51 protein-coding genes and 1 pseudogene (1 of these 52 cut by a window edge) are annotated in these 57514 nt (G+C 58.7%); 31 read left to right on the top strand and 21 right to left on the bottom strand.

Annotated features, from left to right (window positions below; all coding sequences use genetic code 11):
* Positions 1-392: the 5' end (the start) of a selenide, water dikinase SelD gene (gene selD, locus OKC27_RS06460; RefSeq protein ID WP_182939665.1), read on the bottom strand. Its footprint begins 646 nt before the window's first position; 392 of the gene's 1038 nt are visible here — the first part of the coding sequence; the start codon lies at positions 390-392; its stop codon lies off the left edge, out of view.
* A 394-nt stretch (positions 393-786) separates the two neighbouring features.
* Between selD and OKC27_RS06455 the strand changes: the two genes are divergently transcribed.
* Entirely contained in the window at positions 787-1215 is a 429-nt protein-coding gene (locus OKC27_RS06455; protein WP_075113462.1) for a GNAT family N-acetyltransferase, read from the top strand.
* 33 nt (positions 1216-1248) lie between these two features.
* Here OKC27_RS06455 and OKC27_RS06450 read toward each other — a convergent pair whose 3' ends face one another.
* Together OKC27_RS06450 and OKC27_RS06445 are read right to left on the bottom strand one after the other, a co-directional pair.
* Positions 1249-2433 (bottom strand): acyltransferase family protein, encoded by a 1185-nt coding sequence (locus tag OKC27_RS06450; protein ID WP_182939666.1) that lies wholly within the window; start codon positions 2431-2433, stop codon positions 1249-1251.
* A gap of 339 nt (positions 2434-2772) precedes the next feature.
* Positions 2773-3963 carry a class I SAM-dependent methyltransferase gene (locus tag OKC27_RS06445; protein ID WP_182939667.1) on the bottom strand — a complete coding sequence of 397 codons (1191 nt, stop codon included), beginning with the start codon at positions 3961-3963 and terminating at the stop codon, positions 2773-2775.
* A 335-nt stretch (positions 3964-4298) separates the two neighbouring features.
* Here OKC27_RS06445 and OKC27_RS06440 point away from each other — a divergent pair, with 335 nt between their 5' ends.
* Positions 4299-5813: a flagellin N-terminal helical domain-containing protein gene (locus OKC27_RS06440; protein ID WP_270806017.1), complete on the top strand. Its 1515-nt coding sequence runs from the start codon at positions 4299-4301 to the stop codon at positions 5811-5813.
* Between the two features lie 124 nt (positions 5814-5937).
* Here the strand turns inward: OKC27_RS06440 and OKC27_RS06435 are convergent, their stop codons facing one another.
* Positions 5938-7368, bottom strand: coding sequence for a methyl-accepting chemotaxis protein (locus OKC27_RS06435; protein ID WP_182939668.1), 1431 nt, complete (start codon positions 7366-7368; stop codon positions 5938-5940).
* A gap of 82 nt (positions 7369-7450) precedes the next feature.
* On the opposite strand from OKC27_RS06435, the gene OKC27_RS06430 reads away from it, so the two are divergent.
* Both OKC27_RS06430 and OKC27_RS06425 read left to right on the top strand, forming a co-directional pair.
* Entirely contained in the window at positions 7451-7723 is a 273-nt protein-coding gene (locus tag OKC27_RS06430; protein ID WP_005345583.1) for an acylphosphatase, read from the top strand.
* A gap of 15 nt (positions 7724-7738) precedes the next feature.
* Entirely contained in the window at positions 7739-8539 is an 801-nt protein-coding gene (locus OKC27_RS06425; protein ID WP_182939669.1) for a CHAD domain-containing protein, read from the top strand.
* Between the two features lie 180 nt (positions 8540-8719).
* On the opposite strand, the gene metG is transcribed toward OKC27_RS06425, so the two are convergent.
* Positions 8720-10753, bottom strand: coding sequence for a methionine--tRNA ligase (gene metG / locus OKC27_RS06420; protein ID WP_182939670.1), 2034 nt, complete (start codon positions 10751-10753; stop codon positions 8720-8722).
* 186 nt (positions 10754-10939) lie between these two features.
* On the opposite strand from metG, the gene apbC reads away from it, so the two are divergent.
* The 4 genes from apbC (at position 10940) to OKC27_RS06400 (ending at position 15272) form a co-directional block, all read left to right on the top strand.
* Positions 10940-12022 carry an iron-sulfur cluster carrier protein ApbC gene (gene apbC / locus OKC27_RS06415; protein WP_005345574.1) on the top strand — a complete coding sequence of 361 codons (1083 nt, stop codon included), beginning with the start codon at positions 10940-10942 and terminating at the stop codon, positions 12020-12022.
* A 110-nt stretch (positions 12023-12132) separates the two neighbouring features.
* Positions 12133-12777, top strand: coding sequence for a uridine kinase (udk, locus tag OKC27_RS06410; protein ID WP_005345570.1), 645 nt, complete (start codon positions 12133-12135; stop codon positions 12775-12777).
* Positions 12778-12840: 63 nt separating this feature from the next.
* Positions 12841-13422, top strand: a complete 582-nt coding sequence (dcd, locus tag OKC27_RS06405; protein ID WP_042061717.1) for a dCTP deaminase — start codon at positions 12841-12843, stop codon at positions 13420-13422.
* A 377-nt stretch (positions 13423-13799) separates the two neighbouring features.
* Complete coding sequence (locus OKC27_RS06400) at positions 13800-15272, top strand: inorganic phosphate transporter (protein WP_139409088.1); 1473 nt, start codon at positions 13800-13802, stop codon at positions 15270-15272.
* 130 nt (positions 15273-15402) lie between these two features.
* On the opposite strand, the pseudogene OKC27_RS06395 reads toward OKC27_RS06400, so the two are convergent.
* Both OKC27_RS06395 and rne read right to left on the bottom strand, forming a co-directional pair.
* A pseudogene (locus OKC27_RS06395) lies at positions 15403-15926 on the bottom strand (IS3 family transposase); the annotation flags it as partial.
* Positions 15927-16309: 383 nt separating this feature from the next.
* Positions 16310-19444, bottom strand: coding sequence for a ribonuclease E (gene rne / locus OKC27_RS06390; protein WP_270806016.1), 3135 nt, complete (start codon positions 19442-19444; stop codon positions 16310-16312).
* A 414-nt stretch (positions 19445-19858) separates the two neighbouring features.
* On the opposite strand from rne, the gene rluC reads away from it, so the two are divergent.
* Both rluC and OKC27_RS06380 read left to right on the top strand, forming a co-directional pair.
* Positions 19859-20803 (top strand): 23S rRNA pseudouridine(955/2504/2580) synthase RluC, encoded by a 945-nt coding sequence (rluC, locus tag OKC27_RS06385; RefSeq protein WP_204356693.1) that lies wholly within the window; start codon positions 19859-19861, stop codon positions 20801-20803.
* The gene (locus OKC27_RS06380; RefSeq protein ID WP_182939672.1) at positions 20803-21465 is read left to right on the top strand and encodes an HAD family hydrolase; all 663 of its coding nucleotides are present in this window, start codon (positions 20803-20805) and stop codon (positions 21463-21465) included. Before rluC ends, OKC27_RS06380 begins: the two co-directional genes overlap by 1 nt.
* 69 nt (positions 21466-21534) lie before the next feature.
* On the opposite strand, the gene OKC27_RS06375 is transcribed toward OKC27_RS06380, so the two are convergent.
* The 5 genes from OKC27_RS06375 to OKC27_RS06355 all read right to left on the bottom strand — a co-directional run bounded on the left by OKC27_RS06375 (position 21535) and on the right by OKC27_RS06355 (position 28911).
* Positions 21535-23043, bottom strand: coding sequence for an efflux transporter outer membrane subunit (locus OKC27_RS06375; RefSeq protein ID WP_182939673.1), 1509 nt, complete (start codon positions 23041-23043; stop codon positions 21535-21537).
* Positions 23036-26110, bottom strand: coding sequence for an efflux RND transporter permease subunit (locus OKC27_RS06370; protein WP_182939674.1), 3075 nt, complete (start codon positions 26108-26110; stop codon positions 23036-23038). Before OKC27_RS06370 ends, OKC27_RS06375 begins: the two co-directional genes overlap by 8 nt.
* Positions 26107-27225, bottom strand: a complete 1119-nt coding sequence (locus OKC27_RS06365; RefSeq protein ID WP_182939675.1) for an efflux RND transporter periplasmic adaptor subunit — start codon at positions 27223-27225, stop codon at positions 26107-26109. Before OKC27_RS06365 ends, OKC27_RS06370 begins: the two co-directional genes overlap by 4 nt.
* Positions 27226-27333: 108 nt before the next feature.
* A complete protein-coding gene (locus OKC27_RS06360; RefSeq protein WP_058051949.1) occupies positions 27334-28218 on the bottom strand; it encodes a LysR family transcriptional regulator in 885 nt (294 codons plus the stop codon).
* 111 nt (positions 28219-28329) lie between these two features.
* The gene (locus OKC27_RS06355; RefSeq protein ID WP_111809317.1) at positions 28330-28911 is read right to left on the bottom strand and encodes a Maf family protein; all 582 of its coding nucleotides are present in this window, start codon (positions 28909-28911) and stop codon (positions 28330-28332) included.
* Positions 28912-29030: 119 nt separating this feature from the next.
* Between OKC27_RS06355 and yceD the strand changes: the two genes are divergently transcribed.
* The 15 genes from yceD (at position 29031) to OKC27_RS06280 (ending at position 41214) form a co-directional block, all read left to right on the top strand.
* A complete protein-coding gene (yceD, locus tag OKC27_RS06350; protein ID WP_042655813.1) occupies positions 29031-29552 on the top strand; it encodes a 23S rRNA accumulation protein YceD in 522 nt (173 codons plus the stop codon).
* A gap of 19 nt (positions 29553-29571) precedes the next feature.
* Complete coding sequence (gene rpmF / locus OKC27_RS06345; RefSeq protein WP_005300935.1) at positions 29572-29739, top strand: 50S ribosomal protein L32; 168 nt, start codon at positions 29572-29574, stop codon at positions 29737-29739.
* A 9-nt stretch (positions 29740-29748) separates the two neighbouring features.
* The gene (gene plsX / locus OKC27_RS06340; RefSeq protein WP_042062911.1) at positions 29749-30768 is read left to right on the top strand and encodes a phosphate acyltransferase PlsX; all 1020 of its coding nucleotides are present in this window, start codon (positions 29749-29751) and stop codon (positions 30766-30768) included.
* Between the two features lie 7 nt (positions 30769-30775).
* Complete coding sequence (locus OKC27_RS06335) at positions 30776-31735, top strand: beta-ketoacyl-ACP synthase III (RefSeq protein ID WP_042655782.1); 960 nt, start codon at positions 30776-30778, stop codon at positions 31733-31735.
* A 71-nt stretch (positions 31736-31806) separates the two neighbouring features.
* Positions 31807-32742, top strand: coding sequence for an ACP S-malonyltransferase (gene fabD / locus OKC27_RS06330; RefSeq protein WP_042062909.1), 936 nt, complete (start codon positions 31807-31809; stop codon positions 32740-32742).
* A 13-nt stretch (positions 32743-32755) separates the two neighbouring features.
* Entirely contained in the window at positions 32756-33490 is a 735-nt protein-coding gene (gene fabG / locus OKC27_RS06325; protein WP_042062908.1) for a 3-oxoacyl-ACP reductase FabG, read from the top strand.
* Between the two features lie 158 nt (positions 33491-33648).
* Entirely contained in the window at positions 33649-33885 is a 237-nt protein-coding gene (gene acpP, locus OKC27_RS06320) for an acyl carrier protein (RefSeq protein ID WP_005300909.1), read from the top strand.
* Positions 33886-33967: 82 nt separating this feature from the next.
* On the top strand, positions 33968-35209 hold the full coding sequence (gene fabF / locus OKC27_RS06315) for a beta-ketoacyl-ACP synthase II (RefSeq protein WP_075113635.1): 1242 nt from the start codon (positions 33968-33970) through the stop codon (positions 35207-35209).
* A gap of 68 nt (positions 35210-35277) precedes the next feature.
* On the top strand, positions 35278-36084 hold the full coding sequence (pabC, locus tag OKC27_RS06310) for an aminodeoxychorismate lyase (RefSeq protein ID WP_182939676.1): 807 nt from the start codon (positions 35278-35280) through the stop codon (positions 36082-36084).
* A complete protein-coding gene (gene mltG, locus OKC27_RS06305; RefSeq protein ID WP_042062905.1) occupies positions 36074-37075 on the top strand; it encodes an endolytic transglycosylase MltG in 1002 nt (333 codons plus the stop codon). Before pabC ends, mltG begins: the two co-directional genes overlap by 11 nt.
* Positions 37075-37716 (top strand): dTMP kinase, encoded by a 642-nt coding sequence (gene tmk / locus OKC27_RS06300; RefSeq protein ID WP_182939677.1) that lies wholly within the window; start codon positions 37075-37077, stop codon positions 37714-37716. Before mltG ends, tmk begins: the two co-directional genes overlap by 1 nt.
* Positions 37701-38648, top strand: coding sequence for a DNA polymerase III subunit delta' (gene holB, locus OKC27_RS06295; protein ID WP_182939678.1), 948 nt, complete (start codon positions 37701-37703; stop codon positions 38646-38648). The genes tmk and holB overlap by 16 nt, the downstream gene beginning before the upstream one ends.
* Before the next feature lie 25 nt (positions 38649-38673).
* On the top strand, positions 38674-39453 hold the full coding sequence (locus OKC27_RS06290; protein ID WP_182939679.1) for a TatD family hydrolase: 780 nt from the start codon (positions 38674-38676) through the stop codon (positions 39451-39453).
* A 372-nt stretch (positions 39454-39825) separates the two neighbouring features.
* A complete protein-coding gene (locus OKC27_RS06285) occupies positions 39826-40767 on the top strand; it encodes a site-specific integrase (RefSeq protein ID WP_232093645.1) in 942 nt (313 codons plus the stop codon).
* A 174-nt stretch (positions 40768-40941) separates the two neighbouring features.
* Complete coding sequence (locus tag OKC27_RS06280; protein WP_182939745.1) at positions 40942-41214, top strand: RepB family protein; 273 nt, start codon at positions 40942-40944, stop codon at positions 41212-41214.
* A gap of 212 nt (positions 41215-41426) precedes the next feature.
* Here the strand turns inward: OKC27_RS06280 and rsmF are convergent, their stop codons facing one another.
* The 4 genes from rsmF to OKC27_RS06260 all read right to left on the bottom strand — a co-directional run bounded on the left by rsmF (position 41427) and on the right by OKC27_RS06260 (position 46825).
* Entirely contained in the window at positions 41427-42857 is a 1431-nt protein-coding gene (gene rsmF / locus OKC27_RS06275; RefSeq protein WP_182939680.1) for a 16S rRNA (cytosine(1407)-C(5))-methyltransferase RsmF, read from the bottom strand.
* A gap of 147 nt (positions 42858-43004) precedes the next feature.
* Entirely contained in the window at positions 43005-45557 is a 2553-nt protein-coding gene (locus OKC27_RS06270) for an MlaD family protein (protein WP_182937417.1), read from the bottom strand.
* A 55-nt stretch (positions 45558-45612) separates the two neighbouring features.
* Entirely contained in the window at positions 45613-46215 is a 603-nt protein-coding gene (locus OKC27_RS06265) for a paraquat-inducible protein A (protein ID WP_042655792.1), read from the bottom strand.
* Complete coding sequence (locus tag OKC27_RS06260; protein WP_042062896.1) at positions 46199-46825, bottom strand: paraquat-inducible protein A; 627 nt, start codon at positions 46823-46825, stop codon at positions 46199-46201. Before OKC27_RS06260 ends, OKC27_RS06265 begins: the two co-directional genes overlap by 17 nt.
* Before the next feature lie 147 nt (positions 46826-46972).
* Between OKC27_RS06260 and prpB the strand changes: the two genes are divergently transcribed.
* From prpB to OKC27_RS06245, 3 genes are read left to right on the top strand one after another with little or no spacing between them, the layout of a single operon-like run.
* The gene (prpB, locus tag OKC27_RS06255) at positions 46973-47860 is read left to right on the top strand and encodes a methylisocitrate lyase (RefSeq protein WP_111809301.1); all 888 of its coding nucleotides are present in this window, start codon (positions 46973-46975) and stop codon (positions 47858-47860) included.
* A gap of 10 nt (positions 47861-47870) precedes the next feature.
* A complete protein-coding gene (prpC, locus tag OKC27_RS06250; protein ID WP_111809302.1) occupies positions 47871-48998 on the top strand; it encodes a bifunctional 2-methylcitrate synthase/citrate synthase in 1128 nt (375 codons plus the stop codon).
* Between the two features lie 10 nt (positions 48999-49008).
* On the top strand, positions 49009-50454 hold the full coding sequence (locus tag OKC27_RS06245) for a bifunctional 2-methylcitrate dehydratase/aconitate hydratase (RefSeq protein ID WP_182937421.1): 1446 nt from the start codon (positions 49009-49011) through the stop codon (positions 50452-50454).
* Between the two features lie 99 nt (positions 50455-50553).
* On the opposite strand, the gene OKC27_RS06240 is transcribed toward OKC27_RS06245, so the two are convergent.
* Positions 50554-51282 carry an FFLEELY motif protein gene (locus OKC27_RS06240; RefSeq protein WP_182937424.1) on the bottom strand — a complete coding sequence of 243 codons (729 nt, stop codon included), beginning with the start codon at positions 51280-51282 and terminating at the stop codon, positions 50554-50556.
* A 259-nt stretch (positions 51283-51541) separates the two neighbouring features.
* Here OKC27_RS06240 and OKC27_RS06235 point away from each other — a divergent pair, with 259 nt between their 5' ends.
* A complete protein-coding gene (locus tag OKC27_RS06235) occupies positions 51542-51877 on the top strand; it encodes a polyhydroxyalkanoic acid system family protein (protein ID WP_182937426.1) in 336 nt (111 codons plus the stop codon).
* A 256-nt stretch (positions 51878-52133) separates the two neighbouring features.
* The gene (locus tag OKC27_RS06230) at positions 52134-53564 is read left to right on the top strand and encodes a wax ester/triacylglycerol synthase family O-acyltransferase (protein WP_182937428.1); all 1431 of its coding nucleotides are present in this window, start codon (positions 52134-52136) and stop codon (positions 53562-53564) included.
* Positions 53565-53677: 113 nt separating this feature from the next.
* On the opposite strand, the gene OKC27_RS06225 is transcribed toward OKC27_RS06230, so the two are convergent.
* The 4 genes from OKC27_RS06225 to OKC27_RS06210 form a co-directional block, all read right to left on the bottom strand.
* Positions 53678-54466 (bottom strand): hypothetical protein, encoded by a 789-nt coding sequence (locus OKC27_RS06225; protein ID WP_182937430.1) that lies wholly within the window; start codon positions 54464-54466, stop codon positions 53678-53680.
* Positions 54467-54491: 25 nt separating this feature from the next.
* The gene (locus OKC27_RS06220) at positions 54492-55133 is read right to left on the bottom strand and encodes a TetR/AcrR family transcriptional regulator (RefSeq protein ID WP_058051966.1); all 642 of its coding nucleotides are present in this window, start codon (positions 55131-55133) and stop codon (positions 54492-54494) included.
* Position 55134: 1 nt separating this feature from the next.
* Positions 55135-56322 carry a patatin-like phospholipase family protein gene (locus tag OKC27_RS06215; RefSeq protein WP_075113620.1) on the bottom strand — a complete coding sequence of 396 codons (1188 nt, stop codon included), beginning with the start codon at positions 56320-56322 and terminating at the stop codon, positions 55135-55137.
* Between the two features lie 94 nt (positions 56323-56416).
* Positions 56417-56989, bottom strand: coding sequence for a phasin family protein (locus tag OKC27_RS06210; RefSeq protein WP_163128392.1), 573 nt, complete (start codon positions 56987-56989; stop codon positions 56417-56419).
* 247 nt (positions 56990-57236) lie between these two features.
* Between OKC27_RS06210 and OKC27_RS06205 the strand changes: the two genes are divergently transcribed.
* Positions 57237-57461 carry an SDR family oxidoreductase gene (locus OKC27_RS06205; protein WP_182937432.1) on the top strand — a complete coding sequence of 75 codons (225 nt, stop codon included), beginning with the start codon at positions 57237-57239 and terminating at the stop codon, positions 57459-57461.
* The last annotated feature ends 53 nt before the right edge of the window (positions 57462-57514 follow it).

The following is a 57514-nucleotide window of genomic DNA, read 5'->3' as shown; positions in this document are numbered from 1 at the left end:
CCTGCTTCATGGCACACCTGACGGCCACCGTCGATCACCTGCTGAGCCACTTCGGCAGGCAGGGTATTGATGGGCCAGCCGAGGATGGCGATGGCGACGATAGGCTTGCCGCCCATGGCGTAGATATCGCTGATGGCGTTGGTGGCGGCGATGCGGCCAAAGGTGAAGGGGTCATCGACGATGGGCATGAAGAAGTCGGTGGTGGAGACAATGCCCTGACCGTTGCCGATATCGACCACGGCCGCGTCATCCTTGCTGCTGTTGCCAACCACCAGCGTCGGGTCGTTGAAGCCCGGGATCTGGCTCTTGAGGATGGTGTCGAGTACCTTGGGAGAGATTTTGCAGCCGCAGCCAGCGCCGTGGCTGTATTGGGTCAGACGAATGGAAGACATACTTACCCCTTATGCAGAGGCTCTGTGGAGCCGTCTTGGTCAATGGGCGGCCTTGTAGATAGGAAGACAAGAAGCCGCAAATATGGGTGGCCTCGGTGCCAACAGGGGCAGCGATGACTGGCAGTTATGGAGGACCGCCAGGCCGGACGGGGAACAAGAGGGCGACCAGGTGCGCCAGCGCAGCCCCGCCAAGGGCCACAGGACGGAGCATTATGCCACATCTGCCCCTTGGGGTTCGAACAGGAATTCACATAAACAGCAGGGAATTGTCCGCACTTGCCTGTCATCGGGCTGGATCCGCCGCGCACTGATTGATCGCAGTACAGGTGCAGCCAAGAGAACGTCAAAGAGCGCAGCAGCGTGCGTAACAGCCTATCTACAACAGGAGAGCTTTGTGACCACCACGTTTTTGGTTAACCATCCCATTACCACGGCGCAGTTTGCGGCGCTGTTGGCGCAGACCTCGCTCGGTGCGAGACGGCCGCTGGATCATCCGTCCACCCTGCAGGGCATGCTGGATAACGCCAATCTGCTGATCACCGCTTGGCAGGGCGAAACCCTGGTCGGGGTGGCCCGTTCGGTGACCGATTTTCATTTTTGTTGCTACCTCTCGGATCTGGCGGTGGCCGAGTCAGTGCAGGGGCAGGGGATTGGCAAAGCACTTATTCGCGAGACATTTTTGCAATTGCAGCCGGGCTGCAAGCTGATCCTGCTGGCTGCGCCGCAGGCGGTGGCGTACTACCCCAAGCTTGGATTTAGCCAGCACCCGAGTGCCTGGGTGATGAGCAGTCTGGATGAACTGGTGCTGGATGAGTTGACATAAAACCGTCAACTCATCCAGACAGGGGGGGATAACTTATCCGGCTTGCTCCAGCGCCGGTTGCCGTGCCTTGCCCCAACGGCGCAGACGCCGTTGCAGTGGCCGCTCCAGCAGGTTGTAACTTAAAGAAGATAGCCCGATCAGTACCGCCAACATCAGCAAGGTGGCCACTACCCCCAACAGCGGGTTGGTCTGGCCATACCACCACTCGGTGAGCCCAGGCGCCAGATAGTGGATCAGCTCGCAGCCGGTGAGCAGCACCAGCGCATGCAGCAGGTAGATGGAGTAGGAGAGATCTCCCAGCCAGTTGGTGAAGCGGTTATCCAAGAGGCGCAGCAGCGGGCTCTGGCGCTCTCCTTGCGCGGCTGAAATCCAGATCAGCAGCACGTAGGAGCCGATCAGCAGCAGGGTCAGCTGCGGCGTCATGGTGAACTGCATCAGTGCGAAGGGCAGCACAAAGGCGACCAGCAGCGGCAGATCATGCTTCATCATGGGCAAGCCTTTCGCGGCCTTGACCCTCGGCAGCAGCCAGAGGCCGAGCACAAATTCACTCACCCCGCGCCCTACTGCCAGCGCGCCGCTGGTGACATCCAGCGTGCCGCGACTGTGCACGATAAAGGCCAGCACCGTCAGCGCCAGCAGGGGGGCGAAATGGCTCCAGCGACTGCGAGTCACCGCCAGCGGAATAAGCAACGGGAATAGCAGGTAACTGATCCACTCTACGCTGAGGGACCAGGCGGCGAAGTTCCAGGTCAGCCCGTGATCGGTCACCACCTGCAGCAGCAGGAAGGCGCTTGGCAGCGCTTCGGCCGGGGTGAAGGGCGAACCGAAAGGCGGCATCCCTTCCCACTCCCACATTTTGAACAAGGGGCCGGCATAGAAACCCACCCCGTGCTGCGCCTTGTAAAGTTCCCAGCCAACCAGCAATAGCAGGGTCACCAGGTAGAGGGGGTAGACACGGCTCAGCCGCAACCAGAGAAAGCGGCCATAGCCCACGGTGCGGGGCGTGCGGGTGAAGGACTCCCCATAGACATGGGCCAACACAACACCACTCAAAATAAAGAACAGATCGACCCAGAGGTAGCCGTTCTCGATGAGTTGGGTGTGGCTTGCGATCGGCTCCATCCACTGGGGAAAGAGCAATAATCGGGCATGGAACAGCACCACCATCAGGGCAGCGATGCCCCGCAGCGGCGTTAACAGCGGCAATGATTGATTCATAAGGTGATCCCTTGTGATGTTCAGCTTGGCCTGACATCGATTTTGTTGTTATGCCGCCCATCAATCCTGACGGGCGGCTGCCCTGGCTCGGCTGCCTCAGGCGGGATCACACTACGGGAAAGAGAGTCATACGGGTGTGATTTAAATCATAAATGTGCAGTTATTGTGCAAATAGATTTAAACAGAAGTGGGGCACAGGCAGGGAAAGAGGAGGAGAGGGAACACGAATAAAGCAGAGAGGGTGGTCATCTGGGCGAACGTCAGGCTCAGGCACCATATGATTCAAAACAATCAGGCCCGCAAGGGGCCTGATTGATCACAAGGGAAGATGACGGCCGATCAGCGGGCGCGCACTACCAGACCCTTGAGGTAGAAGCCTTCCGGATAGGCGGTACCGATGGGGTGATCGGAAGCCTGGGAGAGCAGCTCCAGGATCTGGGCATCGAGACCGGCATCGAGCGCCGCATCGGCAACGATCTTCTGGAACAGGCTCTGCTCCATCAGGCCGGAGCAGGAGTAGGTCAGCAGCACGCCACCCGGCGCCAACAGCTGGAACGCCAGCATGTTGATGTCCTTGTAGCCGCGGCAGGCACCCAGCAGCTGGGCCTTGCTCTCGGCGAACTTGGGCGGATCCAGCACGATGACGTCGAACTTCTCGCCCTTCTCGCGGTATTCACGCAGCAGCTTGAACACATCGTGACGGATAAACTGGGTGTTGCTGGTATCCAGCCCGTTCAGCTCGGCATTCTGGCGAGCGATATCCAGCGCATTCTGGGAGAGATCGACGTTGACCAACTCTTTGGCACCGCCCTTGAGGGCATAGACGCCAAAACCACCTGTATAGCTGAAGCAGTTGAGCACCCGCTTGCCTTCGGTGTACTTGGCGGCAGCCTGACGGTTGTCACGCTGATCCAGATAGAAGCCGGTTTTGTGGCCGTTGCGAATATCTACCAGGATCTTCACGCCGTTCTCTTCGATCACCACCAGCTCATTCGGGGTCTCGCCATAGATGACGCCGGTGCGCTCTTTCAGCCCTTCCTTCTTGCGTACCGCCACGTCAGAGCGCTCATAGATGCTGCACTCGGGGTAGAGGGTACGCAGCGCTTGCGTTATCAGCTCGCGCTGGAACTCGGCACCGGCAGAGAGGATCTGGCACACCAGAAAATCGGCATAACGGTCTATGGTCAGACCCGGCAGGCCGTCGGATTCGGCGGCGCACAGGCGATAGCCGGTGAGACCCTGACGCTTGATCAGCGGATCACGGGACTCCTGGGCATATTTGAGGCGACGGATAAAGAAGTCGAGATCGATGGTCTCCTCTTTATCGAAGGTCCAGACCCGCGCACGGATCTGGGAGCTGCCTGACCAGGCACCACGGGCGAGCCACTTGCCATCGTTGGCATAGATCTCGACGGTGTCGCCGTCAACGGGGTTGCCTTCAACCCGCTCAATCCCCTTGGAGAAGATCCAGGGATGACGGCGCAGCAGGGATTTTTCGCGGCCTTTGACGAGATAGATGAAAACGCTCATGGGTGTTTGCCGATGGTAGAAAGAAAAGGGGCCACATTCTATGTGCAATAGCGCGGCTAAGCCAGTCTTTGCTGGCAGATGACAGAGTGACACCGTTTGCACCGAGCGTTGGAGCTACATGGTTTGCAACATCTTGATGCCGGTGTTTCACGCTGCTTATTTTGTATGTCTTGGTTTATTGTGCTTGTTATTTGTTCAATGCTCGCCTTTGAATGTGTAAAAAATAGGCAAACTGGCGTTTTTATCTTTTTTGTGTGTAATTTTCTCTAAAGAGTCATTTGGTGATGTCGATAGTGGGGGAGACCATTTTGAATCTTTCCTGTATCGAGCTATCCATGTCACTCACCATCGCCACCAATATTTCTGCACTCAATGCATCACGCCACCTTGGTCAATCATCCAACACGCTGGACTCGGTATATCGACGGCTCTCATCCGGACTGCGTATCAACAGTGCCGCCGATGATGCGGCAGGCTTGCAGATCAGTAATCGCCTCACCAGCGAAGTCAACGGGACCAACACGGCGATCCGCAATGCCAACGATGGGATCTCGGTGATCAACGTGGCCGATGGTGCGCTAGATGAGTCGGTGAATCTGATGCAGCGGATGCGCACTCTGGCATTGCAGTCGGGAAGCGGTGCCAATACGGCAGAGGATCGCGTGGCCCTGAATGCCGAATTCAAGCAATTGCAGTTGGAGATGGACCGGATTGCCACAGGCACCCGGTTTGCCGGGCAGGAGCTGCTGGCGGGAAGTTACAAAGGCATCTTCTCGGTCGGTGCCTATGCAGGGCAGAATACCGTCATTACCGATCTCAATGCCCAGACCAAAAATCTGGGCGAGATGGAGTGGCAAGCCCGCAGCCCCGCAGGCAGCAAGCCGGGGGCGTATGACATTGCTGATCTCAAGCTTTCATCTCAGCCTGTCACGCTTAACGGTGTGACCTTTGACAAGGACTATTCCACCCTGGAAGCGTTCGTGGCAGATATCAATAGCACCACCTTTCCTAATAATCAGGGGCCGGTAACAGCGCAACAACTGCCATTTTCAGTTGCTTCCGCAGTCGATTTATCCGCATTACCCTCCTATATCGATGTGGCGGGTCACTCTGTGGATTTGACCACGGGCATTGATATGACCGGATGGGATCCGGTTAATCCGACAACAAAAAATAGTGCCATCATGGCAACCGTGGTTCAACGCATCAACAGTGCTGCTCAATCGGCAGGTCTGGGTTTTTATGTGAGTGCCTCCAACAACAGCAATCCCGCCAGCAATGCATTGACCATGCATAGCGCTCAGGGCAACAGCCTTGCGCTGGCCAATGGCACCACGCCCCCTCCACAGCCCGCACCACCGGCGCCTCCGGTGATCAGCAATGCTTCTCTGAGCTCTCTGTTGCCCGATGTCACACCGACAACGTATATCGGTCAGATGGAACTGCGTTCATCAGGCGACAAGTATTCCAATATTGATATGCAGGGATCGAGCTTGAATGCGCTTGGCTTTTATCAAGAGGACAAGAAGAAATATACCGTTGATAACATTGATGTTCTGAGTGACGACAACGCCAGCAGAGCCATTAAAACGCTGGATGCGGGTATGAAACAGCTGGGTGTTCAGCGCTCTCGGCTCGGCGCCCAGGCCAACGCGCTGGATTCACGGGTACGCAATCTGGCCAATGCCAATGAGAACCTCAGTGCTGCCCGCTCAAGGATCCGGGATGCCGATATGGCTGTGGAGTCGGCACGGTTGGTCAGTACCCAAATCTTGCAGCAGGCGAGCTATTCGATTTTGAGTCAGGCAAACAGTCGCCCCAATGCGGCCCTGAGTTTGCTGCAATCCTGAGCGGGGCTGCCAGCCAACAAGTAATTGGTCGCCATTATTGGCACGATCAATAAAGAGAAGAGGCCACCCGTTGGGTGGCCTCTTCTCATATTGCCTCTTGTTACCGGGCTTATTGTGGCAAGCGTCAGAGAGTGATCCCCTTGAGTGCCTGGGTCAGCTCGGTGGCGGTGGCTTTCAGTCCCTGAGTACCGGCTACCGAGGCGCTGGCAGACTCTTCCACCTGCGCCGCTTCATGGCGTACCTGATCGAGATTGTGGGTGATCTCGGCGGCGACCGAGCTCTGCTCCTCGCTCGAGGTAGCGATCTGGGTGCTCATCTCCAGCACCGCATCGCTGTGGTTGCTCAGTTTTTCGATATCCAGCCCCACCTCGCTGATGAGCTGCTGGCTACTGGCGGCGCGGCCAACTGTCTTCTCCATGATCTCGTTGAGGGCGCCGGTACCGGTCTGCAGCTCCTCGATCATCTGCTGGATCTCCACCGTCGCCTGCTGGGTACGGCTGGCGAGGGTGCGCACCTCGTCGGCCACCACCGCAAAGCCGCGACCCTGCTCACCGGCACGGGCCGCTTCGATGGCGGCGTTGAGGGCCAACAGGTTGGTCTGCTGGGAGATGGCGTTGATGACGTTGACCACTTCGTTGATCCGGTTGGCATTGTGGGTGAGCCGCTCGACCGCGCCGGAGGCGTTGCCAATCTCGTCGGCCAGGGTGCGGATCGCCTCGATGGTACGAGCTACCCGGTTGGCGCCATTGGCCGCCTCTTCACTCGATTGGCGGGTCTGCTGCAGGGTGTCGTTGGCATTGCGCGCCACTTCGCGGATCGCCGCCGACATCTGCTCCATGGCGGTGGCCAGTGAATCCATGTGCTGGCGCTGGGAGCGTGCCAGGGTCTCGCCTTCGCGGGCATGGTCACGAAACTCGTCGGCGGCCATGGTCAGCGCTTCGGCAGACTCCTCCACCAGTTTTACGATCTGGTGCTGGCGGTCGGTAAAGCGGTCGATGCTGCCCGCCAGGGTGGAGAACTCGTCGCGCACCGGGAAGAAGTTGAGACGGAAGGTGAGATCCCCGTCCGCCACGGTTTGCAGCGCCTTGTTGGTGGAGTAGAGCGCACCAGAGACAAAGGTCATCATGTAGTGGATCACCAGCGCCATCAGGGCGGCCAGTGCGCCGATCAGGGTCAGGGTCGAGCCTTGGCCGTCCCACATGGAGAGGTTGCCGGTATCGAGATCGCCGGTGACGTAGCCCGCCTGACCCGCTGGCGCGCTAAAGAGGTAGTGAGCCCCTTGCTGCTGCAACCCGCTGCTGCCTTGCTGAGTCAGACGCAGATCCGAAGGCAACACCAGGGTGGGCTGCTGGCTGATAAGCTGCGCCGTGGTCTCGACCCGTTGCTGCAACTGCGCTACCCGCAGGGAGATCTCCTGCTGATGGCTGGTCGCCAGCATGTACCAGCTGAGAAAGGCGATGATAAAGAGCGGTAACCAGAACGCGATATGGAATTTTTCACTGATGGTGAGGTGAATGAGATAGCGGTCAACCCACCGGAATTTAACTTCTTTCATAATGGAGCTGCATCCTGCAGAGATAGAGTGTCGGGCACATTATCGTCTCGGGAATTTTTTTCTTAAGCGGAAGGTGTGAGAAATGGGAGAGCAATCGTTTGTCATTCGGGTGTGGGGGCAGGTGCAGGGGGTGGGATTTCGTTACTTCACCCGTGAGCGGGCGCTGCAACTGGGTTTGCGGGGCCATGCCTACAACCTGGAGGATGGCTCGGTGGAGATCCTGATCAGCGGCCCCGCGCAGGGGGTGCAGATGATGCTGGGGTGGCTGGAGCATGGCCCGCGCACCGCCAGAGTGACCCGGATGGAGTATGAAGAGGCGCTGCCACCCACCGGTCAGGGCTTTCACACCAACTGAAGCGGCAGGGACGAGATGGACGCTGACAAGGAAGGTCTGTTGCTGACTCAGGCAAAAGTCTGGGTCACCCGTTATCAGGAGGCGGCGCGGGCGGTGCGTGAAGAGGCCAGCGAGCCGACCGTGCATGGCTACCGTATCGCGGCGCGCCGCCTGCTGGCGCTGCTCGCCCTGTGGCGGCCACTGCTCTATCACTCCGAACTGGAGCGGCGCTTGTTGCGCTCGCTCGGGCGGCTCTCGGCGCTGCGGGATGCGCAGGTCTACACCGAGCGTTTTGGCAAGCCGCCTGCCAGCACTGTTGATACCCACAAATCGACCTGCCGCGTGCCCCTGTTGTCGCGGCGACTGGCCCGCTGGCTGACAGCGGTGGCGCTGGTGCCGGATGCGCGGGTATTGGTGCCGCTCTATCAGCAACATCTGGCCCTGCGGCTTGATGAGGCGCAGTGCGCCCTCGATGAACATCCTCTCTCTGCCGGAAAATCGGCCCACACCCGTCGTCAACAGTTGCGCCGCTGGCATCGGCTGCGCCTCGAGATCAAGCAGGTCCGTTATGGCGTTGAGCTGCTGCAGGCGCTGGGGGGAGGGGATCCGGGCTGGCTGACCACCCTGACTCATTGGCAGGAGCGACTCGGCCAGTTGCAGGATTGGCGTCAATGGCGGCGGGCGTTGCGAGCAGAGCAGGGACGCCCCCACCAGCAGACGAAACTGCAGCAGCAGTTGAAGGGGAAGGTCACCGCCCGTTTGCGTCTACTGGAGTGCCAGCAGGCGGAGCTGGTGGCGCTCAAACTGGCGATGCTGGCAGGCTTACAACACGGATAAGATGCCAAGTCGGGTGGTCAGGTATTCGGACCAAAGCGCAGATCCTGCCAAGCTGAGTGGCAGAAAGCCATCCGCGACCAGCATCCACAAAAACTATCCAAGCCAAAGATGTGAGACAAAAAAAGAGAGGCCGTTTGGCCTCTCTTCTCTATCTCGCTGTGGTCGCAGTCAGCGATACGCTTACTTGACGCGCATGCCAGGCTGGGCGCCTTCCTGCGGCTCCAGGATCCAGAGATCCTTGCCGCCAGGGCCTGCGGCCAGCACCATGCCTTCGGACATGCCGAAACGCATTTTGCGCGGCGCCAGGTTGGCCACCATCACGGTCAGCTTGCCTTCCAGATCTTCCGGGTTGTAAGCGGATTTGATGCCGGCAAACACCTGACGGGTCTCACCACCGATATCCAGTTGCAGCTTGAGCAGTTTCTCGGCTTCCGGTACCGCTTCGGCCTTCTTGATCAGTGCGACGCGCAGGTCAATCTTGGCAAAGTCGTCATAGCTGATGGTTTCGCTGATGGGGTCGTCTGCCAGCGGGCCGGTCACTTTCGGTGCCTGCTCTTTGGCCAGATCTTCCTTGGAGGCTTCTACCATGGCTTCTACCTTGGCTGGCTCGATGCGGGAGAAGAGCGCCTTGAACGGGGTCAGCTGATGGTTGGTCAATGGCTGGGCCACGCCATCCCAGGAGAGGGTTTCACCCAGGAAGGCTTCGGCACGCTCGGCGAGCAGCGGCATCACCGGCTTGAGGTAAGCCATCAGCACGCGGAACAGGTTGATACCGACGGAGCAGACTTCCTGCAGCTGGGCGTCAGCCCCTTCCTGCTTGGCGATGACCCAGGGAGCCTTGTCATCCACGTAGCGGTTGGCTTTGTCGGCCAGCGCCATGATTTCGCGGATGGCGCGGCTGAATTCGCGTGCCTCATAGGCCTCGGCGATGGTAGTACGGGCGTTGGCAAACTCGGCGTAGAGCTCGGGCTCGGCGCAGGTGGCCGCCAGCTTGCCGTCGAAACGCTTGGCGATGAAACCGGCGTTGCGGGAGGCGAGGTTGACCAGCTTGTTGACCACGTCAGCGTTGACGCGAGCGACGAAGTCATCGAGGTTCAGGTCCAGATCGTCGATGCGGCTGTTGAGCTTGGCAGCGTAGTAGTAGCGCAGGCACTCCGGATCCAGGTGGTTCAGGTAGGTGGATGCCTTGATGAAGGTGCCCTTGGATTTGGACATCTTGGCGCCGTTGACGGTCACATAGCCGTGCACGTTGACCTTGGTCGGCTTGCGGAAGTTGGCACCTTCCAGCATGGATGGCCAGAACAGGCAGTGGAAGTAGGCGATATCTTTACCGATGAAGTGGTAGAGCTCGGCGCTGGAGTCTTTGCTCCAGTAGCTGTCAAAGTCGATGTCGCCGCGCTTGTTGCACAGGTTCTTGAAAGAGGCCATGTAGCCGATGGGGGCATCGAGCCAGACGTAGAAGAACTTGCCCGGTGCGCCGGGGATTTCGAAACCGAAATAGGGAGCGTCACGGGTGATGTCCCACTGCTGCAGGCCGCTCTCGAACCACTCCTGCATCTTGTTGGCCATCTCTTCCTGAATGGCGCCGGAGCCGCGTACCCACTCAGAGAGCCATTTTTCAAACTGCGGCAGGTCGAAGAAGAAGTGCTCGGAGTCCTTCATCACCGGAGTCGCGCCGGAGACGGCGGATTTCGGATCAATCAGCTCGGTCGGGCTGTAGGTGGCGCCGCAGCTATCGCAGTTGTCACCGTACTGTTCCGGGGATTTGCACTTGGGGCAGGTACCCTTGACGAAACGGTCCGGCAGGAACATCGATTTTTCCGGATCGAACAGCTGGGTAATGGTGCGGCCCTTGATAAAGCCACCGTCTTTCAGACGACCGTAGATCAGTTCCGCCAGCTCGCGGTTTTCGTCGCTGTGGGTGGAGTGATAGTTGTCAAAGCTGATGTTGAAACCGGCGAAATCGGTCTGGTGCTCTTTGGAGACGGCCGCAATCATCTCTTCCGGGGTGATCCCCATCTGTTGCGCTTTGAGCATGATCGGGGTGCCGTGGGCATCATCGGCACAGATGAAGTGCACCTGATGACCGCGCATTCGCTGATAACGAACCCAGATATCGGCCTGGATGTGTTCCAGCATGTGGCCAAGATGGATGGAGCCATTGGCATAGGGGAGGGCGCAGGTTACCAGCATTTTACGAGGATCAGTTGCCATATTACGTTCTTGATGTGCTTGTTGGGATGATAGAGTGCCGTGCATGTTACCCGAATTGGGGGTAGCCTGCCTAGGGTTGTGGCTGTGCCGACCTTGGCAGAACCTGCCGTGACGATGGCAGGCAAGCCACTGATTTGTGTGCGGTAACCGTTCACCTCAAGATAAAGACAAGATAATGAGGAGTTAATGGTGATTGATTCAGTAAAACAGATCCTCGCCGAATTTAAGCCAGCAGGCTGGCACAAGGATCTGGTGGATGCCGGATTCGTTCGCGAGATCATCAATCAGGGTCAGGGGCTTACTATCCGGCTGGTATTGCCGTTTGCCGGTCTCTCGCTGCTCGATCAGCTCAAAGAAAACTACGATGCCAGGCTGCGCAGCGCCACGGGTGCCGCCCGTATCGACTGGGCACTGGAGATTGATGTCGCCAGCATGCCGCGGGCGCAAGGGCTCAATGCCGTGCAAGGGATCCGCAACATCATCGTGGTTGCCTCCGGCAAGGGGGGGGTGGGCAAATCCACCACCGCGGTCAACCTGGCGCTGGCCCTGCAAAAAGAGGGGGCGCGGGTCGCCATTCTCGATGCCGATATCTATGGCCCCTCCATTCCCACCATGATGGGCACCCTCAAGGAGCGCCCGGTCAGTCATGACGGCAAGCTGATGGAGCCGGTGATGGCCTGTGGCCTCAAGAGCAACAGTATCGGCTATCTGGTCTCCGAGCAGGATGCCACCATCTGGCGTGGCCCGATGGCGAGCAAGGCGCTGGCGCAGATCCTCCATGAGACCCGTTGGGGTGAAGTGGATTATCTGGTGGTGGACATGCCGCCGGGTACTGGCGACATCCAGCTCACCATGGCCCAGCAGGTGCCCACTTCGGCGGCAGTGATCGTCACAACCCCGCAAGATGTGGCGCTGGCCGATGCCCGCAAGGGGATCGCCATGTTCAACAAGGTCAATGTGCCGGTGCTCGGCATCATCGAGAACATGAGTTACCACGTCTGCAGCGCCTGCGGTCACCATGAACCGCTGTTCGGTACCGGTGGTGGCCAGAAGATGGCAGAGCAGTATCAAGTGGCGCTGCTTGGCCAGCTGCCGCTGCACATCGATATCCGCCAGCACATGGATGATGGCTGCCCGACGGTGTTCGGCGCACCGGAAGGAAGCCTGGCTCAGGCCTATTTGAAACTGGCGCGCAGGGTAGGGGCTGAACTCTTTTTCAGCGCAAAACCGATTGCGACCCCCCTCTATGCCATGGCACTGGATGAATAATCGGCTATCGGTCACTTGAAAGGGAATTGAGGGTGGGCATGACCCACCCTTTTTTATATAATGGATCGGTTTAAACCATCCCCACTGCTCTTCTCTTTTAGGTATTTGTCATGTCTGATACTCAACATTCGTGTGTGATCATCGGTATTGCGGGCGCATCTGCGTCTGGCAAAAGTCTTATCGCCCAGACCATTTATGAAGAGCTGGTGGCCGAACTGGGCGCAGGTCAGATTGGTGTGATCACCGAAGATTGCTACTACCGTGATCAGACCCACCTGACCATGGAAGAACGGGTCAAGACCAACTATGACCACCCCAATGCGCTGGACCACGACCTGCTGGTACAGCACCTGAGCCAGCTGGTCAAAGGTGATGCGGTCGCCATTCCCCAGTACTCCTACACCGAACATACCCGGATGAGCGAAGTGACCCCGTTTGCGCCGCGCCGGGTGATCATTCTGGAAGGGATCCTGCTGCTGACCGACAGCCGTCTGCGGGATCTGATGGATGCCTCCATCTTCATGGATACCCCGCTCGACATCTGCCTGCTGCGCCGTCTGGTGCGTGACGTGCAGGAGCGTGGCCGTACCATGGACTCCGTGCTCAAGCAGTATCAGAAGACGGTGCGTCCGATGTTCCTGCAGTTTATCGAGCCGTCCAAACAGTATGCCGATGTGATCGTGCCCCGTGGGGGCAAGAACCGCATCGCCATCGACATGCTCAAGGCGCGTATTCGCCACATGTTGATTGGTTAAGATGAAACAAGCCGGGTGATGCCCGGCTTTTTTAAAAGCACAATTTGTCAGGAGAGTCGCCCAATGCGTCTGTGTGATACCGATATTGAACGCCATCTGGATGAAGGCAAGATCGTCATTGAGCCACGGCCCGGGGTAGAGCGGATCAGTGGTGTCAGTGTCGATGTGCTGCTGGGTAACGAGTTTCGGGTGTTTCGCGATCATACCGCTCCCTATATTGATCTGAGCGGTCCGAGCAGCGAGATGGCCGATGCCATCGATCGGGTGATGAGTGACGAAATCCACGTCCCCGATGGTGAAGCCTTCTATCTGCATCCGGGACAGTTGGCGCTGGCGGTGACCTATGAATCCGTCACCCTGCCTGCCGATATCGTCGGCTGGCTGGATGGCCGCTCGTCATTGGCGCGCCTGGGTCTGATGGTGCATGTGACCGCGCACCGCATCGATCCGGGTTGGTCCGGTCGCATCGTGCTGGAGTTCTACAACGGCGGCAAACTGCCGCTGGCGCTGCGCCCGAAGATGAAGATCGGCGCCTTGAACTTCGAGATGCTCTCCGGCGCCGCCGCCCGTCCGTACAACAAGCGGGAAAATGCCAAGTACAAGAGCCAGCAGGGCGCTGTTGCCAGCCGCATAAATCAGGACTGATAACAGGTCTTACTACAACGATTCAAGGGAGCACAAGGTGCTCCCTTTTTGCATCTGGAATCAAACGGGTATGGGGTTTGAGGTGCTGGTCGGATGAGATTGGCGGGGAAGGGGTGTTTTATCACCATTTTTACCCATTTTTCTGTCATAAAAACGTCATAAAAATGAAATTATTGGCTTAAATATCAGCTATTTTTGTCCTTTCCCGCAATCATCGATGGCTTTAATTAATCGGTGGCAAGCCGCATAAAGACTGGCTCTAGGATATTTTTTACCAAAAAGCTCTTTTTTTTTATGGCTGAAATATTTCAATGGTGGCTATGGTGTTGGCCGCCATCTGGCATAATCCGCCGCAACTCATAAACAGGCTTTTTTTTATGTTTGAAATGTTTAGTGGTTTGGGTTTGTGGTGGTCAATCGGTTTGGTATTGGCCGTTTTTTTTGTGCTTGCCTATGAATTTATCAACGGCTTTCACGATACCGCCAACGCGGTAGCAACGGTTATCTATACCAAGGCGATGCCGGCTCACCTGGCGGTGGTCGCATCGGGGATCTTCAACTTTTTCGGCGTCATGTTCGGCGGTTTGGGTGTGGCCTATGCCATTGTCCATCTGCTGCCCATCGACCTGCTGCTTGGGATGGATTCCACCCAAGGGTTGATCATGGTCTTCTCCTTGCTGTTTTCCGCCATCGTGTGGAACCTGGGTACCTGGTTCTTCGGGATCCCGGCCTCCAGTTCACATACCTTGATCGGTTCCATTCTGGGGGTAGGCGGCGCCTATGCCTGGATCACCCATAAACCGGTGACAGAGGGGATCAACGTGGGCAAAGCGATCGACATCATGCTTTCCCTCATTATCTCTCCCACCATCGGTTTCATCATCGCGGCGCTGCTGCTGCTGGCGATGAAGCGCATCTGGACCAGCAACAAGATCCACAAGACGCCGGAAGAGCGTCAGCTGGTGGATGGCAAGAAACACCCGCCGTTCTGGGCGCGTCTGACCCTGGTGGCCTCTGCCATGGGCGTCAGCTTCGTGCACGGCTCCAACGATGGCCAGAAGGGCATCGGTCTGGTGATGCTGGTGCTGATCTGCATGGCGCCCGCCTATTTTGCACTGGACATGAGCAGCCGCTCCTATGATCTGGACCGGACCCAGGATGCCAACCAGCGCATCATGGAGATCTACCAGCGCAACCAGCCCGCCCTCTCTGGCGTCATCAACTTCTCTGCACCGGTAACGGCTCAGGAAGAGCTGATGACCCACTGCTCCGCCGATGGCGTGTTGCAGGCGATGGCTACCCTGGATGCCCGTCTGGCTGCGGTGCGTACTTATGATCAGATGAGCCTGACTGATCGCCGTGAAGTGCGTCGTCTGCTGCTCTGTATCGATGACACCGCCCGCAAGGCTGCCAAGCTGCCGCTGCCCGCCAAGGAGCTGACCGATCTGGCCAAATGGCGCAAGGATCTGACCGCGACCGCTGAATATGCACCGACCTGGGTGATCGTCTCCATCGCGCTGGCGCTGGGTTGCGGCACCATGGTGGGCTGGCGTCGTATCGTCCATACCGTGGGCGAGAAGATCGGTACCACCGGCATGACCTACAGCCAGGGCATCGCGGCCCAGATCACGGCTGCAACCTCCATCGGGGTCGCCAGTCTGACCGGTATGCCGGTGTCCACCACCCACATCCTCTCCTCTGCGGTGGCGGGTACCATGATTGCCAACAAATCCGGCCTGCAGAGCCAGACCATCAAGACCATACTGATGGCCTGGGTGTTGACCCTGCCGCTGACCATGCTGCTCTCCGGCGGCCTGTTCATCGTCAGCCACCATCTGTTTGGTGGATAACATCGTTACTTTTTTTTAAAGGGCCTGCGGGCCCTTTTTTCATATCTGCGATTGAATCACCTCTGGTTTTCTAGACACTCTTTTGCTGAAAAATAAACCGCCTTTCAATCTCTACCGGCGGCTGTAGTGGTCAACTAAATCCGGACACTTGGCTAGGCCGAACCTCGGCTTTTGCTGGCGGGATCCCGTCATTGTGTTGATATGGACGCCGCCAGTTGTAGTAATCCATCAGGTAATAACTGATATCCCTCATTGCTTCCCACAGACCCATGTATCCCGTTGCCGGAGCTACTCTGACTTCAGGCTTCTGAACAACCGCTCCATCGGGGCGTTATCCCAACAGTTACCACGGCGACTCAGATAGCGCCACAGTCGTTGCCGAAATGCCCGACTGCCGTATTGGCTACCCTACTCGGAGTAAAACAGCACGCCTGATAGGCCATCTCCAGTGCTTTGATTGCCAACTCTGCATCAGGTTTGTCAGACATCGCCCAGCCGGCGACCCGCCAAGTATGACCGGCGCAACTCGCTGCGTTGCTGTATCCGCTCACGGTTAATCGTCCGCTTGCGAGCCAGATAGTCGTAAAAACAGGATGTTGGAACACCGAAAGCACAGCAGACCAGGGTGATGGGAGCTTGCTCTCTTAATTGGTCTGGTGGCGACTGTACCACCTAAAATGGTGTCCGGGATGATTAGACCAAACAGCAACCACCACCAAGTCTGCCGTCATGCGTGGTTTCATTGAATTCAATCTTTAAAACGGTCATCCGAATGATTGCCGTATGCCAACAAACAAAAGTCTGCTCTAACTATATCAATTGGCATGATGCTGAACATGAGCGCTTTGAATAGGCGCTCTCGGGGATATCCAAGGCGCAAATATGCGTGGAAGCTGGGGGCGGTGAAAGAGAAATAACAAAGGGAGGGCGTGAGTCTCAACGAGGGGCTCGTTGGAGCTATAAGAGGATAGGGAAGAGAGTAATAAAAAAGCCACACCGATTGGTGTGGCTTTGATTAACGGGCTAACCCGGATCGGTTACGGACGACCAGCAGGGCTGGTAGCCACGTTGACGGCAGCTGTGCTACCACCATGACGACCGGATGTGCTCACCTCGTTGCGTACCAGCGGCGGGTGGTTAACCGGCTCACGAGCAGGCAGGGCAGGGGCTTCGGCAGGAGTTGCCATCGGCGCTGATGCCTTGCGAGCACGAGCCAGCAAGCCAGCACCGTGTACTACCTGTTTGGTGACAACCGGCGCCTCTTCCACCACAACCGCAGCCACGGCAGCCGGGGTTTCGATGACAGCAGCAGGAGCTGGTGTTTCAACAACAGCGGCGACAGGTGTGGCTTCCACAACAGGGGCTGTTACGGCCGGTGCTTCTTCAACAACCGGGGCCGTTTCAACAACGTGTGCGGTTTCAACCACGGTGGCGGTGACCACTTCGGCAACCGGCGCAGCAACAACGGCTACTTCTGGCTCTGCGGCAACTACAACCTCAGCGACAGCTTCAACAACCGGGCTGGTAGCAACATCGGCTTGAGTTGCTGCAACCAGGGCAGTGGCCTGCTCGGCAGCTTCTTCGGCAATGGCTTCAGCAACGACGTGCTCGGTCAGCGCGGAAGAGGCCTGAAGGGCGGCAGCAATGGCTTCCGCGCTCGGGATGGTGACCACGGGTACTACCGGCTCTTCGGCTTTTACCTTGGCAGCATCAGCCTGAGCAGCGGTAGTGAGCTGGCCTTCTGTCGCGGGTTGCTCTTCATCACGCTGGCTGCGGGCATCTTCGTTGATGCGCTTGCGACGCTGGCCTTCGATACGCTGGGTACGCGGAGTGCGACGTGAACGGCGTTGCCCTTCACTCTGCTCTTCCTGCTCGTTACCCACTGCATCGATTACCTCAGCTTGCACTGCTGCATCGTCAACCGGCCGGGCAGGGGTGTCAGCAGCGGCGACATCGACGCGGATCTGCTTGCGCAGTTGGCGACGTTCGCGGCGCTCGGCCACTTTCTGCTCTTTTTCCTGACGTGGCTCGATGGCGACTGCATCAACGGCTTCTACCGCTTCAACAACGACCTCGGCGCGCGGCTCACGGGGAGCACGCGGTTCACGGGCCGGACGTGGCGCACGCTCTTGACGAGGTTCGCGAGGCTCGCGTTCCTGACGGGGTTCACGTTCCATGCGCTGTTCGCTGCGCACTTCACCACGGGTCTCGTTACGGGCTTCACGTTCCTGACGAGGCTCACGCTCTTTACGGGGACGGCGATTGCGGTTTTCACCCGCTTCGCGGTTGCCACCTTCACGCTTCTCGCCAGCTTCCGCATTGTTGCGGTTGTTGCGATTGTCGTCACGACGGGGACGCTGGCCACGGGCGCGGGTCTCATCACGCTGGTGACGATGACCTTCCTCTTTGCGAGCTTCACGCGCGGCCGGTTTCTCGGCTGACGCTTTCACTTCGGCAGGGGCTGCATCGCTGCTGAACAGGCCGGTAATGCCTTTGATCAGCTTGCTGAAGAAACCGGCTTCGGCAGGGGCCGCAGCAACGGGCGCCACAGGCTGTTGCGGTGCAACAGGAGCCGGTTGTGCCGGTTGGGCAAAGACTTGCAACAGCGGTTGCTCACGCTCGATCACCTGGGCCTGTTTCGGCTGGTAGGTCGGCTTGGCAATTTCGGTTTTCAGCTCGTAGCTGGCCGCTTCCGGGATCTCGTTCTGACGAATGCGGGTTACTTCGTAGTGCGGGGTTTCCAGATGCTGGTTCGGAATGATGTAAACACGCACATCATTGCGCTGCTCCAGACTGGCGATGGCGGCACGCTTCTCGTTAAGCAGATAGGCGGCAACATCCACCGGCACCTGGCCGTGAACCTGCTCGGTGTTGTCCTTCATTGCCTCTTCTTCGATGAGACGCAGGATGGACAGGGCGAGGGATTCGTTGTCACGGATGACCCCTTGACCCTGGCAACGGGGGCAGATATGGCTGCTGGACTCGTTGAGGGAGGGGCGCAGACGCTGGCGAGACATCTCCAGCAGACCGAAACGGGAGATCCGGCCCAGCTGGATGCGGGCCCTGTCCTGATGCACCGCTTCACGCAGACGGTTTTCCACTTCGCGTTGATGGCGAACCGGGGTCATGTCGATGAAGTCGATAACGATCAGGCCACCCAGGTCGCGCAGACGCAATTGACGGGCAATTTCGTCGGCCGCTTCCAGGTTGGTTTGCAGCGCAGTCTCTTCGATATCGCCGCCCTTGGTGGCGCGGGAGGAGTTGATATCGATGGATGTCAGGGCTTCGGTCGGATCGATAACGATGCTGCCGCCGGAGGGGAGGCGCACTTCACGCTGGAAGGCTGATTCGATCTGGCTCTCAATCTGGAAGTGGTTGAACAGGGCAACTTCACCCTTGTACAGCTTCACACGGTTGAGGAAATCGGGGCGAACCAGTTCGATATGGGCTCTGGCACGTTCGAAAATCACCGGATCGTCGATCAGGATCTCGCCCACATCGCGACGCAGATAGTCACGGATGGCGCGCACGATCACGTTGCTTTCCTGGTGGATCAGCACGGGAGCTGTACGCTCTTGTGACGCCTTGTGGATGGAGTCCCAGTGGTTGAGCAGAACGTTCAGATCCCACTCCAGCTCTTCCGGAGACTTGCCCACACCGGCTGTACGCACGATCAGGCCCATGCCTTCCGGCACGGTCAATCCGCTCAGGGCTTCTTTCAGTTCGGTCCGCTCATCACCCTCGATGCGGCGGGAGATACCACCGGCACGGGGGTTGTTGGGCATCAGCACCAAGTAGCTACCGGCCAAGCTGATAAAGGTGGTGAGGGCTGCACCCTTGGTGCCACGCTCTTCCTTGTCGATCTGGACGATAACTTCCTGACCTTCACGGACCACTTCTTTGATGTTGGGACGACCCTGATAGGAGTAACCGGAGGGGAAGTAATTGCGGGCGATCTCCTTCAACGGCAGGAAACCGTGGCGCTCGGCGCCATAGTCAACAAAAGCAGCTTCAAGGCTGGGTTCTACGCGGGTGATCTTACCCTTGTAAATGTTCGCTTTCTTCTGCTCGTGTCCCGGACTTTCAATATCCAAATCGTAGAGCTGTTGTCCGTCAACCAGCGCTACGCGCAACTCCTCTTCTTGAGTTGCGTTGATAAGCATTCTTTTCATTGAGTTCTCATTATTGTGTCATTTTGATTTCCTCCATCTGGGGTCCTGCCGGCGCCGGCCTCGGGTCTTCAGCATACTGGGGCAACCTCCCGGTTGGGGTATGCATGAGGCGCAAACTAAGGGCGCTCTGGTCATCACTTCTCGAGAAGGGATGAATAAGGATGCCGAAATGGAGACAAATAAACGGTAATGTTTGTGTTCTCCATGCGTTGTACCTCGCACCCGGGAACCGTCATGTTCTTGTATACACGGTGTTTCGGGATTGGGTGGCATACTTTTTGGCCACTTAGTACAAGGCTTGAACACAATGACAAAACCTTGTTTATTATCCCATTTAAACCTCTTTTATAGCAAGGCGCCATTTTTCAACAAACCATGCAGCCAAGGGGCGCTGGCAGTGTTAAAATCCGCGCCATGACACAGATACAACAACAAGTGCAGCTGCTCACCATCGAAGCTGAGCATGAAGGGCAGCGCATCGACAATTTTCTCAAGACTCAGCTAAAGGGCGTCCCCAAGAGCCTGATCTATCGCATCCTTCGCAAAGGCGAAGTGCGGGTAAACAAAAAGCGCATCAAACCGGAGTACAAACTCTGCGCGGGTGACGAGGTGCGGGTCCCCCCCGTACGCGTTGCCGAGAAGAATGAGCTGCCATCGGCCAACCTCGGTGTTATCCAGCGTCTGGAGAGTCAGATCCTGTTCGAAGACGATGCCATGATCGTGCTGAACAAGCCCTCCGGCATGGCCGTGCACGGTGGCAGCGGGCTGAGCTTTGGCGTCATCGAAGGGCTGCGCGCCCTGCGTCCGGAAGCCCGCTTCCTCGAACTGGTGCACCGGCTCGACCGCGACACCTCCGGCGTGCTACTGGTTGCCAAGAAGCGCAGCGCCCTGCGCAGCCTGCATGAGCAGCTGCGCGTCAAGACCATGCGCAAGCAGTATCTGGCGCTGGTACGTGGCAAGTGGCAAGCCCACGTCAAGGTAGTCAACGCCCCGCTGCGCAAGAACGATCTGCAATCCGGTGAACGGGTTGTGCGGGTCAGTGCCGATGGCAAGCCCTCCGAAACCCGGTTCCGCATCGTGCGTCAATTTGCCGAAGCGACCCTGGTCGAGTGCAGCCCCATCACCGGCCGTACCCACCAGATCCGCGTGCATACCCTGCATGCCGGTCACCCGATCGCCTGTGACGATAAGTACGGTGAAGCGGCGTTTGACGAGAAAATGCGCAGCCAAGGACTGAAACGGCTCTTTTTGCATGCCTGGAAGTTGAGCTTCACCCATCCGGCCGATGGGCGCGAGATGCAGGTGGAAGCCCCCCTTGCACCCGAGCTTGACGGTTTCCTGGAAAAGCTGGCGCACTAATGCAAGATATCCGGCTCGCCATTTTCGATTGGGACGGTACCCTGATGGATTCAGTGGGCCGGATTGTTGCCTGTGTGCAAGGGGCCGCCAGAGATTGTGAGCTGGCGGTGCCTACGCCAACCCAGATCCGGCAGATCATCGGATTGAGCCTCGATGTCGCCATGTCCCGTCTGTTCCCCTTATGCAGTGACAGTGGAGCTACCAGCGATGAGCGCCAGATTGCCGCACTCATCGATCGCTATCGTCATCACTATCTGCACGATGCCACCCCCAGCCCGCTGTTCGCCGGGGCAGGGGAGTTGCTGCATGACTGGCAGTCACAGGGGCTGCAACTGGCGGTCGCCACCGGTAAATCACGCCGAGGGCTGGATCGGGTATTGGATGAGACCGGACTGCGCCCGCTGTTTGTTACCAGTCGCGGCGCCGATGAGGCCAACTCCAAACCCGATCCGTTGATGCTTGAGCAGATCCTGGCCGAGCTGGGGCTGTCACCCCGACAGGCGGTGATGATCGGTGACTCAGTGCACGATATGGCGATGGCCGAGGCGATCGCCATGCCGCGCATTGGCGTCTCCTGGGGGGTGGATAGCCGTGATGCCCTCGGTCGTCACGGGCCTGTGGCGGTGGTGGACTCCATGGCGGCGCTCAGGGCGCTGTTGTGACCCACTCCTTGCGAGCTACAGGGAGCTGATCGATACAAAATGAGCCCGGCCAATTGGCCGGGCTCATTGCTATGTTGCCTCTCCGGTTAACGCCTCATCTTCTGGAGGGGCGTCCTGTGGCACTCGCCACTCGCCACCCAGCGCCTTGTGCAGCAGTACCACTGTGGTGGCGGTATTGAGGCGGGCCTGTACCCGGGCATCCTGCAGGTTGTTGCTGACACGCTGGGCATTGAGCACGCTGAGGTGGTTTTCGAGCCCCGCCCGGTAGAGGCTGGTCGCCTTGTTGACGGCTATCTGAGCCTGATCGTCGGCCCGGGCGATTAACTGCTGATACTGCTGGCTGTTTGCATAGGCCCTCAACACCGTATCGACCTCGTTGAAGGCGCCATTCACCACCTGCTGGTAGGCGAGGGCAGACTCCCTGAACCCCGCTTGCTGCAGATCCACCATGGCGGCTCCCCGCCCACCATCGAACAGGTTCCAGCTTATGCCTGCGCCGAGGGACCAGCCCACTGAACCGGAGGAGAGCAGATCGTCGAGATCGCTGGCCGACACGCCGGGGGTGCCAGTCAATACCAGTTTCGGATAGCGGTTGGCGATGGCGGCGCCCAGTTGCTGGTTGCGTGCCGCCATCTCCCGCTCGGCCAACGCGATATCAAAGCGCCGGTTCAGCAGTTCGGAGGGCAACCCCACCGGGATCAGGCCCGACATCTGTGGCAACGCGCCCTCGTCGAGCCGGTTGCGGGTCTGCGTCGTGGTCTCTCCGAGCAGGATGGCCAGCCGACCGAGATGGGCGGCGCGCGCACTGTCGAGCATCGGCAGCATGGCCTCTGTCGCGGCCTGGGCGGCGCGGGCATTGGCCAGATCCAGCTCGGAGCCATAGCCATGACGATGCAGCGACTGCACCAGCGTCAACACCTGTTGCTGCTCGGCGATGAGCTGTCTGGTGATGGCGACGCGCTCCCCGGCGGCGCGGTATTGCAGATAGTTGTTGATCACCTCGGCGGTCATCAGGGTAGTGAGATTGCGCTGCAGCAGTTCGGCTTGCTCTACCCGGATGCTGGCCGCCTGACTCAGGGCATCGATCCGGCCAAACAGATCTGCCTCCCAGCCGATGGTGGCACTGGCCAGATGGGTTTGGTTATCACGATCCAGCACACTGAGACTGCTCCCCCCCAGTTGGGGCGGCAGGGTGAACTCGGCAACGGCGGGGCCGCTTAGCGGGCCATTTTCGCTCAACCGCATATCGACATAACCCGCGTTGAGGGCGATGGTAGGCACCTTCAGCGAGGAGACCGCGGTCTGGTAGGATTGCGCTGCTTTGATGCGCTCGCTGGCCATCCTAATGGGGATATTCTGCTGCTGGGCCGCCATGACCAGCCGATCGAGCTGCGGATCATTGAACTGTTGCCACCAGAGTCGTCCGGGCTCCGGTTTGGCCTCACTGATCCCCTCGGCAAGGCTGGCGTTGAGATAGACACTCCCCACGGCCACCTGTGGCACCTCATAGTCAGGGGTCATGCTGCAACCGGCCAGCAGCAGAGCCGTGGCCACCAGGGTGAGTCGAAGATCAGTCATGGCATGGCTCCTTGCTGCGGGAAGGGATGAGTGCGCCTTGCGCTTCGTGCCGATAGAGCAGCTGATAGAGCGCCGGCATCACGAAAAGGGAGAGGAAGGAGGCGGCCGAGAGCCCGCCAACAATGGTCGCGGCCATCTGATCAAACAGCCGGTCGGTCAGCAGCGGGATCATCCCGAGCACTGTCGTGAGCGCCGCCATCGAGATGGCCATGGTACGGTTGAGGGTCGCTCTCTTGACCGCGTCAGCCAGAGCCCGGCCCCCTTTGCGTTCCAGTTCGATCTGGTCGATCAGCACTATGCCGTTTTTGATGATCATGCCACTGAGGCAGATCATGCCGACAATCGCCATAAAGCCGAACGGTTTGTCCAGCAGCAACAGGCTCCAGACAATGCCGATAGAGGCCAGCGGCAGCGTCACCAGAATGATAAACGGCTGACGGTAGGCACTGAACATGGCGATCAGAATGATGGTCATCAGCACCATCGCCTTGGGGGTCTGGGTCATCAGATCATCGACCGAGCGCTTCTCGTCATAATATTCACCGCCCCACGCCATGGTGTAGCCGGGGGGCAGGGGAATCGCCTCCAGTTCGCGGGCAATCGCCTTGCGCACATTGGAGGGGGTATCGCCCCTCACGTCTGCCTGCACCGTGATGGCAGGCTGGCGGTTGTAGCGCCAACGCATGCTCTCTTCTCCCTTGAACTCGATGCCATCGACCACCTGTCCCATCGGCACGCTGTGGCTGCCGAGCAGGGAGCGCACCGGAATATTGTCAAACTGGGCCAGGTTGGCATTGCTGCTGCGCAGCTTGATGGGGATGAGATCATCATCACGGCGCATCTGGCCAATCAGGCTGCCATCGGTTGCCCGGGTAATGGCGTTGGCGATGTCGGCGCGATTGATGCCGGCGATCCTCGCCGCATCCTGATTGATGAGGGGCACCAGCACCTTGCTCTCCTGGCGCCAGTTATCCCTGATATAGATGAGGTGAGGGTTGGCGGCCAGCCGCCGTTTGGCCTCATTGGCGAGCCGATGCAGCTGTTGCGGATCTGGTCCGACGAAGCGTGCCTCGATGGCAAATTTGTCCTTGGTGGCCAGCTTGAGCGGGCGGAATCTGGGCTCGGCGTAGGGAAATTCGGCCTGCAACCAGGCATCGCCTGCCGCCGTCAGGGTGGCAATATCCTCATAGCTGCGGGTGTTGATCAGGATCTGGCCATAACTGCTGTCGAAGGGCTCCGGCTCTACCGTGACCGAGAAACGGGGGGCACTCTCGCCGATATGGCTGGAGAGGCTGGTCACCTGTGGCTGGCGCAGCAACCACTGCTCAATCTTGTGCATGTCGGCCGAGGTCTGGGCAATCCGCCCGCCGTTGGGCAGCCAGTAGTCGAGAAACAGCATGGGGCGATCGGAGGAGGGCATGAAGTTGACCTGCAGCAATGGAATGATCGCCAGGGTCAGCAGCAGTACCGGGGCGACCCCGAGCAGCAGTTTGACCGGGTTATCCACCGACCAGCACACCGCTTTTTGGTAGAGCGCTGCCAGCCGTGAAGGCGGGATCGGCTCATCGGTTTGGGTCGGTGCGGGAATGAAATACCAGCAGAGCAGCGGGGTGACCGTCATGGCGATGAGCCAGGAGAGCAGCAGCGAGCTGCACAGCACCTGCACAATCGAGAGGGCGAATTCGGCCGCATCGGTCTGGGAGAAGAGCACGGGCGCCGTACCCAGCGCGGCGATCAGGGTCGCCGCCAACAGCGGCAGTGCCATTTCGCGGATGCTGTCGCTCACCGCCTGATTGCGGGCAATCCCCTGACGCAACTTGGCCTCAACGAGATCGACGATGACGATGGCGTTATCCACCAGCATACCCAGCGCCAGGATAAATGAACCGAGCGAGACCCGCTGCAGATCAACCTGGGTCAGGTTGAGGTAGATCAGGGTAAAGAGGATGGTCAGCAACAGGCTGACCCCGACGATGGCGGCACTGCGCCAACCCATGAAGATCAGCAGCACGATCACCACGATGATCACGCTCTCGGCCAGGTTGATGATGAAGTTGTTGACGGACTTGGCTACCTCTTCCGGTTGATAGGCGACGACGCCGACATGAACCCCTTCCGGGAGAGTGGCTTCGAATTGTGCCAACTCCTGGCGGAGGGTATCGCCAATGCTGACCACGTTGATGCCGTTGACCGGGCTGACTGCCAGGGTGATCGCCTGCTGGCCGTTGAAACGGCTCAGAGTCATGGCGGGATCCTGATAGTCGAGGTAGACGTTGGCGATATCACCCAGCCGCACGGTAGCGCTTTCCAGACCATTGATGCCGGTTTTGATGCTGAGGTTCTGGATATCTTCCACACTGCCGAACGCCCCGGCCTGTTCGACGCGGATCTGCTCGATGCCCATGGCGAAATCGCCGCTGTGCAGCGGCAGGTTCTGGCTACCCAGCTGTTCGAACAACTGCAGGGTGGTCAGGGTGGCCTGCGCCAGTCGCTCATCATCGACATCGATGTTGATCACCTGCTCCTGAATACCGTGCAGTTGTATCTTTTTCACTCCCTCGATGGCCTTGAGCCGGCGTTGCAGCTCGCGGGCGTGATCCTTGAGCTCGGCCATGGCGACACTGTCACCATAGAGGGAGAAGAGCATGCCATACACTTCGGAAAATTCGTCCTGCACTATGGTGAGTTGGGCCTGGGGAGGCAGCGAGAGCTTGACGTCATTGACTTTGCGGCGCAGCAGATCCCACTGCTGGGGCAGTTCGGCCGAGTTCACCTGCTCCTGCAGATCGACAAAGATCATCGAACTGCCGGGACGGGAGAGAGAGCGCAGCTTCCACAGATGCTCCATCTCCTGCAACTTGGTTTCGATGGGATCGGTGACCAGCCGCTCCACCTCACCGGCATCGGCGCCGGGATAGAGGGTCACGATCACCGCACTCTTGACCGTGAAGGCGGGATCTTCCAGCTTGCCGAGCTGGAAGTAGGAGACCAGCCCGACCAGGGTGCAGAGCAGGGTGAAGAAGATCACGAAGGTCTTCTGGCGCAGTACAAAGGTTGAGAGATTCATGATTTGGCCACCCGTTCCAGCGACAGGTCTGCCATGATGGCGACCTGTTCACCCTCGCTGACAAAGGCGCTGCCTGCCACTACCAGCTGATCGCCCGTTGCTAGCTCACCGCTGACACAGAGGGCATCCCGCTGCTGGCCATGAAGCGACACCGGCACCCGGACCACCCGATCCGCATCCACCCGCCAGACATGCCACTGGCGATCCTGACTGTTGACCGCCATGGCGGGCAGACAGAAGAGGCGGGTGTCCGCTTGCTGCGGCAGGTCGAGGGTGACATTGACCGACTTGCCCGCCACCAGATTGTTCTGATCCCGCGGCAGGGAGAGCGTCACCTCGTAGGTACGTTTGAGCGGGGCGGGGATGGAGGCGATATCGGTCACCGTCACCGCGATATCTTGCTGGCGCTGGCCCCAGGCGAGGTGGCCAGGCAGGCCGGGCGTGATCCTGGCAACCTGGCGCTCCGGTACGTCGATCACCACATTGAGCCGCTCCGGCTGGTGCAGGGTAAGCACCTTGACGCCGGGCAGCACAAATTCGTGGTTGTCGATGTGTCGCTTGCCGATCACCCCGTCAAAGGGGGCGCGCAGCTCGCTGTAGGCCAGCGCATCGCGGGCTTTTTGCAGTCCCTGGCTGGCCATCTCGACCGCCGCGCCGGCGCGGGCTTCGGCACTGATGGCCCGATCAAGATTGACATCGGCGATGGCGTTGTCGGCGGTGGCCTGCCTGATCCGTTGCAGCTCATTGCGCGCCAGCCGATGGGCGGCACGGGCTTCGGCCAGCTGGGCCTCTCCCTGAGTGACAGTGACCTGGAAATCGTGGGGATCGAGGCGGGCAAGCAGATCCCCCTTGTTGACCCGTGTCCCCTCGGTCACCACCAGCTCCTGCAACATCCCATGTACCCGGAACGACAGATCGGTGGTGCGGGCCGATTTCAGCACGCCGCTGAAGGTGTGCTGGCGGGTGGCGACGGGGGCTTTCAGGGTCATGACCTGGACGGTGCGCAGTTGCGGTGGTTGCGGCGCAGCTGGCGTGGTGGCGTCGGCGCCACAACCGCTCAACAACAGCAGGATAGCGCTGCCGAGCAGTGTTGTTTTGAAGCGGGGAGGTGTCATGAGAGGATTCCTTTAGACAAGTGTCATCAAATGGCGCCAGTCTAATTGAATCACTCCTTGTTATTAATCCCGTCTATCCATGCTTCTATGTCTCGTAATTTGTGACAATCAGCCGAGTAACAACGCCGACTCAGCCAACAGACTCTCTATCAGCAAACGGGCGGCATGGGTCATTCCCTTGCGGCTGGGATACACCAGCCAGGCATCATCGAGATAGACCTTGTGGGTCGGCAGGATCTCCAGCAATTCGCCACTGGCGACCTGTGCCTTGACACTCAGCTCGGGCAGCAGGCTGATCCCGGCCCCCTTGAGCACCGCGTAGCGGATATAGTGGCTGCTGTTGGAGATGAGCCGGCTGCTGACCTTGAGCGGGCCGGTATTGAAGTTCCAGCAATCCTCCAGCTCGCCGCTGGCCAGGCGATGGATCAGCAGGGCGTGTTGATGAAGATCGTCAAGTTGTTGCGGCATGCCGTGAGCGGCCACATAGGCCGGGCTGGCGTAGAGTTTGCGTGAGACCGTGGTCAGGGGACGTGCGACAAACGAGCTCTCTTTCATCTCGCCAATATGGACGCAGGCATCGAGCCCGTAGTTCATGATGTCGTGATAACCGAGGTTGCTGACGTGGGTCTCCAGGGTGATGAGGGGATACTTGTCGAGAAAATTGACCAGCAAGTCGTGGGCCAGTATGTCGGCATCCCCGATCAGGCCCAGCTTGACCGAACCGGTAGGGGCCGAACTCTGGTTCTTGATGCTCTGGTTAAGAGTCTCTAGTCGCGGAATGATCTCCTGCAACTGCATAAAATAGTCGGTGCCGGCCGGCGTCAGGGTTAGCTTGCGGGTGGTGCGGGTAAACAGCTTGCAGCCCAGCGCATGTTCCAGATCGCCAATGCGTCGGCTGACCTGGGCCCGTGGCACATCGAGGGAGTGTGCCACGGCGGCAAAGTTGCCCAGTTCGACCACAGAGAGAAAAAGCCTCAAATCATCTATACGCACAATCCGGATCCTGGTTGATAGGGTTGAAGCGGCGCACCAGTGCGCCACCCGTCATAAGCACTTGTCCAGCAGGCATCTCCGCGAGACGGCGGGTTGTCGGCACACCGGACATCAGGGCAGGGCGATGCCGTGGCGATCCAGCAGCTCGATCAGGCCGATCAGTGGCAGACCGATCAAGGCATTGGGGTCGCGCCCCTCCAGCCCTTTGAACAGCACGATCCCCATCCCTTCACATTTGAAGCTGCCGGCACAATCGAGGGGCAATTCTGCTTCTACATAGCGGCGAATGGCGGCTTCATCGAGGTTGCGAAAATGGACGGTGAAGGGTTCCACCAGTTGATGAGCCTCACCGGTTGCGGCATTCACCACGCACAGGCCGGTATAGAAGGTAACACTGCGACCCTGGGCCGCCATCAGCTGGGCGATGGCATTGTCGATGGTGCCCGGTTTGCCAAGGATGTGATCATCGCAGACACACACCTGATCAGATCCGATGATCAAGCCGTGATCACGTTGCCCGGCGATGGCATCAGCCTTGGCGCGGGCCAGTCTGGCTACCAGCGCGTTGGCGGATTCGCCAGCCAGCGGGCGCTCATCAACGTCTGGGGCGGCACATTCAAAGGGGAGGCCAAGCTTCTCCAGCAGGGCTTTGCGATAGCGAGAAGTTGAGGCGAGGATAAGATTCTGTGGCATAATCCGAATACCGATGAAAGCGAGTACCGGCATTCTAGGGACTTGTGACGTTAAAATCATCGGCGGTAAGGACTTTTTCCTTTGACTATCAGTTGTTGGACCTATATTATTCGCGCCCTATGCAAAAGGTGAAGTTGCCCGTTAAGGTTGATCCAGTCCGTAGTGCCTTGAAGCTGCTCGATTACATCGGGATAGTGGAAAAGTCGCAGATGCCCAGGCTGGAGGAATCAACCGCTGGCTTGCAGAGTGATATCGATGTATCACTGCACTTTGGCAAAGATGTCCAGAAGTTGACCGTTATGAAAGGCACTGCCCATGCCAAGGTTGACCTGGTTTGCCAACGTTGCGGAGAGACATTCGAACACCTCTGTGAAGCTGAATTTATATACACTCCGCTGTTCGAAAGAACAAACGAGGAAGAACTGCCGGAAGCTTATGAGCCCATTGAGTTGGACGAAAACGGCGAGATAGATCTTCATAAAATCCTGGAGGATGAACTTATCCTCTCGTTGCCTCAAGTCGCAATGCATCCGATGGATGCCTGCCCGAGAGGAAACATGGAGATGACCTGGGGTGAAATCGAACCTGCTGATGAGCGGCCGAATCCCTTTGCAGTTCTTGAAGAGCTTAAACGTAAGTGAATTTAGGAGTTAGCCTACAATGGCCGTACAACAGAACCGTAAAACCCGTGCCAAGCGTGGCATGCGTCGTTCCCACGATGCGCTGACCACCGCTGCCCTGACTGTTGATCAGACCAGTGGCGAAATTCATCGTCGTCACCACGTGACTGCCGATGGTTTCTACCGCGGTAAAAAGGTAATCGCTTAAGGATTGCCTTTGTCTACGCAAACTGTCGCGCTAGACATCATGGGGGGAGATATTGGCCCCTCGGAAACAGTGCCTGCCGCCGTGCAGGCACTGTCTCTTTTACCCCAGCTAAAACTGATCCTGGTCGGCGACCAGCACCAGACCTCTTCTTTGCTGCAGCAACATGGCTTGCTGAATCATCCCCGCGTTCGTTTCGTACATGCATCCCAGGTGGTTGGCATGGGCGATAAACCGATCGTGGCGTTGCGTACTCTGAAAGACTCCTCCATGCGGGTGGTGCTCAATCTGGTGAAAGCCGGTGAGGCCGATGCCTGCGTCAGTGCCGGCAATACCGGCGCGCTGATGGCGATGGCCAAATGCGTGCTCAAATCCCTGCCCGGGGTAGACAGACCCGCCCTCATCAAGGCGTTACCGACATTGAGCGGCAAACGCACCGTGATGCTGGATCTTGGCGCCAATGTCAGTTGCGATGCGGATACCTTGCTGCAGTTTGCAGTGATGGGCTCCGTCGTGGCCGAAAAGGTCGAAGGCATTGCGTCACCTCGTGTTGCCTTGCTCAACATCGGCGAGGAGGAGATCAAGGGCAACGATCTGGTGCGTCACAGCGCCGAATTGTTGCGCCAGTGCCACGCGCTCAATTATGTCGGGTTCGTCGAAGGGGATCGCATCTTCAGCGGTGACAGCGATGTGATTGTCTGTGACGGTTTTGTCGGCAATGTGGCCCTCAAGACGGCGGAGGGTGTGGTGCGGATGATGGCCCAGCTGGCCGGATATCCCCGCAAGAAACGCAGTTTTCTTGGTCGGATCGCCGGTTTTATGTTCAAACGGCGTTTTTCTTACCTGAACCCCGACCAGTATAACGGGGCAAGTCTGTTAGGATTGCGCGGCATTGTGGTAAAAAGTCATGGGCGGGCCGAACGGCGCGCCCTGTGTAATGCGATCCTGCTGGCCGCACAAGAGGCCAAACATCAACTTCCACTGCAAATAGCAGATCGCCTTGAAGCTGTCTTCTCTGACAGGGATCTATAAGAACTCTATGCATAGCAAAATTCTGGGTACTGGCAGCTACCTGCCGAGTTCAGTGCGTACCAACGCCGATCTCGAGCAGATGGTTGAGACCAGTGATGAGTGGATCGTGGAACGCACCGGTATCCGTGAGCGCCGTATTGCCGGGGCTGACGAAACCGTTGCCACCCTCTCTTACCAGGCCGCCCTGCGCGCCCTGGAAGCAGCCGGTCTGACCGCTGCCGATCTCGATATGATAGTGCTGGCTACCACCAGTGCTGAAAATGCCTTCCCGGCTGCTGCCTGCGAGCTGCAGGGGCTGCTCGGCGTACCGGGCATTCCTGCCTTTGACGTGGCTGCAGCCTGCGCCGGTTTCACCTACGCACTCTCCATTGCCGATCAGTTCGTCAAATCCGGCGCCGCTCGCCATGTGCTGGTCGTCGGGGCCGATGTGCTCTCCCGCATGTGCGATCCGCAAGATCGCGGCACCATCATCCTGTTTGGTGACGGGGCTGGGGCTGTGATTGTCGGTGCCAGCGAGACGCCGGGCATCCTCTCTACCCATCTCCATGCCGATGGCCGTTATGGCGAGCTGCTCAAGCTGCCTCACCCCCGTCGCGGCATGCCGGGTGCCGAGCTCGAAGCCTACATGTATATGAAGGGCAACGATGTCTTCAAGGTCGCGGTCACCCGTCTGAGCGAGATCGTCACCGAAACGTTGGCCGCTGCCGGTATCGAACCGAGCGAGCTGGACTGGCTGGTGCCTCATCAGGCCAACTTCCGCATCATCAGCGCCACCGCCAAGAAGCTCGGTATGAGCCTCGATAAAGTGGTGCTGACCCTCGACAAGCACGGCAATACCTCTGCCGCTTCCGTCCCTGTCGCCTTCGACGAAGGGGTACGGGATGGCCGGATCAAACCGGGTCAGCTGGTACTGCTGGAAGCCTTTGGCGGCGGTTTTGCCTGGGGCTCGGCGTTGGTTCGCCTCTGATCTTCGGCGGGATGGTGTACCCATCATCCCGTCACCGATTTCATTTTTGTCTTATCTAAAAGGAATCAATGATGACCCAATTTGCCATTGCCTTCCCGGGACAAGGTTCCCAGTCCGTTGGCATGCTGGCCGAGCTGGCCGAGCAACATGCCGTGATCAAGGAGACCTTCGCCGAGGCGAGCCAGGTGCTGGGTTATGACCTGTTTGCCCTGGTGATGGATGGTCCGGTTGAAGATCTGAACAAAACCTGGCGCACCCAGCCTGCGCTGCTGACCGCCTCTGTCGCCCTGTGGCGTCTGTGGCAACAGCAGGGTGGGGCAACGCCTTCTCTGATGGCGGGCCACAGCCTGGGTGAATACTCCGCGCTGGTTTGCAGTGGCGCACTCGATTTTGCCGATGCGGTCAAACTAGTCGAGCTGCGTGGCCTGGCCATGCAGGAAGCAGTCCCGGAAGGCACCGGCGCCATGGCTGCCATCATCGGTCTGGACAACGAATCCATCGCCGCCAACTGCGAAAAAGCAGCGCAAGGGCAGGTGGTCTCTCCGGTCAACTTCAACTCTCCGGGCCAGGTGGTTATCGCCGGTCACAAAGAGGCCGTTGAACGTGCCAACGTGCTGATGAAAGAGTCGGGCGCCAAGCGTGCATTGCCGCTGCCGGTCTCCGTGCCGTCTCACTGCGCGCTGATGAAACCTGCCGCAGAAAAACTGGCAGCTGCGCTGGACGGGATCGAGATCAAGGTTCCAACCATCGCGGTCATCAATAATGTCGACGTATCCTGTGAACAGGATCCGGCCGCCATCAAGCAAGCGCTGGTGCGTCAGCTGTTCAGCCCGGTTCGTTGGACCGAGACTGTCGAGCGGATGGCCAATGAGGGCGTTACCCTCGAGATCGAGATGGGACCGGGCAAAGTGCTGACCGGGCTCGCCAAGCGCATCGACAAGCGCGTGGAAGGTATTCACGCCAACGATGCCGCCTCTTTCGAGCAGGCGCTGGCCCAGATCAAGTAAACAGGAGCAAGTGATGAGTTTTACCGATAAGGTTGTGTTGGTGACCGGTGCCAGTCGTGGCATCGGCCGTGCAATTGCCGAAACATTTGCGGCCCGTGGCGCGAAAGTGGTCGGTACGGCGACCAGCGAGAGCGGTGCCGAGGCGATCAGCGCCTATCTGGGCGACCATGGTTGCGGCATGGCGCTGAACGTGACCAGCCAGGAGTCCATCGAAGCCGTCTTTGCCGCCATCAAGGCGCGCTTTGGCGACATCGACATTCTGATCAACAACGCGGGGATCACCCGTGACAATCTGTTGATGCGGATGAAAGATGATGAGTGGAACGAGATCATCGATACCAATCTGACCTCGCTCTACCGTCTGAGCAAACCGGTGTTGCGTGCCATGATGAAGAAACGTCACGGTCGCATCATCAGCATTGGCTCCGTGGTAGGCACCATGGGCAATGCGGGTCAGGTCAACTATGCTGCCGCCAAGGCGGGTCTGGTTGGTTTTACCAAATCGTTGGCGCGGGAAGTGGCATCCCGTGGTATCACAGTGAACGCGGTTGCCCCCGGTTTCATCGAAACCGACATGACCCGTGCCCTGAATGACGATCAACGTGCCGGCATCATGAGTCAGGTGCCTGCCGCCCGTTTGGGTGATCCAAAAGAAATTGCCGCAGCTGTGGTATTCTTGGCTTCTGATGAAGCAGCCTATATCACCGGCGAAACCCTGCATGTTAATGGCGGGATGTACATGGTGTAATCAATTTGTCGTGAGATCTGTTCAAATTTGCGATAGTACGCCGAAGTTTGGCACATTTCGTGGTTTGACCAGCGGCAAGCTACTTGCAAACTCACGTCAATTGAATAAACTACCCCAACCAGACGCAAATAGCGTATTTTTAAAGGAAAATTCAGGTCATGAGCAACATCGAAGAACGCGTAAAGAAAATCATCATCGAACAACTGGGTGTTAAAGAAGAAGACGTCAAGAACGCTGCCTCCTTCGTCGACGACCTGGGCGCTGACTCTTTGGATACCGTTGAACTGGTAATGGCGCTGGAAGAAGAATTCGATACCGAAATTCCTGATGAAGAAGCCGAGAAGATCACCACTGTTCAAGCGGCTATCGATTACATCACCGCTAATCAGGAATAAGTTCCTGTTCTGAAAGAAGCGGCCCAAGGGCCGCTTCTTTTGTATTTGTTTCCTTTCAAATCACCTCTCGGAGACTACCTCAGTGTCAAAACGCAGAGTCGTGGTGACCGGCTTGGGGATGCTTTCCCCGGTGGGTAACACTGCCGAATCCAGCTGGCAAGCACTGCTCAACGGGCAGAGCGGCATTTCCCTTATCGATCACTTTGATGCCAGCGAGTTCGCAACCCGCTTCGCAGGTCTGGTCAAAGATTTCGATCCCGAGCAATACGGCATCAACCGCAAAGAAGCCCGCAAGATGGATCTCTTTATCCAGTACGGCGTGGCGGCGGGGATCCAGGCGCTGGATGATTCCGGCCTGACCATCAATGAAGAGAATGCCGAGCGTGTCGGCGTGGCGATTGGCTCCGGTATCGGCGGTCTGGGTCTGATTGAACAGAACCACAGCAGCCTGATCAACGGTGGCCCACGCAAGCTGAGCCCCTTCTTCGTACCGTCCACCATCATCAATATGGTGTCCGGTCATCTCTCCATCATGAAAGGTCTGCAAGGGCCGAACATCGCCGTGACTACCGCCTGTACTACCGGTACCCATGCCATCGGTATGGCGGGTCGGATGATCGCCTATGGTGATGCGGACGTGATGGTGGCTGGCGGCACTGAGAAAGCCTCCACCCCGATGGGGATGGGCGGTTTCGCCGCGGCCAAGGCGCTCTCCAACCGCAATGACGAGCCGCAAAAGGCGAGCCGTCCGTGGGACAAGGATCGCGACGGTTTTGTGCTGGGTGACGGTGCCGGTGTACTGGTGCTGGAAGAGTACGAACATGCCAAGGCCCGTGGCGCCAAGATTTACGCCGAGCTGGTCGGTTTTGGCATGAGTGGCGACGCCTACCACATGACTGCGCCTCCCGCTGATGGCAACGGTGGCGCCCGCGCCATGAAAAATGCCATCAAGGATGCTGGCATTGCTCCCGAGCAGATTGGTTACATCAACGCCCACGGCACCTCTACCCCGCTGGGTGACGTGGCCGAACTGCGTGGCATGAAGTCGGTGTTTGGTGAGCACGCCAAATCCCTGATGATCAGCTCCACCAAGTCCATGACCGGTCACCTGCTGGGCGCCGCCGGTGCCATCGAGGCGATCATCACAGTGTTGGCCCTGCGTGATCAGGTGGCGCCGCCCACCATCAACCTGGACAACCCGGATGAAGAGTGCGATCTGGATCTGGTGCCCCACGTGGCCAAGTCTGGCAGCTTCGAGTACGCCCTCTCCAACTCGTTTGGATTTGGCGGCACCAATGGCTCGCTGATCTTCAAACGCGTATAATTTGCCGCAGGGCAAAGACACAGGCCCGATACTGCCGGTATCGGGCCTTTTTTATCGGAGGGATCCCTTTGCTTATCAATGGAATGAAGCTTGATACCATCTCGGCCCATGATCGGGGGCTGGCCTATGGTGACGGTCATTTCACCACCATGGCGGTCAGGGATGGTCGTGTATTGCAGTGGCCTGCCCATCTTGCACGGCTGCAGCAGGCCAACAATCGGCTGGGATTGGCTGATCCTGACTGGGATCTGCTGAGCCAGGAGGTTGAAGAGATAGTGGCCGACCAGCCACAATGCGTGGCCAAGGTGATCCTGACCCGCGGCGAGGGAGGCAGGGGCTATGATGGCAGCGGATGTCGGAACACGACCCGCATTGTCAGCCTGGCGCCATTTCCTACCCACTATGGCCAGTGGCAACAGCAGGGTATCGAGATGGTGGTGTGCCGCCAGAGGATCGGCGATGCGCCCATGCTGGCCGGGCTTAAAACCTTGAATCGTCTGGAGCAGGTGTTGCTGAAAAGCGAACTTGTCAGCCGTGATGCAGTCGAAGGGATAGTGCTTAACAGCCGCGGTTTTCTGACCGAAGGGGTCAGTGCCAATCTGTTTTGGCGTCGGGGCAAGACGGTGTTTACGCCGGATCTGGCCCGCGGTGGTGTCGATGGCATCATGCGCCGCCAGGTGATGGCGATGCTGAAACAGATGAGTATTGAGTTGCGTGTGGTAGAGGCTCCGCTGGAGTCACTATGGCAGGCGGAAGAGGTGTGGCTCACCAATACCCTGATGGGGGTGGTGCCGGTCAACGGCATCGAGGATATTCATTATCCCGCAGCGGTATTGAGTCGCCGTTTACAGGAGCGTTTGGTCATTGAAGTTTAATCGGCTTTACACCCTGCTCGCGGGGGCGGCACTGACAGTGGCCGTCGCCGGGGGCTATGTATATCACAAATGGCAACAGGTGGAGACGCTCACCAACAAGGGGCCGACCCGGCTCTATACGGTGGAGAAAGGCGCCCATGCGGCACGCCTGATCGCCGAACTGGGGGAGGGGGAAACCAGCCCGTGGGCGGTGCGGCTCTGGCTGCGCGGCCATCCCGAACTGGTGGCCATCAAATCGGGCACCTACGAGATCAAGGAAGGGGCCCCCCTCAAGGAGACCCTCTCTCTGTTTGCTTCGGGCAAGGAGTTTCACTTCAGCCTCACCTTCGTTGAAGGCTCCCGTTTCGAGGATTGGCAGAAGCAGCTCGCCAGCGCCCCTTATCTCGAGCGGTTGACCGTTGAGCAATCCGAAGCCGATCTGGCGCAGGAGCTCGGCATCGAGAATGGCAAGCTGGAGGGGTGGTTCCTGCCGGAAACTTACGCCTATACCACCCATGCCAGCGATCTCTCGATCTTGCGCCGCGCCCATCAGGATATGGAGACCTTCCTGCAGCAGAGCTGGGAGAAACGTCAGGCCAACCTGCCTTACAAAACACCCTATGAGGCGTTGATCATGGCCTCCATTATCGAGAAAGAGACCGGCCAGCCGGACGAGCGGGCGCAGATCGCCTCCGTATTCGTCAACCGTCTGCGTCTGGGCATGAAGTTGCAGACTGATCCCACCGTCATTTACGGGGTGAAAGATCGCTACGATGGCAACATTCGTCGCAGTGATCTGACCGACAAGAATCCCTATAACACCTATGTGATCGACGGTCTGCCGCCCACGCCTATCGCCATGCCGGGCAAGGCCTCCATCGAAGCAGCGCTCAACCCCAAATCGACCGACTATCTCTACTTTGTCGCCAAGGGGGGCGGTGCCCACTATTTCTCCAAGACCCTCGATGAACACAATCGGGCGGTTCGCGAATACATATTGAAGAAATCCTGATGTCTAAATTTATTGTTATTGAAGGTTTGGAAGGGGCAGGGAAGAGCTCTGCCGTACGTTACGTCACAGACTATCTGCACCACCACGGCATCGACCGGATCGAGTGCACCCGCGAGCCGGGTGGTACCCCGCTGGCCGAGCGGATGCGTACCATCGTCAAAGAGGTGCACGACGAGCGCCTCACCATCGAAGCCGAACTGCTGCTGATGTATGCCTCCCGGGTACAACTGGTGGAGACCCGCATCAAGCCCGCGCTGGCCGATGGTGTCTGGGTGGTGGGAGATCGCCACGATCTCTCCTCCCAGGCCTATCAGGGCGGTGGTCGCGGTATCGATCCCCAGCTCATCGGTGCCATCAAGCAGGCGGTGCTCGGCAACTTCAAGCCGGATCTCACCCTCTATCTCGATATCGATCCCGCCCTTGGCTTGCAGCGCGCTCGCCATCGCGGCGAGCTGGATCGCATCGAACTGGAGCAACTGAGCTTCTTCGAGCGTACCCGAGCGCGTTATCTCGAACTGGCCGCCAAGGATGACTCCATTGTGGTGATCGATGCGGCGCAAACACCGGATCAGGTCAAAGCTGCCATCGAGCGTGCATTGGACCATTACCTGTCAAACGAGCCGCTATGTATCCCTGGCTGATCCCCGACTGGCATGCTCTGAGTCAGACGGCCCAGTCCGGTCGTCTCGGCCACGCCTGGTTGTTGCTCGGCGATCCCGGTCTTGGCAAGGAGCAGCTGGCCGAGCGACTGGCACGCTTGCACCTTTGTCAGCACCCTGATCGCGGAGAACCGTGCGGTCATTGCCACTCCTGCCAGCTGTTTGACAAGGGTAACCACCCGGATCTCGGCACCATCGCTCGTGACAGCAAGACCATCGGGGTCGAAGCTATTCGCGAGATCTGCACTCGGCTGCAGGGCTCTGCCCAGCTCGGCCGTGGCAAGGTGGTGATCATTCCAGATGCGGAGCGGATGACCGAATCGGCGGCTAACGCCCTGTTGAAAACCCTGGAAGAGCCGGCCGGCGACAGCTTGCTGTTGCTGATTGCCTCCCAGGTTTCACGGTTGCTTCCCACTATTCTCAGTCGCTGTCACAAACATGTCTGTCAGTTGCCTGCGGAAGGGGAGACGGTACGCTGGTTGGCCGAGCAGGGTCATCAGGCCACGTTGGCTCAGGTGCGGATCTGTCAGGGGGCCCCGCTGCGGGTACTCGACTATATCGAGCAGCAACAGGACGGTACTCGCCGCGAATTGCTGGAACTGTTTGTCGCCCTGAGTCAAAGTCCGGTCAAGGCGACGGCACTGTGCAGCCAGCTGGGTCAGGAGACGCAGGTCAGGTTGCACTGGTTGCAGCTCTTCTTGTGCGATGCCCTGAAAACCCAGGCCGGATGTGGTCACCATCAACTGGCAATGCCGGATCTGGCAACCTTGAGTCAGCGGCTGGCGGAGCAGCACTCCAGCGAAAAACTGCTGGAAGCGGAGCAGCAGTTGGTTGCCCTCAAGGCCGCTTGCCAGCCGGGGCAGCTCTCCAATCCCACCATCCATTTGATGAACTGGCTCAGTCGCTGGTTATAAGTACCGACAAGCAGAAAGGTTTTATATGTTACTCGTTGATTCCCACTGTCATCTCGATCGCCTCAGCTATGGCAGCAAGCAGACCAGCATGGCCGATGTACTGGCCAAGGCCGCGAAACTGGATGTGGGATATTTTCTCTGTGTAAGTGTCACTCAGGCACAATTTCCGACCATGCTCGAGGCAATCGCCCCCTATCCCCAGGTGTTTGCCTCTTGCGGGGTACATCCGCTCAATCAGGAACCCGGCGTCGATGCCGCCCTGTTGCTGACCCAGGCGGCAGATGAGAGAGTGATCGCCATCGGCGAGACCGGTCTCGACTACTTCTACTCCCCCGAGAACAAAGAGGTGCAGCAAGCCTCTTTCCGCGAGCATATCCGGGTTGCCCGCGCCCTGAACAAGCCGCTGATCATCCACACTCGCGATGCCCAGCAAGATACCTTGCAGATCATGCGTGAAGAGGGAGCTGATCAGGTTGGCGGTGTGCTGCACTGCTTCACCGAATCCCTCGAGATGGCACAAGCGGCGATGGCGATGGGCTTCTATATCTCCATCTCAGGGATCGCCACCTTCAAAAATGCGTCCGCCTTGCAAGCCGTGGTCAAGGCACTGCCCCTCGAGCGATTGCTGGTCGAGACCGACTCGCCCTATCTTGCTCCCGTTCCGCATCGGGGGAGGGAGAACGAACCCGCCTTTGTGCGTGATGTTGCCCAGTTTATTGCCGACCTGCGTCAGATCCTGCTTAGCGAATTGGCAGAAGCGACCAGCCGGAATTTTTTTGAACTGTTCAAACTGGCGAAAAAATAACAAAGAAGCCCCGTTGTTCGGGGCTTCTTTTATTTCAAATACCAAGCTGATTACCCACCTGAAAATAAAGTTAGCGCCACGTTATCTCTCACACATCCAGCCAATTCAACTCGTTCATCCATACAAAACTGGGTCGAATGATATTCCGATGTTTCGTCTGTTCACTGTGGCCAAAGAGCATTAAAACAGCATGCTATAAGTATCGATAATATTCATTATCGATACTTGATGTGTATGGAGGATCCTGTAAGATCCTCTCAAACTTCATATGAATCATAGTGTTCCGTGGCATATCCAACCTTGTCCAGTCCAGCTCATCAGTCACTGCAGACTGTTTTCGATGCGCAGCTAAATAGTCGAGCACGGCGCTTTTTGCGCAGTGCAAAAGCGGATTCCACCCTCAACGCCTATCAGGCGGATACCCGTATTTTTGTCTTCTGGTGCCAGTTGCACGGGCTGGATCCGCTGCAAACGACCCATCACGACATCATGAACTTTCTGGCAGATCAGGCCGATGGCGTATTGGCCGACTGGGTATGGCTGGATAAAGAGGAGGGGAAGGGAGAGCTGCGTAATGGTGAACCTCGTAAACCGGCAACCCTGGTAAGGCGTCTGGCGGGGATCCGTTATGCCTTCAAGCAGAAAGGGATTCATCCCATGCCTACCGAGCATCCCGAAATCAAGGAGATGATGCGCGGAATTGTCAGATTGGGAGATAACCGCAAGCGCAAAACCGGTGCCCTGACATTGCAACCATTGACCCAGGTGCTCGATGGCATCGACACCCATGATCTGGCGGGATTGCGCGATCACACCCTGCTACTGCTGATGTTCAGTGGCGCCTTGCGTCGCTCGGAAGCGGCGCGAATTGAAGTGAGCGATCTCGATTTTGTGGGGCAGGGGATCCGCCTTCGTCTCAAACCGAGCAAGCATCAGCTGCATGAAACCGAGATAGCCCTGATCCCGGGCAAGCACTACTGCCCCGTATCAGCACTGCAAAACTGGCTGCGAAAAAGCCGGATCAACGAGGGGCCACTGTTTCGGCGCATGAATCGCTGGGGCCAATTGATGGCCGAACCACTTGGTCCCCAGGGCATTAACCTGATGATCAAGCGGCGAACCGGTCAAGCCATCGATGATCTCTACGTCAGCGGCCACAGCCTGCGCCGCGGATTTATCACCTCAGCGGTGACTGCCGGCAAACCGATGAACAAGATCATCGAGGTGACGCGCCACAAGGATATGCGGACCCTGCAGGAGTACTTCGATGACGCCCATAAGTTCTCCGATCATGCGCTCGATGGTTTGCTTTGATATAACTGCGCCACTGCATTTTTTATGTTAAATGATATCTTGTTGATCTGATGATATATTTGTCGCGCAAGCCGACAGCCCAAGATGGAAGGGCCATCTTCCAATGGATAAGGGCAGGTGATGAGAGATAACAAAGCTGAAAATGGAACATCGCAAGAGCATATGAACCAGGAAATGACAGAGCGTGAAGAGCAAGAAGCGGCCCCGCAAAACAATGCTGAGCGGCAGCGCCAGCATGTAAAACGCAAGCAGGAGACCCATACCCGATTGCAATGCTGGATCAGCAATCGCCATGCCGAGCGATTGGCTGCTCTGGGTATCCATCTCGAAGATAGTCAGGCATCACTGGTCGAACAGGCGATCGATCTGCTCTATCAACATGAGCTGGGCAGGGAACCCCTGTTTGAAAACAGAGTGTCCACGCAAGTCGAAGAGAGTGTTGAATAGCGCCAAGAGTGAAGCAACTGCTATTTGATAAGAGATAAAAAAAGCCAGGTACGAATTCCTTGTACCTGGCATAGGGGAATTGGCTCCTTGCAGAGCCGTGCGCTAACTGGTGTTCGGATTGCCTTAAGCTTAGACAAGGCTCAAGGCTTTTCAAGATCCCGATAAAAGTTCAACCGCAGTGTGGGTATCCTGACTCGTTCACGAACAGCCCACTATGCATTGAACAGATTATTGTCACGCACCAGCTCGCGGGGGAGGGCATTCTTGACCCGACTGCCAACCCATTTCCCCATGCCCAGGGTATGCCCCTGATAGCGGACGATCACCTCGCCAGCACCAGCATCCTGCTCTGGCCAGACATCCCGCCCCATCATAAATTCCCGCGCGTTGGCGCTGTCCAGTTCGACCACGCCCTTGCTCGCTTTATCACCATAGGCCAGCGCCCACTCATGGGTGAGGCGATAGCCTTTCTTGAAGGTCTCGGCCAGCTTGATGCCAATGCGATCGAAACGCAGTTTGCCCTGTACCTGATCAAACCGCTTGGGGAAGAGCCAGATCTCGTCATTGCGACCAAATAGTTGCCCTTGAGGCGTCACGCCAAAGTTGGCCTCAATATCGCGCAAAATGGGTTCCGCCTCTTTGGCCGGTAGCGGCGCAAAGGGGAATTTGCCGAGCTTGCCCGGCTTGAACATGGTGTTTGGCACCGAGTGATGCTTGCGCAATCTGGCGACGAAAAAGCCTTCACTGTCGAAGATCTGGGGCCAAACGTGCAGGTATCCTTCGGATGTGCAGGCCAGCTCTGCATGAGGGAACAGGTCGGCCAGCGAGTCAAAACTCAAGGCATCACCAAACTTGTCCAGCAGGGATTGGCAGACCGCCTGATTCTCCTGCTGACTCAAGGTGCAGGTGGAGTAGACCAGTACGCCGCCCGGTTTCAAGGCATGGAAGGCGCTCTCCAGCAACCCTTGCTGCACCGCCGCGATCTCGTCGATGCTCTCGATGCTCCAGTTGCGCAGGGCATCTTCATCCTTGCGCACCGTCCCTTCGCCGGAGCAGGGGGCGTCGAGCAGGATAGCGTCGAAGGTCTCTGGCAACCACTGGCCAAACACCTTAGCATCAAAATGGGTCATGCCCACATTGGTCACACCGCAACGCTGGATATTGGCGCTCAGCACCTTGAGCCGGCTGCTGGAAAACTCGTTGGCAACCAGCATCCCCTGATTGTTCATCAGAGCGGCAATCTGGGTAGTCTTGGAGCCGGGGGCCGCCGCCGCATCCAGCAATATGCCGTCCGCTTTAATCTTGTCGCTGGCAAAGAGCGCCTTCACCGGCAGCATGGAGCTCGCTTCCTGAATGTAGAAAAGTCCGCTCAGATGCTCGGCGGTGTTGCCAAGGGGCACTGTTTCATCGCTACGGGTCAACCAGAAGCCGGTGTCACACCAGGGCACCGGGTCAAGCTGCCAACCCAATGGCTGCATCAGCGCGACGAAGTCGGAGACGGCGATCTTCAAGGTATTGACCCGAATACTGCGGCGCAGCGGACGTCGACAACTGGCCACAAACTCATCCATCGAGAGATGGGTCGGCATGATGGCCGCAATGTGGCGTAAAAAGTAATCGGGAAGGAAGGTGTTGTCGTGCACGGAGCCGTCTCATTGACCGAAAAAGAGGGGCGATATCCTACCACAAGGCTAGGAATATTCTGAATCTGAACACCGTCAACAGGTATCGGAATATAAAAAAGCCCGGCGCGAGGCCGGGCTTGGAGGATATACGTAAAGGGGGAGGGATCAGGGCAGGATGCGCGGGCTCCACTCCAGCCACTCTTTCTCGGCTTTGCCGTAGAGTGGATAGCTGTGGCCCGCCTTGACGGTTGGCCCCATCTCTTTCTCCGGGGTATTGAAGGCGATGCCGCCAGCCAGCAGGCTCTGCACGGTTTCCACTTCGATGGTGCCGCCGGTCAGGCCGATATCCGCCTTGACCCCGGAGACATTCCAGAAACGGGAGTTGGCCCGCACCAGATGGGCATACTCCTGCTCCACGCTGACGTCGATCACCACCTCGCTGCCATCCCGAGCCAGCGCCACCTTAGTAACACTGCCGACCACCATCTTGCGAAACAGCAGCGGGCTACCGACGCTCAGGCCATTGACGGAGGGGCTCTTGAGGGTCAGGGCCAGACCCACCGGGCCAACCTGACTCAAGGGGAAGCGATCTTTGCCAGCGCCTTTACCGGGGTGTGCTTCTACGAACGCCCCCTTGATCAGGGTATCGAGGTGCGCAACACCGCCCAGCCCCAACTTGGCTTGCACCAGGGTAAAGCGGGCGCCGGTTTGCAGGAAGCGCTCGGCGTAGTGACCATCGAGCTCCGCCTTGAAGATCACCTGGCCCAATGACGGCTCCAGCTCAATCTCTTCAATTTTGCCGATATCGACCCCGCGATAGCGGATCGGGCTGCCAATCCCGAGCCCCGGGTTGTTATCAGCGACCAGAGAGAGGGTACGTACTTTCGCACGGGCCTGCTCTTTACTGTCAAACAGCTGATGGCTGCTACGGCCATTGGCCAGCCGGTCGAACTCGATGGCACCGCGCAACAGGGTCGCCAGATTACCGACCTTGACCTTGACGCCATCAATCCCAACCTGGGTATCGATGGCCGCTTTCTTCCAGAATTGCGGTTGTTGGGCAAGGAGGGGGGCATACACGCCATCGATTTCTAGCTCGATCTCGACCCCCTCTTTGGCGGAGCGCAGCTGTTTGACCTTGCCCGCTTCGAGCCCCAGATAGAGCACGGGTGAGCCAATGCCGATGCCATCGGCCTGATCTGCCTTGAGCAACCAGCGCTGGGGCTTGGCATCTCGGGTGCCAAGCAGTGCCAGCTCCTGACTCGGGTAGAGACGATTAATCCGCTCGCCACTGCTGGCCTGGAGCAGCTTGATCCCGCCCCCCAGCCAGGCACTGGCCGGACTGGTTTCCACCTTGATACCGCTCAGATCGGCATCGATCTGCAGCGGTGCGGCGCGATAGAAGCGGGCACGGTTGAGCAGATGGCCGTAGTTCGGCGCCATCACCAGCTCGACACTGGCATTGCCGCGCGCATCCAGGGTGAGTTGGCTGATGCGGCCCACCTGCAATCCCTTGTACCAGACCGGCGCATCCTGATTGAGCCCCGCCAGATCGTCAGCTTGCAACGTCACCTTGGTGCCACTTTGGGGGGCGCGATCGGTCAGGGTCATCTGGTGTGCCGGTTTGCCCGCCACATAGTCGAGGCGAATGGCCGGGCCGGAGAGCAGGCGATCCGCATGCTGCACGCCGGTCGCGGAGAGGGAGACACTCTCCCACACCAGCTGGCTCCTGTCGGTGATGCGATAGGCCTGCTCCGGGTTGATCAGCGCCGTCACCACGCGGCCTTTGTCGGTGAGACGAATGGGGTCGATACGACCAATCTCGATCCCCTCGTAGAGGATCGGCATCCCCTCCTTGACCGGAAGATCGCCAGCCGCAATGTCAATACGCTCGCCACGCGCCGCTTCCGCCAGCCCTTTGTAAAGAGTGAACAGCTGCCCTTTTTCCGGCTCTGGTGAGTCTTTGGGCGAATCAAAGGCGATGCCACCGCTCAGGATGGAGGTGAGGCTGCCAGCCTCCACGCTCACCCCGGCCAGACTGAAGGAGCCCTTGATGCCGCTGATGTTCCAGAAGCGGGTGTCGGCTTTGACCAGATGTTCGAAACGCGGCTCGATCACCAGATCCAGAATGACGTTCTGGTTGTCCTGACCAAGGCGGGTATTGATCACGCTGCCCACTTCGATGCCACGGAAATAGAGCTTGGCGCCAATCCCGACCGAGCCCAGCGAATCGGCGGTCAGGTGCAGCATCCGCCCCTGCGCTTGATAGCCGGGAGGAGGGCCCTCCAGCGCATCGAAGGTCTCCTCCAGCGGATTGCTTTCACGCCCCGGCTGCAGATTGATGTAGTTGCCGGATACCAGGGTATCGAGGCCGGAGATCTCGGTGAGCGACGCCTTGGGGCTCACCAGCCAGAAATCGGACCCCTTGCGAATAAGCGGTCTGGCACGGCTGTCAATCTTGGCCATCACCGCAATCTTGCGGCCATCTTCAGCCAGCTCCAGCTCCTGCACCACGCCGATGGCCACCCCCTGATAACGAATCTGGGTTTTGCCCGGCAAGATGCCGTTGCCTTGCGCGAAGTTGATCTGGATAAGCTGGCCACGGCTCAATACCTGCTGATAGAGAAAGCCACCTGCCAGCAGCAGGGCTATCAGGGGTAACAGCCAGACCGGCGATAACCAGCGACGCTTTTCAATGACGGGTTCAGCCCCGATCATACCGACTCCTTATTGGCTGGATTAAACAGCGCATCAGACAAAAACAGAGAAATCATCAACGGGCCGCCTTGTCCCACAGTAAACGGGTATCGAGCATGCGGGCCGACATCATGGTCAGCACCACCACACCGGCAAAGGCGGTGGCACCGGGGCCTGCGCGAACACTCAGCAGGACACCCCGATCGACCAGTGCCACCATCAGCGAGATCACGAACAGGTCCAGCATCGACCAGCGGCCGATAAAATCGATCACCCGGTACATCACCAGCTGGCGCTTGCGCCGCACCGGTTTGGTCCGCTGCAACTGCCAGCAGATCCAGCCCAGCCCCAATATCTTGCCCACCGGCACCAGTATGCTGGCGGTGAGGACGATGGTGGCAATCCCGCTCATTTTGCTGCGATAGAGCATCATGATACCGCTGAAGATGGTATCGGATTGCAGCAACCCCTTGTTGTAGAAGTGGGTAATGGGCAGCAGGTTGGCAGGCAACAACATAAAGGTGGCGAGCGCCAGCAAGCCCCATGACCAGGCGAGGGAGCGAGGAATGCGCACCTGCAGCTTGCTGCCGCAGCGGGGACAAACGGCGTGGAAACGATAACGGACCAGCAGGCCGCAAGTTTGGCAGCCGCACAGCCCCATTTCACGGGCGCTGGTCATGTTCCGGCTCCTTTAACGGGATCCGCGCCCAGTAGGGGGCGGGGTCAAACAGGATCAGCAGGGTCATGTTGAGCAGCATCAGAATGCCGAGGCTGAGCAGCCCGCCACCCAGGCGCACATCGGCGATATCGATCAGTTTGAACAGGGCGACCAGCAGGCTGACGATATAGACCTCCAGCATGGCCCAGTGACGAAACACCTCGACCAGCTTCAAGGTGGGCGCAAGGATGTGCCAACGCTTGGCCATGCCAGATGCCAGCGCAAAGATCCCCGCCAACAATCCAACCGGCGCCAGTACGGCGCACCAGAGCACCAGAGAGGCCACCCAAAACTCCCCTTCGCCAAACAGCACCAGTATCCCGCGCAGCAAGTCGGCATCGGAGTTGACCCCCGCCAGCCGCAGATAGATCAGCGGCTCAAAAAACGCGGAGGGCAGCAACAAAAAACCGGTGATGGTCAGGGCCATCAACTGGGAAGGACGAAAGGCATAACGGCCATAGAGATGCTGGTGACAACGTGGGCAGTGGGCATGGCGACGCAACGGCAGCGCCTTGCGCTGGATCAGCAAGTCGCACGCCGGACAGACAATCACGGAACCGGGCTCCATCATACAATTCAACCTGTTGAAGGAATTGGTGAAATTTACCCTAAAACCGGTTTCCTGTCTTGCCTGCGGCCGGAATGTTACGAAAGTATAATTGACGTTAACGTAAACGTGATATTAGATAGCCAGACTAGACAGGTGAAAGGAGTCATGATGTCCAGTTTGTCCCCCTCGGCAGGCCTGCGCTTTCGCACCGCCCTCGCCAATGAACGGCCCCTGCAGATCGTCGGCACCATCAATGCCTATATGGCGCTGATGGCCGAGCGCAGCGGTTTTCAAGCCCTCTATCTCTCCGGTGCCGGGGTGGCCAATGCCTCCTACGGCTTGCCGGATCTTGGCATGACCTCCCTCAACGATGTGCTGATCGATGCAGAACGGATGACCGCGGCCACCCGGGTGCCGCTGCTGGTCGATATCGACACCGGCTGGGGTGGGGCATTCAATATCGCCCGCACCATTCGCGCGTTCGAGCGGGCCGGGGTTGCCGCAGTCCATATGGAAGATCAGGTGGCCCAGAAGCGCTGCGGCCACCGTCCCAATAAGGCGGTGGTGTCGCTGGAGGAGATGTGCGATCGCATCAAGGCGGCGGTGGATGCCCGCGAGAATAGCGAGTTCGTCATCATGGCGCGCACCGATGCACTGGCGGTGGAAGGGATGGAGTCTGCTCTTGAGCGCACTGCCGCCTATGTGGCCGCCGGTGCCGACATGATCTTCGCCGAAGCGGTGACCGAGCTGGCCCAGTATGACCAGTTCAGGCAGGCGGCCGGAGTGCCGATCCTCGCCAACATGACCGAATTTGGCAAAACCGAGCTGTTTGACAAGGAGCTGCTCGCCGCCCACGGGGTTGACATGGTGCTCTACCCCTTGAGCGCCAACCGCGCCGCCAATCAGGCTGCCCTCAACGTCTATCAACATATTCGCCAGGATGGCCATCAGCGAGCCGTCGTGGAGACCATGCAGACCCGGGAGTCGCTCTACGACTTCCTCGGATATCACCACTACGAGCAGACACTGGATCGTCTGTTTACAGCCAAGGAATAGGAGGCAGCTTATGGGACAGCAAAAACCGTTGGGCGGGGCAGGTCTGCGCGGGCAGAGTGCGGGGGAGACCAGCATCTGCACCGTAGGCAAGAGCGGCACCGGTCTCACCTATCGCGGCTATGACATCAAGGAGCTGGCCGATAGCGCCCAGTTCGAGGAGGTCGCCTATCTGCTGCTCAAGGGGGAGTTACCCGGTGAGCAGCAGCTTGACGCGTACAAGCGCGAACTGCGTCGCCTGCGCACTTTGCCCCAGCCGCTGCTGGAGGTGCTGGAGCGTATTCCCGCCGATGCCCACCCCATGGATGTGCTGCGCACCGGCTGCTCCATGCTCGGCGATCTGGAGCCGGAAGATGGTTTCGAGCATGAGCATGAAGTAGCGGATCGGCTGCTGGCGGCCTTTCCGGGCATTCTGATCTACTGGTACAAGTTCAGCCATGAAGGGGTCCGCATCGCCCTCGACAGCGATGAAGAGTGTATCGGCGGTCACTTTCTGGCGCTGCTGCACCAGAAAGCGCCGAGCGAGCTGGAGCGCCGGGTGATGCATGTCTCCCTCATCCTCTACGCCGAGCATGAGTTCAACGCCTCCACCTTTGCAGCGCGGGTTTGCGCCTCGACCCTTTCCGACATGTTCTCCTGCATCACCGCCGCCATCGGTACCCTGCGCGGCCCGCTCCATGGCGGCGCCAACGAGGCGGCTATGGCGATGATCGAACACTGGCAAGACGAGACGCAGGCAAGGCGCGAACTGCTGGCCAAGCTGGCGGCCAAGGAGAAGATCATGGGCTTTGGCCACGCCATCTACCGTACCTCGGATCCGCGCAACGTTATCATCAAGGCGTGGTCGGCCAAACTTGCCGCAGCAGTGGGCGATGATCGCCTCTATCGCGTCTCCTGCGAGGCGGAGAAGGTGATGTGGGAAGAGAAAGCGCTCTTTCCCAACGCCGACTTCTTCCACGCCAGCGCCTATCACTACATGGGGATCCCGACCAAGCTGTTCACGCCTATCTTCGTCTGCTCGCGGGTCACCGGCTGGTGCGCCCATGTGATGGAGCAGCGCGAGCACAACCGGATCATCCGCCCGAGCGCCGATTATGTCGGCCCGGCCCCCCGTCATTTTGTCTCCCTACAACAACGATAAGGAAATCACGATGTCCGCCAACGTCGACGTCAACCACAGACCCGAGCCCGATCAGGTGCTGGTCGATATTGCCGATTATGTCTGCAACCACCCCATTACCAGCGAGGCATCTCTCGACACCGCCCGCTACTGCCTGATGGATACGCTCGGCTGTGGCCTCTTGGCCCTGCGCTTCCCCGAGTGTACCAAGCACCTCGGACCCATAGTCCCCGGCACCCTCGTACCTCATGGCGCCCGGGTGCCCGGTACCCAGCTCTGCCTCGATCCGGTCAAGGCGGCCTGGGATATCGGCGCCATCATCCGCTGGCTCGATTACAACGACACCTGGCTGGCCGCCGAGTGGGGTCACCCCTCAGACAATCTGGGCGGCATTCTCGCCACCGCCGATTGGCTCTCCCGTACCCGCGTCGCCGAAGGCAAGGCGCCGCTCACCATGAGCGATGTGCTGGTGGCCATGGTCAAGGCCCACGAGATCCAAGGTGTACTGGCACTGGAGAATTCTTTCAATCGGGTCGGTCTCGATCACGTGGTGCTGGTCAAGGTTGCCAGTACCGCCGTGGTGACCCACATGCTCGGCGGAACCCGCGATCAGGTGATCGATGCGGTCTCCCAGGCCTGGGTCGATGGCCAGAGCCTGCGTACCTACCGCCATGCCCCCAACGCAGGTTCGCGCAAAAGCTGGGCGGCGGGGGATGCCACCTCCCGTGCGGTACGGCTAGCGCTGATCACCATGAGCGGCGAGATGGGCTATCCCGGTGTACTGAGCGCCCCCAAGTGGGGCTTCTACGACGTGCTGTTCAAGGGCAATCAGTTCGCCCTGCATCAGGGCTACGGCAGCTATGTGATGGAGAACGTGCTGTTCAAGATCTCCTATCCCGCCGAGTTCCATGCCCAGACTGCGGTGGAGTGCGCCATGAAGCTGCACGAGCAGGTGAAGGGGCGGCTGGACGAGATCGACCGTATCGAGCTCACCACCCATGAGTCGGCCATTCGTATTATCAGCAAGGTCGGCGCCCTCAACAACCCCGCCGATCGGGATCACTGCCTGCAGTATATGGTGGCGGTGCCGCTGATCTTCGGTCGCCTGATCGCCGAGGATTACGAGGACGACGTGGCCGCCGATCCCCGCATCGACGCGCTGCGTGGCAAGATGGTGGTGCAGGAGGACAAACGCTACAGTCGCGAATATCTGGAGGCGGACAAGCGCTCCATTGCCAACGCAATCCAGATCTTCTTCAAGGACGGCTCTCACACTGCCAAGGTCGAGGTGGAGTACCCGGTCGGCCATCGTCGCCGCCGGGAGGAGGGGATCCCGCTGTTGGTAGAAAAATTCCAACACAATCTGGCCACCCGCTTCCCGGCCAAACGGGTCAACGACATTCTGGCCCTCTGTCAGGACGGGCCGCGCCTTGCCGCCACCCCGGTACACATCTTTATGGACCTACTGGTTATCTGAGCGGTTGTATATCCCCCCTCATATCGACAAACAGCGATAAACGAACAGCGGGCCCATCGGCCCGCTTTGTTATTCCGGCGGCTTATCCCTCGATAAGCCTTACCCCAGCACACTGCTATCGCCGTTAAAGAGCGCCGTCATGATCGCCGTCTCGCGACTGGCGATGGTCTCGAGAAACTCGTTGGCTCGCCCCATCTTGTGACACACCTGATAACCACGCTCGACAAAGGAAAAAAGCTCACCCAAGCCCGCCAGATGGGCGGGCCCCGACACCAGCTTGAGGGTCGCGCCAAGCAGCGGCTTTCTCGCCAGCCTGTCCAGCGTCATGCCAAGCTCGCTCACCAACACAATCTGATGTTCGCGGCGCGCCTGCTCGCCCACTGCGCGATAGGCGATAGCGTAGTGCTCCGCAGTAATGGGGTTGAGCCCGCTAATGCGCCGCAGCGCCACCACCATCAGGTAGTCCAGCTCCTCGGAGAGGGCATCGAGCTCGATCGCCTGCGCCAGCACCTTGAGACCGGACTCAGGCAACAGTCGCTCGGCGGTCGGCATCACCCGCATCACGTCAGCATCGCGCCGGGCACAATCCCCCGGACCATAGAGATCGGTCAGGAAAAACTTGGCGGCGGGGCCGTAGCGGTCGCTCTCCAGCAGATCGCGATGGGTACGCCCCAACCTGTCGGCCTGCCACTGACGCAACCGGTCCCGATCCTGCTGATCTTCCGGGTGAGCCCGCATCTGCTCGCGCAAGGCCGCGACCCGATGGAGCTGGCGGTAGAGCCGCCCCAGGGTGCTATCGTCATCGTGGGCATCTTCTTGATGGGTCATCAACCGCTCTCCGGCCTTGGGCCCATTGATGGGAAAATAGAGAAATAGCGATACAAGCGAATGAAAAACAAGCAGCTTTTTCTATCAGTTTGGCGACAAGTGTAGCGTGCAAGGGGGAGGGAATAAATGCCGTACGCCATTGAGGGCGTTCATCGTCATCCACTCTGTTAAGTGAGTCCCATTTATGTGAACCATCCTTTCACTTGTTGTGAACATGTGTTTAATATCAATAAATATCTTATGACCCAGAGTAACTACCATGTTCTTCTACGACTCCCTCGCTGGCAGCAGCGCACTCTCCACCATTCAGGTCAGTCGTCAGCATCCGCTGGGACTGGCCGCCGCCCGACTCGCTGCCGAAGCCATCGCCCAGGATATGAGCGAGAGCTATCAACTCGACTGCGAATGGGCAGATGAAGATGAGACCGAACTGCGCTTTCGCGGCTCGGGGGTACATGGCACTCTCACCCTGGACGACGATACCCTGGAACTGGAAGTGCATCTTGGCTTGATGCTGTTACCGGTACGCAGCGTACTGGAACAGGAGATCCTCGATTATGTGGAAAATCGCTTACCTTGTCCCAAACGTGTTTAAAACTTTTCATCGCACTGACATTAAATAAACCTGCGGTGAACGATGGCTGTTTGAAATAAGTAGGCAAGCAATATTGTTTGCCAACGTGATTAACCGGCGATATCCGGATTCTGTTTTGTACGTTATTCGTCATTTCTATTTTCATATTTCGAGTCGGCACTCGCTATTGTCATCTTGATTACCCAATGCTCTCATCCAGATATGAGGGCATGAGCAACTTGCCGCCTCGGTAAATTCATTTTGTAGGGAAACAACCATGCCACCGAGTGAATTTATCTCCTGCGTCGATACCGCTTGGTTACGCATGGACAGACCCAACAACCTGATGCAGATCATCGGCGTCCTGATGTTTGAAGGGGAGCTCGATGAGGCGCGGTTGCGGGCCGGATTACGCCACACCATTTCGGTGCAACCCCGCTTCCACCAGCGGGCCGTGCTGGAAGGGGGCTCCTACTACTGGCGCCATGACCCCGATTTCGATCTCGATCAGCACCTCAAGCGGGTGATCCTGCCGGGTAACGCAGGTCAGCTTGAGCTGGAGAAGCTGGTGGCCGATCTCGCCTCTACACCGCTCAACCACCAGCGCCCTCTATGGGACATGCACCTGACCGACACCTCGCTGGGCGGGCAAGCGCTGGTGGTACGCATTCACCACGCCATGGGCGACGGCTTCTCGCTGGTGCGGGCCATGCTGACCATGATGGATAACACCCCGCAAGGCGCACCACGGCCACCGTCACCGGAGCCACTGGATGACAGTGAGGACGAGGAGGCAGACGACAGCCACCACGGCAGCCGGCTGGTGCGGGCCGGTCTCAAGCTGACCGGCACCCTCTGGTCCAAATATGTCGAGGTGGTCACTCATCCCACCAAGGCGGTGGATTACCTCAAGACCGGGCGGGATCTGGCGAGCGAGCTGTGCAATATCGCCACCCTCAGTGATGACTCGCCCTGCCGCCTGCGGGGCAAAACCGCCAGTACCAAACGGGTGGCCTGGTCGGAGCAAATTGATCTGCCGGATATCAAGGCGGTGGGCAAGGTGCTGGGCTGCTCGGTCAACGATCTGCTGATCGCCGCGACCGCCGGGGCGTTTCGCCACTACCTGCAAGAGAAGGGGGATGACGCCAACAAGGTCAAGATCCGCGCGCTGGTGCCAGTCAACATGCGTACGCCAGACGACGAGGGGGCGCTGGGCAACCGCTTCGGGCTGGTGGCCCTGGACTTGCCGCTGGATGTCGAGCATCCACTGCAACGGCTCTATACCGTGCGTGATCGGATGCAGGCGCTGCGCACCTCGCTACAACCCGTGGTGGTGCTCAATCTGTTGCACGCCCTTGGTATGGCCCCCAATGCGGTGCAGCAGCAGGCGGTCGAGCTGCTCACGGCCAAGGCCAGTGCGGTGATCACCAATGTGCCCGGCCCGCAGCAGACCCTCTATATGGCGGGGGCGCGGCTGCGCCAGCCGCTGTTCTGGGTGCCGCAATCGGGGGATATCGGCGTCGGTGTCTCCATCCTCTCTTACGATCACAAGGTGCAACTGGGCCTTATCACCGACAAGAAGCTGGTGCCGGATCCGGATCGGGTAGTAGCGCGTTTTGCGGTGGAGTTTGAACAGCTGTTACTGCTGGTGCTGATGGAGCCGGATCTGCTGTTCGATCCCCATGGACTGGATGCCCTGCTCGGTTGACTGACGCTGAATCGACAGGCGACGGGTCGTTCAACCACGCAACAACCATCAGCAAAGAGGCCAACCCGCGGGTTGGCCTCTTGTTTTGTTATCTATGAATGGCGGGGAGGGGGTTACTCTTCCAGCTCCTCGCGCGCAGCCTCCACATCGAGGCGCTCCATGGCATCCACCGGTTCGCACTCGGCTGCTTCGGCATAGAGGGCTTCGGCGGCTTTCAGGCGGCTCTTGCCGTGCAGCATCACCTGGGCGTTGGCGTACTCCATACGGGCGATGGCCGAGTCGGGGATCAGCGCCAGCGCCTCCTTGAAGTGACGCTCTGACTCCTCTTTCTTGGCGCCATAGGTGAGGCTCCCGATCATGGCCCCCAGCTTGTCGACAATCTCGGCGTGCCAGGCACCGAAGGCGATATGGGCTTCGGCGTGATCGGGCTCAAGCTCCAGCGCCTTCTCAAGGCTCGCCTTGATCTTGTCGCCAATCCCCTGCGAGAGCGCCTTGGTGATGGAGATGACCTGACTGTAGCGACCGAGCGCCAGGGCGTGGAAATACCAGGCATTGACGTTATCGGGCTGGCGCTTTTGCAGCTTTTCGGCATGGCTGGCTGCCCGCTCGAAGGCGGCGCGCTTGGCGTACTTGTCCTCCAGCAGATAGCTGGCGTGGATCACCAGCGCCTTGTTCGCCACATTGAGGCCCGCCTCTGTGGCCGCTTCGCCAAGGGCGACTGCCTTGGCAAAATCCCCGGCATGATAGGCCCGCCAGGCATCCTGAACCTGTTCGTCTTCCGGCCAGGGTTCGGCATCCCCCTGATGGAGGCGATCCCAGTTGTCCGCCAGCTTCTGGCCAGCGTAGTCATAGGCCGCGTCCACGTAAGGGAAGGGGACAAATTCGAGTTGTGAAGTGGTCATGCATATTCTCCCTGTCGCATGTGAATCAAACCTTGTCGGTGTAGTGGTGGGCGAGGGCGCCCAGATGAGCGCGGGCATCGGCCCGCAAATAGGGGGCGACCAGCTGCATCACCTGAACGACGCCGAGGGCGATATCGGCATCCGCCTTGGGGTGCAGTGCCCGCTGGTAAGAGATCCAGAATGTGCCCACCAGCGCCACATTGGCCGCCAGGGTGCGCATCTGTTGCGCCGTGCCCTCCATCAGCCCGGCCGTTTGCAGGTGATTGCAAATGGCGGCTGCGGTCTGCTCCTTGCGGCGCAGCAGGGCGGAAAAGCGCTGCTCCACCTGATGATAACCGCTCATCAGGGTCGCGATATCGTAGTAGAGGAAACGGTACTGCCAGATGGCCTCAAACATCAGATGGAGGAAAAGCCAGATATCTTCCGCCTCATCGGAGGGGGTCGTGACCGCATCCAGCAGGCGATCCATCTGCTGCTCGAATTCGCCGAACAGGGCGTTGACGATCTCCTCCTTGTTGTGGAAGTGGTAGTAGAGATTTCCCTGGCTTATCTCCATCTCGGCCGCAATGGCCGAGGTGGTGACGCCGGGTTCGCCCTGCCGGTTGAAGCAGGCGAGGGCTGTGGTCAGGATCCGCTCCCGGGTACGGCGTTTGGGTTTGCGATCCATGCTACTCCTTCGAGGGTGAACGGCGCACGCCGTGGCGATAGCGTTTGGCAAGCCAGTGCTGCAACTGCTCCAGCGACTTGTCTAGCGCATCGACCGAGCCACTGCCGGGGGCCAGCAGGGTACGATGTTCATCTGCCAGCGCGGCTAGATTGAGCTCCAGGCCATGCTTGGCCAGCACCGGCGCCAGCTCGTCACGGCGTTGCCAGAGATCGCGGCGGGTGTGCTGGTAGGCGTGCTCGCAGAGGCGGCGGCGATCCCGATAGCTGAACACATTGGTAAAGAACATCTCGCCATCGGCAGAGGAGGGCTCAAACAGCAGAGCGTCAGCGTCGGGATATTGATGTTTGTAACGATCCATCCCCACATGCATGCGGGAGTGGATGATGGCGCGAAAAGTCTGGGCCAGCACCACTGGCAGACCGCTATCCACCAGATTGGTCGGTGCACCGGCAGCCATGTCTGCATCATAGGGCACCAGCGGATTGATGCAGAACACCAGATCCGCCCCCTCTTGCAGCGCCACCGAGGCGTGCAGGGTCTTGATCAGCGCCCCGTCCACATAGTAACGGCCATTGATCAGCGAGGGGGGAAAGAGACCGGGCAGGGCGGCCGAAGCCTGTACCGCTGCCGAGATGGGCACGTCATCGAGCCCCGGGCTACCGAAGGCGACCGGATGACCGGTGTCGAGTTCGGTGGCCACCACAAACAGCCGGCTGCGCAGTTGGCGAAAATCGTTGCTGCGGCCGGGGCGAGAGAAAAACTGGGTCAGGGTGCGATCCACCCCACGGTTGTCAAACAGTCCGGTCGGGATGGCCTTGGAAAGCCCCTGCAGCGACTCAAACAGGCTGCGCTTCCAGGGAGCCGCCAGATAGTAGGTCAGACTCTGCCACGCCAGCGGCGGGATCGAGGTCAGACGTTCGGCATATTCCCGAAAGGCGGGGCGCAGCAAGGTAGCCGGATCAAACATCTCCCCCGCATCATCGCTGAGCAGGATCCGCACCAGCTTCGCCGGGGAGATGCCGTTAGCCAGTGCCGATGCCACCACGGCCCCCGAGCTCACGCCAACATAGATGTCGGCATGGTCGAGACGCAGACCGCTGATGCTGTCGGAGAGCGCCGCACAGGCACCGATCTCGTAGATGCCGCCGAGCGGCCCGCCGCCGGCAAGGGCAATTGCGATGGTACTCATAGCGTCGCCTCCCTATCCATGACTCTCTCCATGACAAGACCGGCCCAGCGAGGGGCATGGGCCGGTATCAACTACCTTATTTCACCGTGAGGGATCAGGGCAGGACGCTTTCCGCTTTGGCCTTCACCTCTTTCACCGCATCTTCGGCGGCGGAGAGCAGATCGGCGGCCTGCTCGACTACCGCCTCTTTAGCCTTGGCTACCGGCGCTTTCTTTACCGGCGGCTTGCGAGCGGCGGGCTTTTTGACGGCTGCCGGCTTGGCTTCGGCTTCAGGGGCCTCTTCGTCCTGGGCATCCAGCAGTTGCTGCACCACATCGGTCAGCTCGGCCATGCGCTTGGAGAGCTTGTCGATATCCTTGCGGGTGGGGATGCCAAGGCTGGCCACGGCGCGGGCGACGCGATCTTCAAACACCTGCTCCAGACGGCCCCAGGTATTGGCGGTCTTGTCGGTCACTGCGGCAATCTTCTCATCGGCGCTCTGACGGGTTTTGGCCTGCAGCGCTTCCCCTTCCTGCACCAGGGCTTCAAAGATCTTGCCACCCTCTTCCTGTGCTTTGGCATAGGCACCCAGACCCGCCAACCAGATCTGCTGGGTGGACTCCTTGATGGTGGAGGTGAGTTGGTTGTCGGTCACTGACCCTGCCAGTGCTTTCAATTTCTTAGCCATGATCTTCTCCTTGAATAACGACAGTTAAACGTAATGGCGACAACGACAACTGCAATCCGGTTGTGGCATTACTGATTTTTCAACTCCAGTCTAGGGACAAAAAATAGAGGGTTCTACCTAATAACGAAATAGTGAATGGGTGGAAATAAGGGATGGCTCACGAACCGGCAATCGAATTGCAGATTTCCATATGAAGCGTGATATATCTAACGGTAAGTAACAGCCAAATCAGTAGCGGAACAATGACATGAACTATTTCATCACAGGCGGAAGTGGCTTTATCGGGCGCAGGTTGATCAAAAAATTGCTGGAACGTGCGCCCGAGAATCGGGTCTATTTTTTGATGCGTGCCTCTCATCAGGATAAATTGCCGGAGTTGTTTGCATTCTGGAATGTGGATGAGCAAAGAGCCGTTCCGATCATTGGCGACATGACGCTGCCACTGCTGCAGGGCGGGATCGCACTTTGTTAATGAAATTTGAACAGGCAGATCGTCTGTGATCTAATCGCGTCTCCATGCAGGAG

The organism is Aeromonas sp. QDB62, from assembly GCF_027705695.1.
Classification (GTDB): domain Bacteria; phylum Pseudomonadota; class Gammaproteobacteria; order Enterobacterales; family Aeromonadaceae; genus Aeromonas; species Aeromonas allosaccharophila.
The sequence above is the reverse complement of the archived record's forward strand: the minus strand, read 5'-3'. Positions and strand labels throughout refer to the sequence as shown.

What these genes read in the sequence shown, in the direction of transcription:
- OKC27_RS06450 (WP_182939666.1), bottom strand. Translation starts at nt 2,433, where the DNA reads ATGAATCAATCATTGCCGCTGTTAACGCCGCTGCGGGGCATCGCTGCC.
- OKC27_RS06445 (WP_182939667.1), bottom strand. Translation starts at nt 3,963, where the DNA reads ATGAGCGTTTTCATCTATCTCGTCAAAGGCCGCGAAAAATCCCTGCTG.
- OKC27_RS06440 (WP_270806017.1), top strand. Translation starts at nt 4,299, where the DNA reads ATGTCACTCACCATCGCCACCAATATTTCTGCACTCAATGCATCACGC.
- OKC27_RS06435 (WP_182939668.1), bottom strand. Translation starts at nt 7,368, where the DNA reads ATGAAAGAAGTTAAATTCCGGTGGGTTGACCGCTATCTCATTCACCTC.
- OKC27_RS06430 (WP_005345583.1), top strand. Translation starts at nt 7,451, where the DNA reads ATGGGAGAGCAATCGTTTGTCATTCGGGTGTGGGGGCAGGTGCAGGGG.
- OKC27_RS06425 (WP_182939669.1), top strand. Translation starts at nt 7,739, where the DNA reads ATGGACGCTGACAAGGAAGGTCTGTTGCTGACTCAGGCAAAAGTCTGG.
- metG (WP_182939670.1), bottom strand. Translation starts at nt 10,753, where the DNA reads ATGGCAACTGATCCTCGTAAAATGCTGGTAACCTGCGCCCTCCCCTAT.
- apbC (WP_005345574.1), top strand. Translation starts at nt 10,940, where the DNA reads ATGGTGATTGATTCAGTAAAACAGATCCTCGCCGAATTTAAGCCAGCA.
- udk (WP_005345570.1), top strand. Translation starts at nt 12,133, where the DNA reads ATGTCTGATACTCAACATTCGTGTGTGATCATCGGTATTGCGGGCGCA.
- dcd (WP_042061717.1), top strand. Translation starts at nt 12,841, where the DNA reads ATGCGTCTGTGTGATACCGATATTGAACGCCATCTGGATGAAGGCAAG.
- OKC27_RS06400 (WP_139409088.1), top strand. Translation starts at nt 13,800, where the DNA reads ATGTTTGAAATGTTTAGTGGTTTGGGTTTGTGGTGGTCAATCGGTTTG.
- rne (WP_270806016.1), bottom strand. Translation starts at nt 19,444, where the DNA reads ATGAAAAGAATGCTTATCAACGCAACTCAAGAAGAGGAGTTGCGCGTA.
- rluC (WP_204356693.1), top strand. Translation starts at nt 19,859, where the DNA reads ATGACACAGATACAACAACAAGTGCAGCTGCTCACCATCGAAGCTGAG.
- OKC27_RS06380 (WP_182939672.1), top strand. Translation starts at nt 20,803, where the DNA reads ATGCAAGATATCCGGCTCGCCATTTTCGATTGGGACGGTACCCTGATG.
- OKC27_RS06375 (WP_182939673.1), bottom strand. Translation starts at nt 23,043, where the DNA reads ATGACTGATCTTCGACTCACCCTGGTGGCCACGGCTCTGCTGCTGGCC.
- OKC27_RS06370 (WP_182939674.1), bottom strand. Translation starts at nt 26,110, where the DNA reads ATGAATCTCTCAACCTTTGTACTGCGCCAGAAGACCTTCGTGATCTTC.
- OKC27_RS06365 (WP_182939675.1), bottom strand. Translation starts at nt 27,225, where the DNA reads ATGACACCTCCCCGCTTCAAAACAACACTGCTCGGCAGCGCTATCCTG.
- OKC27_RS06355 (WP_111809317.1), bottom strand. Translation starts at nt 28,911, where the DNA reads ATGCCACAGAATCTTATCCTCGCCTCAACTTCTCGCTATCGCAAAGCC.
- yceD (WP_042655813.1), top strand. Translation starts at nt 29,031, where the DNA reads ATGCAAAAGGTGAAGTTGCCCGTTAAGGTTGATCCAGTCCGTAGTGCC.
- rpmF (WP_005300935.1), top strand. Translation starts at nt 29,572, where the DNA reads ATGGCCGTACAACAGAACCGTAAAACCCGTGCCAAGCGTGGCATGCGT.
- OKC27_RS06335 (WP_042655782.1), top strand. Translation starts at nt 30,776, where the DNA reads ATGCATAGCAAAATTCTGGGTACTGGCAGCTACCTGCCGAGTTCAGTG.
- fabD (WP_042062909.1), top strand. Translation starts at nt 31,807, where the DNA reads ATGACCCAATTTGCCATTGCCTTCCCGGGACAAGGTTCCCAGTCCGTT.
- fabG (WP_042062908.1), top strand. Translation starts at nt 32,756, where the DNA reads ATGAGTTTTACCGATAAGGTTGTGTTGGTGACCGGTGCCAGTCGTGGC.
- acpP (WP_005300909.1), top strand. Translation starts at nt 33,649, where the DNA reads ATGAGCAACATCGAAGAACGCGTAAAGAAAATCATCATCGAACAACTG.
- tmk (WP_182939677.1), top strand. Translation starts at nt 37,075, where the DNA reads ATGTCTAAATTTATTGTTATTGAAGGTTTGGAAGGGGCAGGGAAGAGC.
- holB (WP_182939678.1), top strand. Translation starts at nt 37,701, where the DNA reads ATGTATCCCTGGCTGATCCCCGACTGGCATGCTCTGAGTCAGACGGCC.
- OKC27_RS06290 (WP_182939679.1), top strand. Translation starts at nt 38,674, where the DNA reads ATGTTACTCGTTGATTCCCACTGTCATCTCGATCGCCTCAGCTATGGC.
- OKC27_RS06280 (WP_182939745.1), top strand. Translation starts at nt 40,942, where the DNA reads ATGACAGAGCGTGAAGAGCAAGAAGCGGCCCCGCAAAACAATGCTGAG.
- OKC27_RS06270 (WP_182937417.1), bottom strand. Translation starts at nt 45,557, where the DNA reads ATGATCGGGGCTGAACCCGTCATTGAAAAGCGTCGCTGGTTATCGCCG.
- OKC27_RS06265 (WP_042655792.1), bottom strand. Translation starts at nt 46,215, where the DNA reads ATGACCAGCGCCCGTGAAATGGGGCTGTGCGGCTGCCAAACTTGCGGC.
- OKC27_RS06260 (WP_042062896.1), bottom strand. Translation starts at nt 46,825, where the DNA reads ATGATGGAGCCCGGTTCCGTGATTGTCTGTCCGGCGTGCGACTTGCTG.
- prpB (WP_111809301.1), top strand. Translation starts at nt 46,973, where the DNA reads ATGTCCAGTTTGTCCCCCTCGGCAGGCCTGCGCTTTCGCACCGCCCTC.
- prpC (WP_111809302.1), top strand. Translation starts at nt 47,871, where the DNA reads ATGGGACAGCAAAAACCGTTGGGCGGGGCAGGTCTGCGCGGGCAGAGT.
- OKC27_RS06245 (WP_182937421.1), top strand. Translation starts at nt 49,009, where the DNA reads ATGTCCGCCAACGTCGACGTCAACCACAGACCCGAGCCCGATCAGGTG.
- OKC27_RS06240 (WP_182937424.1), bottom strand. Translation starts at nt 51,282, where the DNA reads ATGACCCATCAAGAAGATGCCCACGATGACGATAGCACCCTGGGGCGG.
- OKC27_RS06235 (WP_182937426.1), top strand. Translation starts at nt 51,542, where the DNA reads ATGTTCTTCTACGACTCCCTCGCTGGCAGCAGCGCACTCTCCACCATT.
- OKC27_RS06230 (WP_182937428.1), top strand. Translation starts at nt 52,134, where the DNA reads ATGCCACCGAGTGAATTTATCTCCTGCGTCGATACCGCTTGGTTACGC.
- OKC27_RS06225 (WP_182937430.1), bottom strand. Translation starts at nt 54,466, where the DNA reads ATGACCACTTCACAACTCGAATTTGTCCCCTTCCCTTACGTGGACGCG.
- OKC27_RS06220 (WP_058051966.1), bottom strand. Translation starts at nt 55,133, where the DNA reads ATGGATCGCAAACCCAAACGCCGTACCCGGGAGCGGATCCTGACCACA.
- OKC27_RS06215 (WP_075113620.1), bottom strand. Translation starts at nt 56,322, where the DNA reads ATGAGTACCATCGCAATTGCCCTTGCCGGCGGCGGGCCGCTCGGCGGC.
- OKC27_RS06210 (WP_163128392.1), bottom strand. Translation starts at nt 56,989, where the DNA reads ATGGCTAAGAAATTGAAAGCACTGGCAGGGTCAGTGACCGACAACCAA.
- OKC27_RS06205 (WP_182937432.1), top strand. Translation starts at nt 57,237, where the DNA reads ATGAACTATTTCATCACAGGCGGAAGTGGCTTTATCGGGCGCAGGTTG.